Source organism: Verrucomicrobiota bacterium (genome assembly GCA_037139415.1).
In the GTDB taxonomy this organism is placed as follows: domain Bacteria; phylum Verrucomicrobiota; class Verrucomicrobiia; order Limisphaerales; family Fontisphaeraceae; genus JBAXGN01.
On record JBAXGN010000016.1, the window covers coordinates 1 to 57,671 of the forward strand.

Here is a 57,671-nt window from a genome sequence, read left to right on the forward strand (position 1 = left end):
AAGTTACGCAATTTTTTGCGCGAACGCAACATTTATCTTTACGAAGTCAAATTAACCTTATGCGTAGAATGAATCAGGAATCAATCGGGCTGCGGGCGGTCCGCCGTGAGCGCATGGCGTTCACTCTCATTGAGCTGCTCGTGGTGATTGCGATCATCGCCATCCTGGCAGGGCTCCTGTTACCCGCGCTCGCCAAGGCCAAGCAAAAGGCGCAAGGCATCAACTGCCTTAACAATCTCAAACAATTACAGTTGTGCTGGATTCTGTACGCGGATGATTTCGATCAAACCATGGTGCTCAACCGGGCGGCCTCAGCGCCCACTTGGATTGAACCCAATTCCTGGGTCTCCGGCAATGCCCAGTTGGACGTGGATTACAGCAATCTTACCAACGCCCTGCTGTGGCGATACAACTCCAGTGCCGCCATTTATCGGTGTCCTTCCGACCAAAACAAGAATGCCGCCGGCAACTCCACCGTGCGGAGCTACGCGATCAACTGGGCGGTGGGCCAGTATGGCTCGGGACCAACCGCCATGCCTCGCGCCAGTTACATCAAAGTCACTGAACCACCGTCGCCGTCGCAACTCTTTGTCTTCCTCGACCAGTGGCGGCCGGACAACTCTCATTTCGGCATTTATCCGCCCGCCACGAATGGCTACGCGCCACCGCGCGCCGGGTGGTACGAGATGCCGGCGTGCGCGCACAATAACAGCGGGGCGTTCTCCTTTGCCGACGGTCATGTGCAGGCATTACGCTGGACTGGAGACGCGGTGCCCCAGCATATTGCGACGACGACTACCGCCGCTGACAACCGGGATCTGGCAACGGTCCAAGCCTGGATTTACTGACCGGGCTTTGCTTCATTCACCCTGGGTTTTGGGCTTGGGCAAGAGGAGGGTCAGCGCCGCCGCGACCAGCAGGCAAAGACCGAGCACCGTGAAGGGAATGACCACCCCGTGAGTTTGCTTCTTGAGCGCTCCGACAATGAAGGGGCCGAGGAATCCGCCCATATTGCCAATGGCGTTCACCAACCCGATCACCGTCCCCATGACATTGCGCGGCAGGGTTTCCGCCGGGATGGCCCAAAACGGCGCCAAGGCGGCGAACGGTCCCGGGATGGCCAGGCAGAGGAGGGCGTACGAGAGCCAGAAGGAATGTTCCTTGAGCAACACGCTGGCGATGAGACTGACGCCGCTGAGGATATAGACTGCTGCCACATGGCCGCGCCGCTCGCGGGTTTTGTCCGAATGCCATGAGTTGATGACCATCACGATGGCGGTCACCACATAAGGAATCGCAAACAGGATGCCGTATTGCAGTCCGCTCAGTTGGGCGGTGCTCTTCAAGCCTTCCGTGAGAAACGTCATGCAGCCATACGCGGCGGTGTTATGCAAAAAATAGATGAGGATCATGACAAATACCGAGGGGCGCAGCAACGCCTGCCACAGCGGCGCGGGAGTCACGGGCTCCAATTCGGCGGCCTCCCGTTTCAGGGTGGCTTCAAGGTGGTCCCGTTCCTCGGGAGAAATCCATTTGGCGTCCCGCGGATGATCGGTGATGAAGTAGAGCCAGATCGGCAACCAGACGAAGGGCAGCGCGCCTTCGAGGATGATCATGGTTTTCCAGCCCCAAGCGCCAATCAGCCAGCCGGTGACGGGTGCGGACGCGGCCACAGCCAGTGGTTGGCAGAGGTTCCAATACGCATTGGCCCGGGCGCGTTCGGCGCGCGGAAACCAGTTGGCCAGCAATACCAGCGTGGTGGGGAACACGCCGCTCTCGGCCACACCCAGCAGGAAACGCATGACTTCAAACTGGCGGAAATTGCTCACCAAGCCGCAGCCCACCGCGCACATGCCCCACAGCACCAGGAAAATGGAGACGAGTTTTTTGGGACTCCAGCGGCTGGCGAGGTAGCCACTGGGAATCTGGAGCAGCACGTAACCGAAAAAGAAAATGCCTGCCGCCTGGCCCTTCATGCGGTCGTCCATGAAGAGATCCTTCATCATGGTCGAGAGGGTCGGGTCCAGGGCCAGGGACACGTTCGTGCGATCCACATACGAGATCGTGTACATGATCAGCGCCACCGGGATGATGCGCAGCCAGCGTTGGGACTTCATGGGCGCAGACGATGCCGCAAATCACGCCCGGATACCAAGCAAATTTTACGGATCTTAACGATTACTTGAGCGTGACATCGCCAGGCCAAGCCAACTCAAATCCACCTCCAACCACCACGCCTACGCTTCCAGATTGGCAGGCTGGTTGAGGCACCCAATGCGGAAAACAGATTACTGGCTGCGGATTGCGATTTACTGTTGTCGCGCACCCATGGCTGCGATTAGGCTTGGGGCATGACAACAACATGCTGGAATCCGAACCTTGCCACCGGGGCGCTGGTCATCCGGCTTCAACCGGAATACCGGGGCCGCCGGGTATTCGGTAAGGTAATCAATCCATGAACCAACCCTAAAAATCCCATGCGCACATTTGATGCCCGCTATGAAAATATGTCGCGTCCAGAGCTGGAACAACTGCAACTTGAACGGTTGCAGACGTTATTGGTACGGCTCAAACGGAATGTCCGGAGGCAGCGTGAACGCCTGGGCGAGCTGCGGGTAGAGTCGCTCGCGGACCTGGCGCGGCTGCCGTTTACCACGCCGGCGGAGGTGCTGGAAAGCTTCCCCTACGGGATGCTGGCCTTCCCGTTGCGCGAGGTCATCCGGCTGAATTCCACGGTGGGTTCCGGCGGCAAGCCCATGGTAGCCGGGCACACGCGCAACGATCTGCTGCAATGGGGCCGGCTGGTGGCGCGTCAGTTGGTGGCCACCGGGGTGACGGCCAATGACGTGCTGATGATCTGCCTGGGCGGAGGCGAGCAAGCCGCCGCCGCGGGCTACGTGCTCGGCGCCGAATTGATTGAGGCGTCGGTCATCGCCGAAGAGCCGTTCCACATTGATCACCAGTTGGCCATGCTGAAAAATTACCGGCCCACCATTCTGATCACCACGCCCACGAACGCCAACGATCTGATCCTGTTGATGGATCGCTGCAAGGTGGAGCCGCAATCGCTTGGCTTGCGCTCGGTGCTGCTCACCCGTCCGGTGGGCAAACCGGTGCGGGAACAAATTGGGGCCGGGCTCTTTGCCACGGTACAATGCAACTTTGGCATCGGCGAGGTGCTGGATCCCGGTCTCTGCGTGGAATGCGCCGCCGGACGGTTTCACGTGAACGAAGATCATTTTCTAGTGGAGGCGGATGCCGGGGAATTGGTCGTTACCACGCTTTGCCGGGAGGCCATGCCCCTGCTGCGATATCGCACCCGGGTGACCTGCGAAATTTCCTCGGAAAAATGCCCCTGCGGGCGCACCAGCCGGCAGGTGATGCCGGGCGTCCGGCTCGATGGGCGGGTCTATGTGAATGAAATGCCGATCTACGAGCAGCAGGTGGGCGAGGTGTTGGCCCAAAGCGGCGTGGCGGGCTGCGCGTTCCGCTGCGAATTCCAGGAACGCCGCATTCTCATTCACGTTCAAATGACCGAGCAGTTATTTGCCGATGTCATCTGGCCCATTGAACGGTTGCGCCGCCAAGTGGAGGTGGAAATCCTGAATCGTCTGGGCGTGGAGGCCCAAGTGAGTTTCATGCAGGACAAACCGGCGCCCCACCCGGTTTAGCGATCGCGTTTCAACAGGAATTCCGCCAGCGCTTCCAGCGCCACCGCCCGGCCCTTAAACGGCTTCAGGGAGGCAAACGCTTTTTCCGTCAAATCCCTGGCGATGACGCGGGATTTCTCCAGCCCCAAAATGGCGGGATAAGTCGCCTTTTCCGCGTGCGTGTCCTTACCGGCGGTTTTGCCCAGCGCTTCGCTGGTCTGGGTGACGTCCAGGATGTCGTCAATCACCTGGAACGCCAGGCCGACATGATAGCCAAAATCAGTCAGGGCCTTGAGTTGTGCCGGAGTGCAGTTGGCGCTCATGCCGCCCAGGCGCGCCGAACAGCACAACAGCGCGGAGGTTTTTCGTTCATGAATGTAACGCAGTTCGTCCACGGACACCTTTTTGCCCTCACCTTCCAAATCCGCCACCTGCCCGGCCACCAGTTGGAGCGACCCGGATGCCCGGGCGAGTTCCAGCACGACGGCCTGGTGCGAGTAACGCGGCCAGCCCTGGCACAAGGCGGCGATCTCAAACGCCTGGGTGAGCAACGCATCCCCCGCCAGGATGGCAATGCCTTCCCCGAACACCTTGTGATTGGTCAACTTGCCCCGCCGATAATCATCGTTATCCATGGCCGGCAGGTCATCGTGAATCAGCGAGTAGGTATGGATGCATTCCACCGCGCACGCGAGCGGTAGGGCGGGTTCATCCTGGCCGCCGCATGCCTCGGCCGCCGCCAGGCAGAGCGCGGGCCGCATGCGTTTACCGCCGGCAAACAGCGAGTAGCGCATGGCTTGGTGGATCGTGGCTGGCTTGGTCTTCTCGGTTGGCAGAAAACCATCCAGTGCCCGGTTCACCAATTCGGTGCGGGAAGCCAGAAATTCAGACAGGTCAAAACCCTTCTTCAGCGATACCTTTGTGTGCTTGGCCATAAATTGTCCGCACATAAATAAAAAATAACGCGGTCCGGCGCAAGCCTCAAAGCGGGGAATTCTCCGCCGAGTAACAGCGACGGCACGCCTGCCCCACTTTAGGAGCTGGCTGACAAATGGCTTTTTGCCCTCGCCGTTCGCCATGGGGCGCGATTGGCTGGAGGGAGCCGTGTGCGGGCGCTAGCGGAAATTTTTCTTGCTCAGTTCCAGCACGCTATCGGCCTGGTCCTTGGTGATGATTGACGCGCCGGCATCCATGCTCGCGGGCCGGATGCCAAAACGTTTGAGCAGGGTTAGTTGCACCACGGGATAAAACCCCTGGATATACGGTTGCTGGTCAATGGTAAAGCGGATCTGCCCGGCCTTGATCAGGCGCAGGATTTCCGGCGTCAGATCGAAACCGGCGGCCAGAATGCCCTTGTCTTTGAAATTTTGTTCGAGAGCCAGACCGGCTCCCTCCGTGTCGGCCTGGCCGGTGCAGACGACATACTTGATGTCCGGGTGCTGCTGCAGTTCGCGCGTGATGACCTTGGCGGACTCCACCGCACTGTTACCGGTGATCGCCACCGTCCACGTAATCCCCTTCTTCTTCAACTCCTCCTGTTCGCCGCGCAAGCGATCCGAGAGCGCCGAAACACCCTCGGCATGCATCGTCATCAGAATATGGCTGTTCTCCGGGATATAGTTCGCGCACTCCCGCCCGGCGGTTTTGCCGGCCTCATACAACCGTTGGCAAACAGCGCTCAAACGGGCATTGGGAGTATCCTGGTCATCCACGTTAAAGGCCACCACCGGGATGCCCTTGTGTACGGTTTCTTCCACCACGGCGTCGAAACCCACCGGATCAATGATGTTCAGGGCGATGCCGTCGTAGCCGTCGCGCACGGCTTGGCGAACCATCTCGGCCTGGGCCTTGATATCCACACCCTTGGTGCCGGTGAACTCGCATTTGACGTTCATCATTTTCGCCGCGTCCGTCATGCCTTGTTTCACGGGTTTAAAAAAATCTTCTTCCACGCAGGTGGTGATGAAGATAAAGCGCAATGGCTTCCGGGCATTGGTTTCCGGGGCGGCTTGACTACTGAGAACCAGCGTCATGGCGAATAGCACAGCGAGTTGTTTATTCATAAATTTCATGCGGGCTTATTGCTAGCACACTTCCGGGGGAAAAGTCATGTGAAAACGACTGCCGGAAATGTGAATGAGTACTTTGGCAGAACAGAACCTCCATGAGCTGGTGCGTCAGCGGGCAGCGGCACCTTCGCTGCGGGTCAGTTTTAATACGCGATGATTCCGCGAATCGGCGATGTAGATGTCCCCCGTGCGAGGATGGGCAACCACTCCGTGCGGTTCGCCGAGTTGAGCTTGGAGCGGCGGACCTGGGACGCCCGCAGTACCGCGCGTTCGAGTACCGGCCAGGGTGATCAGTTTGCCTTTCGCCACCAGGAACTTCCGGATCAGGTTATTGCCGGAATCAGCGATGAGAATATTGTTCTCCGCATCCGCCCACAGGTGTTTCACTCCACTCAGCGGAGGCTGGGCGCTCGAATCCTCAAGGACGCGAACCGTTCCATCACTACCGAGCATTTTCAGCCCCCGGCCCGCTACGATGTATAGATTTCCCTTGGCATCCACGGCCTGCGCGCGACTGCCGCTGATACCCGGCACGGTGGTGATTATACCAGTTTTCACGTCCACAATTCGTTCAAAGCGGCTGAAACCGCCGAGATAGAGTTTGGTAAAGTCATGGTTGAAACAGAGGCAGGCGAGGCCGTCCAACGACGCCTGGGTGGCTGGACCGCCATCGCCGCTATAGGCATTGCGACCGTTGCCGGCAAAGGTGGTCACGGTGCCGGTCCTGGCATCTACCCGGCGCACCGAGTAATGGTAGGTGTCGGCGAGGAACAGGTTTCCCTGCGCGTCGGCCACCAGGTTGTGCGGTGCCTGGAAGCTGGCTTGTGCGGCCGGCCCGCCATCGCCGAGGGGCGCGCCCTTTGGCTTGGCGCTCGTTACCACAGTGAGAATGCCCGTGCGCGCATCCACGCGCAGCAGGCGATGGGTTTCCTCACAGATATACATGTTGTCTTGCGGATCAAACGCGATCCCGAATGGCTGGCTGATCCGGCACTCGGTGGCGGGTTTTCCCTCCACGGCAGTGCCACCGCCAGCAACAATTTTCAACAGCTCAGCCGCTGGCAATAATGATGCGGTCGCGAGCAACAGAGCGGCTGGCAGGGAAGACAGGTTAAGTTTCATGGGCGTGATTGTTTTTACAAACGACTGCGGTTTGCTGCGTTGGTACTGATGAGAAATCGCTTTCCTCCGCGCTTCATATTTGCACTTATCGCGTTGCAGTCATGGAGCGTTGCTTTGGGCTCGTTTTGCATGATCGGGATGGTACGGCGGCGGCGGTGAAGGGCAAGCTGTTTTTGTATTTTTTATCCCTCATAAACCTTGACTTTCATGACGTTGGACGCGATGAAAGGGACGTGTTTTCCGTCCCAACAAGTTTTTATGCGCGGTGGTGTCTAAGCCCCGGTGCAGACGGCTTGCGCGAGGCGCCGGTGGACCCGCCGCCGGAGAAGCTGCTGCAAGTCATCTGGCTGCATCAGCGGTTGAAACGGTTGAGCTTGCGCCTGGTGGATGGCCGTTCGTTGCGCGTGTTGCATCCGGGGTTTTGGATCAGAAACCTTTAGTTTTTTCAATTTTGTTGCCTTTGGTGCCTGATGCACTTATGCTTCACACAAGCGCAACGAAAGCCGAAATTACTGAAAATGGAATGAGTTATGGCCTTTGAATCATTGACTGACGATCGCATTGAAACACTTTTGCGGATGCCAAAGCGCATCACCAATCCGACGGCAAGAAGTGTGCAAGATGCCAACCACGAAAAAAAGGATTATCTTGTCCAGAGCAATGACGGTTCCGAAAGATTCAAACTCTTTGTGCGACAGAACAAAACGATATCTGAAGATTTTTCCTGTGGTTTAATTTGGCTGCCTGCGGGTGGCGAAAGTCTGATTTTAACTCGTTACAACGGAAGCAGTCACGAGCATCCAAACCACTTGGAGCAAACGAAAATCAGCTTTGCCTGTCATGTTCACAAAGCGACAGAGCGATATATTCAAGCGAATTTGAAAGCCGAGAGTTTTGCAACGGAGGCAATTGCATATCAAACGTGCAACGGAGCATTGCACGCGCTTGTCGTGGATTGCAATATCTCAGGTATTGAAACAGTTTCTGACCACCCAGAGTTGCCGTTGGAAACGCAAGACCGGAACATCACAATAGACCTGTGAACTATGAATTTTGACCTAAAATTGCTTCAAGAGAAGCTTTGCATAACACTTTGCGGGGAAGTGCAAATCCGCACCACAAAACAAGGTTATCTGCAACTCGTCACGCCGTTTACATTTTTTGACGGCGACACCTTCCAACTCTACTTGCAAGAAATGCCCGGCGGCGGCCTTCGGTTGACAGATTGTGGACACACCTTGATGCACTTGAGTTATGAAAACGATATCTCCAAGTATCGTGAGGGCACCCGAGGAAAGCTTTTTGAGCAAGTGTTGGCAACCTCAGGAATCAAGGATGAAGGCGGACAACTTATCTTTGATACCTCGGTCGAAAACCTTGGGAATAGTGTCCTGAAATTCGGCCAAGGGATAACACGCATCTATGACCTAACATTCCTAAATCGATCGCGTGTTGCGGGCACGTTCTACGAAGATTTGAAAGAGCGACTTTTCGGCTTGGTTGCCTCTGACCGAATCCAGCAAAACTTTTCACTGGCGGGCAAAGAGGATGCTCCAAGCTATCCGATTGATTTTTACATCAACCGGAAACAATCACCGCTTTTCTTGTTTGGCATTGCCAGCGTTGACAAGGTACGGCTTGTGACAATCATCCTTGAGCATTGGTTAAGAGCAAAAGTTGAATTTGATTCTCTGCTCATCTTTCAAAACCAAGCCGAAATTCCACGTGGCGACTTGGCAAGACTTTCCAATGTTGGTGGTCAAATGGTTGCTTCGCTTGATGCTTCGGAAGATTTCCAACGTAAGGTACTCAAGCTGTCAAATCAGTTTGAAACCAACTAAGCTTTAGCTTGAGGGACAATGTGCCGTTTTCAAAGGGAGGAGTACCTGAACTAACGAACCCCCTTGACCTCTGAGACACTCACACCAACTGAACATCAACGTACCCCCGAAACCATGCTGCAAAATCGTCAACTATGAAAACTGGACTCTTGATTGGCTCAACATGGCGACAGGAAATCGGATTCAACGTTTAATGCCAAACAGAGAATGAACTATACTGTGAATGACCTCTTTTCAGAACCGCTAACAAGCTTACCGGTTCAACAATGGCACAAGCCCGTTTGCGCGATGCCTCAAGCTCCTGTGCCCAAGAAATTGGATTATTCGATTCCATGATTAAGAATGGTCAAACCGGCCCCCTTCGTGCCAATTACCGAAGCGGGCGGGGCGGAAACTCGACATTGGCAAAAACTTCAGCCAAGGCAATGGTAACTTTGAGGGTGGGCAGGTACAGTTTGGCCTCCAACCCGGATGTTTCCTTGAGCAGCCATTGTTCACCTTCCTGCCGGATAAAGTGCTCAATATAAGGCGCTTTTTGACTCACCAGCAGGTATTCTTTTAATGAGGGTATGCGGCGATAATTCTCAAACTTGGCCCCCCGGTCATACGCTTCTGTGGAATCCGACAGGACTTCAACAATGACCGTCGGGGTAGTGAGCGTATCCTGCACTTCATCAACAAACTCTTGTTTGCCACAGGCCACTATGACATCCGGATAAGTGTACAACCCAGTGGCTACGACTTTTACGCGAAGATTGGAATCATAAACGACACAACCACAACCTTTAAGTTGGTTGCGCAGTTCCCCCCCAATGTTCATGGGAATTAAACTATGCCATCGAGTCCCCCCCGACATGGCGAAGATCTCGCCATCGAAAAACTCACTCTTGAAAGTGGCGCGTCGCTCAACATCGAGATACTCGGTCTCGCTCAGCTTATGTGTTGACATGTGCGTTTCCCATACATGCATACCATAAAACCGGCACATTAAATTGCAAGCCTGGTTTTTAGCCTGCTTTTTGGAGATGGTGTCAAACCATAGCATGTTCATTTCAGTCCATTCCAACTCCTTGTTACAAACTCCTGGCTTTCCGCTTTCGCGTATTTCGCATGTTTCGCGGTCTGAATTCCCCGTCCGTTCTAACTCCTGACTCCTAACTTCTACTTTCATTGTCTTCATTTTTCTGCCCGTTTCATCTTTCTGCTAGATTTCATCCCCATTTTACCGGCCTTTTTCCCCTGAAATATTTTTTAAACTTTTTTGAGGGTAGGACCGTATTTGTCCTACCCCCCATGCTACGCTGTTCCCCGAAACAATAAAAATTATAACGATAGAATACTATGAAAGATCAGGATACCCGAGACCGTTTCGTTCAACTCCGCGCCCAAGGCTGGAGCTACAACCGGATTGCCACCGAACTCAACGTCTGTAAAAAGACCCTTATCACCTGGAGCCGCCAGCTCCAGTTTGAAATCCACAACCTGCAGGTCATGGAAGCCGAGGCCCTGCGCGAGCAACACTTCCTGTCCTATCAGGACCGTTGCCAACTCCTGTCCGATCGTCTGCGGCGCATTCGCGCCGCCCTCGATCAGCGCGATTTCAACGAACTCCCCACTGCCAGCCTGCTGGCCCTGGAGTCCCGCTTGCGCACGGAAGTCAATCGGGAATCCACCCCGGTTCAACTGGTAACCCCTTTCAAGGACATCCCCGCCCCGGAACTCCCTTCCGACCTCCACCAATGGTCCGTCTAACCCTTCCATCATTTTTTACCTGCCATATTTATGCCATGCTCTTCGCTCCCCATTCGCGCCGATTCGCGTATTTCGCGGGCGTCCCTGTCTCCCTCTGAAATTTGAAATCTGAAATCTGAAATTCCTATGTGGCCCCCCAAATTCATCTGCCGCATCATCCGGCCCAAACGCATCAAGCCGGTCATCATCCGCGCCATCCGGCATGTCGTCCCGAAACGGATCACCTCGCCCCCAAAGCCGTTGCTGGTCGTCCAATACTTTCGGGCGCTCACCCGGTTCATAAATCTGGATCGCCAACTGTTTTCCCATAAGTTCGCCTTTGGCCCGAATTTGCTGGGTGCCCTGGTGGATCCGTTTCCGATGCAAAACTACACCACCCCCCTCCCGGCAACCCCGGCGGTGAATTTGCAATCACCAATTCAACTGCCTAATCTACAAGAACTTATCACCAAACTAGCCAATCAAACTACACCGTAAAGTTACCGCAAACGGTGTAATTTCGGTGTAGTTTTGGTGTAGTTTTTACCTGCCACATCACTCCCCATGAACCCAGTCCCATCCTTCTCCCCCAAGGGGGAGAAGGTGCCAGCAGGGTGGTTGAGGGGGCGGGGCATCCCAGATCTCCTGCGGGCTGAGACCGCCCCATGCGCGGAGCAGTTGCAGCAGTTGCTCCTGCCGGGGACGCAAGACCAGCTTCGTCCGGCCAGCGCTGGAATTGCTTGGATCCGCCGCCAGACCGCTTCCAGCGTCTGGTGCAAACCCTCCACCGCGTATTCGTCAGTCAAGTGTGAGTCAAGTCTTTGGTCAAGCGGTTCAACGGGCCGGTAGTGGGCCAAAATTTTACCGGCCAACACCAAGACCACCGGTGCCTGGTTATTATCGTTGCGATGAACCTGCCTTTGCCGGGATTTCGTAGTGAGAGAGGATTTCGCCACTGGGATGGGCGGTGGCACCGTCCCTGGGCAGCGCTGGCCGCACATAGTCCACCGCAGTCTTCTCCGGCGAGACGATCACGCGCAGGTAACCGGAACTTCCCAGGATTGTCCCGTGTACATAACCATATTCGGCAGCGGAACGCGGGACCCGGCCATTACCGGAGTATCCGGGCTGCGGCACTTCCTGGTACACGACGCCATCCAGGTCCTGTTTGGCATAGAAGTGATCGTGTCCGTGGAAGACAATTTGAACATGATTCTGCACCAGGAGTTGGTGAATCGGCGCGGGCCAGCCCGGACGGTTCAGCTTGAAACCGTCACTTCCGTCCGCACTTCTGCCACCCCACTCGTAGAAGGGCGCGGCCTCTGAGCCGCCACGGGCCTGCTCATCTGCGCCGCCCACCAGATGATGGATGAAGATATATTTGAATTTTGCGCGGCTGCTTTCAAGGGCGCGTTTCAGCCATTGATACTGCTCAACACCGAGCGTGCGCTTCCAGTTGTCATTCCGGCCACGCTGCCGTTGGGTGAACCAAAACGGATCCAGCACGACGAACAGGGCGGGACCCCATTCCCAGGCGTAGTAATCCTGCAGCAACCCGGCCTGCGGACGCTGCGCGGCGTTGCCCGAATAGAAGCTGTCAGGAACGGGGTTCGGAAAATAGCGTTTGCGCATCTGGCAGGACCAGACCGCGAGACCATCCGCAGCGCTCTCACGGCCCCGCGGGCTTTCACCGTCATGATTGCCAAGGACCAGAAACAGCGGGGCGGACTGGCAGAGCTGACCGAAATAAAAGCGCTGGGCGAGATATTGACGGGCGGCATTTTCGCGATTCTCATGTTTTTCAGTCATGAAAGTATCACCCAGGTCAATGTGGAAATCCGGTGCATCGGCCAGGGCATTGGCGAGGGAACGCTGATAGATGGCGGGATCGGTGTTTTCATCCAGATGGGAATCCGCCGTAATGGTAAAGGCGAAGGCACCGCCCGGCGGGCGGGCCGTGTGAAAGGTAAACTCGGCGCTGTTGGTCCGATCAGAGCGGAACTGGTAATAATATTGCGTGCCGGGTTGGAGCGTCCCGAGCACCAACTCCACCGGCTCGCCCGACTTGAATTGGCGCGCCGGTGTCCGGCTGGCAAGCTGGCCGCGCTGAGTTCCGTAAACAAGGCTGCCGGCCATATCCGCATAGCACAACACACTTACCGTCACGGCACTGGTTGTAGGCCGTCCCAGAACCAAATCAAAGAAATGAGCCGGCACGTCGTTGCACTTGGAATTCTGGACCGGCAACCGCGAGCCACCGCCTTTGGGCCCACGCTTCTCCTCGGCGGCAGACAACCCCAAAGCCGCACAGGCCAGGAACAGAATAAGCCAACGAGTCACGCTTTGCCCTTTCGTTTGCCACCCTGTCTGGCGGGCGTGGTGGGTTTGGAGGGATCGAAGCTGGGATTCGGCTTGGGCATTTGCGCATGGATGGCGGTGAGGTAGTCGGTCAAACGCTGGTCCAACTCTTTGACTTTGTCCGGCATTTCGCGCGCAAGGTCCTGGCGCTCACCAGGGTCTTTGGTGATATTAAACAGGCGGAGGCCACCGGTTTCATAAATGCGGATCAGCTTGAAGTCACCGAGCAGAATCGCCGATGCTGGCCCAATGGCATCCTTATCGTAATGGGGGAAATGTACGACGTACTCTTCGCGCGGACGCTGCACGGTTCCGATGCCCGCGTGGGTCAGCACGGGGACAAGGCTGCCGCCTTCAACCCCTTTGGGCATGGATTCCGTGAGGTGCGCGAGGGCGGCGACGGTGGGGAATAAGTCAGCCCCCAGCACCCGGACATGCGAACAAACACCCGGCTTGATGCCCGGTCCGCGAATGATGAACGGCACGCGCAAACCACCTTCTGAGACGGTACCTTTGCCACCGGCCAACGGCGGGTTTTTCCCTGGCGTCCCGTGATCGGTGGTGAAGAACACGTATGTGTTTTCGGCGATGCCCAATGCATCAAGTTGCTTGAGGATCATGCCAAAGGCGATATCCAGATCAAGGGTGGCGGCGGCTTCGGCGATCTCCCGCTCGTTGGGGTTACCACCCCAAGTCTTCACGGTAGCCAGCGCTTGCGGGCTGGCATCGCCGCCCTGGCGCGAGGCGTAATGAGAAAGCTGGAGGTAGAACGGTTTGCCAGCCTTGACCTGCCGCGCCATGAAGTCCATGCCGTGCTCGGTCATGCCATAGAGCTGTTTGGGATGGGGGTTATCCACGTTATCCGGGCCACCGTTGCCGTTGGGACCATCGTTTTCATCAAAACCATGCTGGCCGGGACTGACTCGGCCCACATGCCATTTGCCAAAGTGGGCGGTGGCGTAACCGGCATGCTTGAGCAGGCCAGCAATAGTGATCTCATTGGCCGGTAATTCGGTCGAGGATGAAGGGGCCATCACCCGGCCATTGGGGTCGCTGCCGCTGTCCCTTTTACCCTCATTGACAAACGTCATGTGCAACTGGGCCGGGCTTTTGCCGGTAAAAAATGTGGCGCGGGACGGGGTACACCGCGGCGAGGGGGCGTAGAAATTGGCGAACCGCATACCGGTCTGGGCCAACCTCTCAAAGTTGGGTGTGCGCACGAACTCATTTTTGGACACGGGTACGGCGTCATCCATTTGCACGGAGGTGCTGCTCCAGCCATGGCCTTCCCCAAGGATGAAGATGAAGTTCGGCAGCCTCTCCGCGCCCGGCAGTGAAGTGGCCAGCAGTGCCCCGCAACAAATACTGATAAAGGTTTTCATTAACGCGTTCGGCTTTATTGGTTGTGCGCGGGTTGGCGGGGCGACTTGGCCGTGCCACCTACCTGCATCTGAATTGCATAAAGCGCGGGCCGGGTGGTGATGAACAGCGTCTTGAAATCGCGTCCGCCAAAGCAAACATTGGTGGGTTGTGCCGGCACTTCAATCGTGCCAATCTTGTTGCCGGAGGAATCGTAAATCAACACGGTCTGCTCGCAAAAATACAGGTTCCCCTGATCGTCCAAGGTCACGCCGTCCGCACCCACGGGGGCAAAAAAGCGCTTATTGGAAAGGGAACCGTCGGCGTTGATGTCGTAGGCGTGGATTTTCTTTGCGCCGTGGTCACTGACGTAAAGAACTTTCCCATCCGGGGAACCGACCAATCCATTCGGGCGGACATAGTCCGTGATGACCCGAAGCACCGTCTTTCGATCGGGACTGAGATAGTACACGTATTCCCCCGCCTGGGACTTTACGCCCCGGCCATAGATGGGGTCGGTGAAATAGATGCCGCCCTTGGGATCAACCCATAAGTCGTTGGGCTGGTTGAAGCGTTTGCCCTGATATTGATCCACGACCACCGTCACCTGGCCTTGGCGATCCACGGAAACCAGCCGGCCACGCCCGCCTTCACATGCTATCAGGTTGCCCTGCCGATCAAAATGCTGGCCGTTGGCATTTCCAGTGTCGGTTCGGAACGTGGAGAGCTTGCCAGCCACCGACCATTTCAGGGTGCGGCTGGTCGGAATATCCGAGAAAAACACATTCCCTTCCGCATCGGCGGCCGGACCTTCACCAAACTGGAGGCCCCCGGCCAGTTCCTGTACGGTTGCACCAGGCGCAATGAGGTTGGCATCGACGGGAGATCCGGGACGGCTCTCCGCCCCGCGCAACGCAGTCCCAGCCCCCAGCGCCATCATCAACCATCCCAACCACCGCAGTTTTGAACCGTCATTCATTTGCCCAGAACGATAGCCTTGCAAGATTAACAAAGCATCTGTGCTTTCATTAAAAAGTTTTAATCTTTGGGCGGTCAAACATGTGAGTCTGGCACGCTGACATCCCGAGGGCCGGGATGCCAGGAGAGGCGACTCCGATTCTTAAATTCGCAGCCGAACAATCCGGTTGCAACATTGCCCGGGTGAACACTGCTTGACAGGTTGTGGTGGCGAATCAGTTCAAATGCCCGGGAAATATTTTTTAATGCAATCGGGGCAGATTCCGTGGGTGAATTTGGCACCGGTGTGGCGCTGGATATACTGCTCGATTTGGTTCCAGTACCCTTGGTCATCACGGATTTTTTTACACGCGGAGCAAATCGGAATCAGGCCGCGCAACGTGCTAACTTCATCCAGCGCTTGCTGTAATTCCGTCGCGAGCTGGCGGTATTTTTTCTCGCTTTCGCGCAGAGCGAATTCGGTGCGCTGAATGCGGAGCATGGACTGCACGCGCGCCAGAAGCTCCGCGTTGCCGATCGGCCGGGCGATGTAACCATCGGCGCCGGAGTCCAGGCCCTCCGCTTGCTGATCGCTCGCCGTGCGAACGGAGGATAGCTGTACGATAAAGATGCGTGCCAGCAGGGGATCGGATTTAATCTGCCGGCATACTTCCAAGCCATCCAGATCAGGCAAGTGAACATCCAAAAGCATCAAATTCGGCAGGTGTTCACGCGCCAAACGCAAAGCCTCGGCTCCCGTGGCCGCCTCCAATAAATCAAAGCCGGCCGGCCCCAGCACCCGGGTGGCGGCCAGGCGCATGATTTCGTTATCATCCACGATGAGTATCTTGGCGGGTTGAGTCATGTTTGGGATTCCTTGTTCCGCTTGGAAAGGCACGGGGTTTGCCCACCACTTGGCTGATGGCTGGCGGCCAACGGCCCGTGAGTACGAGTCGCCTGGTCCAACCGCGCTTTCCGATTTACGCACATGGGCGCAGATTAGCACAATTGCCGCCGGTTGTCTTTAAAAAGTCCTTCCCCGGGTAATTTTTTTGTGGCATTATGGGCAAGAAGCAGTTACGGTGAAGCCAGATAGTGGCTGGTCAATGTTATTAAAGCTAAATCATGCCAATGCGTACACAACGAATGAAGCCCTGTTCATGAAAACCTTAACTATCGCACAGCGTCTCAAAGTCACGCTCGGTATCATTATCGGCCTGCTCCTGGCCGGCTTCATCTTAACGGCTTGGATGCAGTCCCGGATTGACGAGGCGGAAAAACAAGCCGTGCATCAGCGCGATACCCTGCTGCGAAATACCGCGCTGATAAGGCTGATCATGATGGATACGAGTGATGCGCTCCGCGGTTTGCTGCTGGATCCCCAAGCGGCGGCGGAAAAGAAACGCAAATTGGATGGCGACGCGCTGATGGCCAAAATCGTTGAGGAAACCAAACCTTTGGTGAAAGACCAACCTGGCTTATCCAAAGCCATGATTGACCTGGAGAACTTCGATGACAAGACCTTGAACGTGCTTGAAGACCGGATCATGCAATTGGTGGTCACCAACCAGCAAGCCGCTAATGACTTCTATCAAAAGAGCTATTTGTCCGAACGCCAAAAGGCCGATCAACTCATCGCGGAATTTGATCGGCAGATTCAGAATACCGGTGACAAGGATCAGACCAAGACCTTCGTCGTGGAGATCATCATGGTCGCCTGCGTCCTTATCATTATCATCACCAGCCTTTGGCTCGGACGCGGTTTGGTCAATGCCATCACCCAGCCGCTGGATCGCCTCCTTGGCGCCATGCAGCACTTGCAAGCCGGGAACTTTACGAATCGAATCTCCCTGCCGCGACACGATGAATTTGGCATCCTGGCGGAAGGCTTGAACCAGACCGCCGAGAATCTCGCCCGGCTGGCCGGGCAGGCGCAACAGGCGGGCATCCAGTTGAACACCAGCGTCACGGAAATGGCAGCCACCCTCAAGGAACAGCAGGCCAGCTCCAGCGAAATGGCGGCGACCACCATGGAAATCAGCAGCACTTCCAAGGAAATTTCCGCCACGGCGAAAGAGCTGGGGAAAACGATGAGCAGCGTGGCCGCCGTGGCGGAGGACACCGCCCAACTCGCTAGCGGCGGACAATCCGGGTTATCCCGGCTGGAAGCCACCATGCGCCAGGTGATGGAGGCCACCGGTTCCATCGCCGCCAAACTGGCTTTACTCAGCGAAAAGACCGCCAACATCAACTCGGTGGTCACCACCATCAATAAAGTTGCCGATCAAACCAACCTGCTTTCGCTCAACGCAGCCATTGAAGCGGAAAAGGCCGGCGAGTTCGGCCAGGGATTTGCCGTGGTCGCCACCGAAATCCGCCGCCTGGCGGATCAAACCGCAGTTGCCACGTATGACATTGAACAAATGGTCAAGGAAATGCAATCGGCGGTAGCCGCCGGCGTCATGGGGATGGACAAATTCAGCGAGGAGGTTCGGCGGGGCGTCGAGGAAGTCAAACAGGTCACCGCCCAACTGGCCCAGATTATCCAGCAGGTGCAAACCTTGACGCCCCGCTTTGAAAGCGTCAACGACGGGATGCAATCACAATCCGCCGCTGCCGGCCAGATTAGCGAGGCCCTAAGCCAGTTGGGAGAAACCGCCCAACAATCGGCGGAAGCCATTGTGCAAAATGCCGAAGTGGTCGAGCGGCTCACCGCCTCCGCGCGCGGGTTGCAGGACGCGGTATCGCTCTTCCGGGTAAAATAGCCGCCGACAATTTAAAACCAACTTGTTATGAAAAACTGGTCTGTCCAAAAACGGGTGATGTTTGGCTTTGCCTTGGTTATCCTGATCTCCGCCATCATCTGCACCTATGCCATCCTCAGGCTCGGCACGATCCAGACATACGCACTCCAAGTGCAAATGAATACCGTGCCGTCCCTGCATGGCATCGGGGAAATGAACGCTGCGGGAGACGAAGATTTCATTCGGGTACTCGAATATATTTACTCCACGAACGCGGTCGAAAAGGCCACGCTGGACACTCCGCTAAATGCTTTTTCAGAGGAAATGGCCAAGCGCTTCAAAGCCCTCGAACCCACGCTGCTGGATGCGAAAGATCAGCAAATGTTCGGGACCATCAAGACGGCGCGTGACGAATATACGACGGCGCGCAACAAAGTTCTGGAGCTGGCACGGGCAAACAAATCCGCCGAAGCGGAGGACTGCCTGGATAAGCAGCTAAAACCCAAGTATCGGGACTTCTCCAAAGCAATTGATGAGATCGCGAATGATAACTTTACCGACGGGATCCTGATCGGCAAGGAGATCACCGCTTCCGTTTCCTCCACCCGCTGGGTGGTGCTGGGAGGCAGCCTGGCCTCGTTGGTCGTCTGCATCTTGATTGCCATGTCCGTGGTCAAATCGCTCAGCGAAACCTTGAACAAGCTCCTCGCCGCGCTCATGCAGGTCAACACCAGCTCGGCGGAAATGGCGGCGACGCTCAAAGAACAACAGGCCTCGGCCAACGAGGTGGCTTCCACCTCCATGGAGATCGGCGCCACCGCCAAGGAGATTTCCGCCACCGCCAGGGAACTAGGCAAGACGATGAACGAAGTGGCGCACGTTTCCGAACAGACGGCCCAAGTGGCGGGCGGCGGCCAGACCGGACTTGCCCGGCTGGAGTCCACCATGCGCCAGATCATGGATGCGGCCGGCACCATCAGCGCCAAACTCGCGATTCTCAACGAAAAAACCGCCAACATCAACTCGGTGGTCACCACCATCAACAAGGTGGCCGACCAAACGAATTTACTCTCGCTGAACGCGGCCATTGAAGCGGAAAAGGCCGGCGAACACGGCCAGGGGTTCGCCGTGGTGGCGACGGAAATCCGCCGTTTGGCGGACCAGACGGCGGTCGCCACGTACGATATCGAGCAAATGGTGAAGGAAATGCAGTCCGCCGTGGCGGCCGGCGTGATGGGCATGGATAAATTCAACGAAGAGGTGCGGCGAGGGGCCGACGAAGTGGGACGGGGCACGGCGCAACTCACGCAAATCATCCAGCAGGTGCAAACGCTCACCCCACGCTTTGAAACGGTCAATGACGGCATGCAGTCCCAATCCACCGCCGCCAGCCAGATCAGCGATGCGTTGGGGCAACTCGGGGAGACCGCCCAGCAATCCGCCCAAGCGCTGCGCCAAAACACCGAGGCCCTCGAACAGCTCACGGCGGCCGCACGCGGTCTCCACGAAGCCAGCGCCCAATTTAAAAATTAGCCCATGATCTTCCTTTTGTGTCAAATCGGGAACGACCGCTACGCATTGGAGATTCGTCACGTGGTGGAAGTGCTGCCGCGTGTCCATTTAAAACAGATTCCCCAAGCCGCCCGGGGTATTGCCGGAGTGTTTAACTATCATGGCGAACCCGTGCCGGTGGTGGATTTGGCGGCCATGGCGCTCGACCTGCCGGCACGCGCCAGCCTGTGTACCCGCCTCTTGGTTGTCCAATACCCAGTGGCAGAAGGGCGCACCGGTCTTTTGGGACTCCTGGCGGAGCATGCCACGGATACCCTCCGGCGCGAGCCGTCCGATTTTCAACCCCCGGAAGTCTCCCCCCCCCAAGCCCCCTATTTGGGACCGGTTACCAGTGATGAACGCGGGTTGATTCAATGGCTGAAATTGGAACAAATTCTGCCACCATCCGTGCGCGACCAATTATGGCAACAAGCCGCCACCGCGCAGGAACAACCAACCACCTCAATCGCCGGAAAAGTCGAAGGATTGAAACGATGACGGTGGCATCCTCATCCGGGCTGAAAGCCATTGAGCAACTCCTGCGCCAGGTCATCGGCTTGGACCCCGAAGCGCTCGGGGCCTCAACCGTTGCCACGGCCGTCCAACACCGGATGAAAAAGCGCGGTCTGAAAACCGTGGATGAATATGCCTCGCTGCTCTTGTTGGCCGACGCGGAATTGCAGGAATTCATTGAAGCCATGGTGGTGCCGGAAACCTGGTTTTTCCGAGATCACCAACCGTTTGTGGCGCTGGGTCAGTGGGTGAAGGAAGGCTGGTGGCCAGCGCATCCCCAAGGCGTGTTACGCGTGCTCAGCGCTCCCTGTTCCACGGGGGAGGAACCGTATTCCATCGCCATGGCGCTATTCGACGCCGGCCTGCCGCCCGACCAGTTTGTCATCGAAGCGCTGGACATCAGCGCAGCCGCGCTGGCACGCGCCCGACCAGGGGTTTATGGCAGCAATTCATTTCGCGGCCAGGACCTTGGTTTTCGCGACAAGTACTTTCGCCCCTGCGCCACCGGACACCAACTGGCCGCAGCGATCCGGCGGCAAGTGCAGTTCCGGCAGACGAACCTGCTGGATCCCATTTTACCGGAAAGCCCCGGCAGCCAGCACGTCGTCTTTTGCCGCAACTTCTTGATCTACTTGGATGAACCGGCGCAACACCGGGTCATGACCGCGTTGGACCAAGTGCTGGCCAGCGATGGTTTTCTGTTTGTGGGCCACGCGGAAACGTTTGCTTTCCATCGCTTCGGGTTTGTGCCGGCACGGATCAATATGGCCTTCGCGTTTCGCAAACGCGAGAAGCATGCGCCAGCCGTGCTGCGGCGTAAACCTGCCGTTCTGGCACCTCCCCAGGAACCCCCTCATCCCATCCTTCTCCCCCAAGGGGGCGAAGGTGCCCGCAGGGCGGTTGAGGGGGAGCAGTCGGTTCATGGGTTCAAAGAGCGAAATCTGGTTTCGGGGAAGTCTCACCCCGCCCTAACCTCGCTTGGCCCTGCGGCGCTCCGGGGTGCGGTCGGCCCGCTTCCAAAACCGGGGCGGATGCCAGCTATTTTGCCGCTTCCTTCCAAGCGGCACCCGGTGCCACCGGCAAAGCAGTCTGACAATGAAGAGGCGGATTTGGCTGAAGCCCGGCGACTCGCCGATCACGGAAAACTTGAAGCGTCGAAAAGCCAGTGCGAGGCGTATTTGCAAAATCATGAACCCTCCAGCGAGGTGTTTTTTCTGCTTGGGCTGGTGCATGGGGCGGCGGGAAACCATGTGGCGGCGGGCGCCTTTTATCGCAAAGCCTTATACTTGAATCCGGATAACCAGGAAGCGCTGGTTCACCTGGCGTTGCTGGCGGAGAAACTGGGGAAATTTGAGGAGGCCAGAAGGCTTCAGCAACGGCTGCGCCGGTTGCAGGCTAAACCGTTGGCGACCAACGCCCAAGCCAGCTCCAAATTATGAGCACCCAAGTGAATCATTCAGAGATTACCACGTGCTGGAAACACATCGGGGTGTGGGGCGATGGTTCCTGCAAGAACCTGCCCACCTACGCCCATTGCCGCAATTGCCCGGATTATCGGCGGGCCGCTGCGGCCTTGCTTGACCGCGAACCACCGCCTGGTTACTATGAGGATTGGACGCAACGCGTGGCACAGCCGCGCCAGCCGCGCCTGACGGGCACGAAACCCGTGGTCATTTTTCGCCTGGGTGGAGAATGGCTGGCGCTGCCGACGACCTCCTTCCAGGAGGTTGCCGAACTGCGCCCCGTCCATTCGTTGCCGCACCGGGCGGACACGATCGTCAAGGGCCTGATCAACATTCGTGGCGAATTGCTCATCTGCATCTCGCTCGCAGCCCTGCTGGGATTGGAAACCGCGCCGGAGCCAGCCGCAAAAAAATCGCGCTCGGCACACCAGCGACTTCTGGTTGCGACGCACCAAACCGGGCGGGTCGTGTTTCCGGTAACCGAAGTGCATGGCAGCCGCCGTTACCATCCGGATGATCTCAAGCCCCTTCCTTCCACGGTGGCGCTGACCACCGCCCGTTATTCGATCGGGCTGCTAGCCTGGCAGCAACACCTGGTGGGCGTTTTGGACGCCGAATTATTGTTTTACACCTTGAACCGCAGCCTGTCCTGACTGTTTATTTATGGGTGATCTCAGTCAATTCTCAATGTTTGAACTCTTCCGCCAGGAAGCGGAGAACCAAACGGCCACGCTCACCCGGGGAATCCTCACGCTGGAACAGAATCCCACGTCACCCCGCGAATTGGAAGCGCTGATGCGCGCCGCGCATTCCTTGAAAGGCGCGGCACGGATCATTGGGTTGGAGGCTGGTGTCCGGCTGGCGCATGCCATGGAAGACTGCTTTGTGGCGGCCCAAAAAGGACAACTGCTCCTGAACTCTGCCGCCACGGATTGCTTATTGAGAAGCGTTGATCTTTTTACCAACCTCGCCCAAACGCCCGAGTCAAATCTAGCCGTCTGGGATGGCAACCGGAAATCCGAAGTGGACTCTCTGGTGCAATCCTTGGCGGCCCTCACCAGCGGAAGCTCTCCCAGCCTGCCGGCGCGGATGAACGAAGCACCCCTCCCGGTGCCGGCGGAGAACCCACCGATCCCACCCGCGCCAGCCATGCGGAACAACACCCCGGAACCGGAAGCGGCGGATCGGGTATTGCGCGTAACGGCGGAAAACTTGAACCGCCTGTTGGGACTCGCGGGCGAGTCCCTGGTCGAATCCCGCTGGTTGGAGCCGTTTGCCGATTCGCTCCTCCGCCTCAAGCGCCAGCAATGGCGGCTGGCCAAGACCCTGGAGAGCTTGGAGGGAAATCTGGCCGGACAGTCACTCGACGAGCGGACCCAAGCCCACCTTCAGGACGCCCAGCAACAGGCCGGCGACTGCCTGCGGAATCTCTCCACCCAGCACGCCGAATTTGAACTGTACTGCCGGCGCATCGCCGGGCTTTCGCATCGTTTGTACCGCGAAGCCATGGCCAGCCGCATGCGGCCGTTCGCCGATGGGGTGCATGGTTTTCCGCGCTTGGTGCGGGATCTGGCCCGGGATCTGGGTAAAGATGTCCGGTTGGAGATTACGGGTAAAGACACCCCACTGGACCGGGAGGTGCTCGAAAAACTTGAAGCCCCGCTCAACCACCTCCTCCGCAATGCGGTGGACCATGGCATCGAAATGCCCGAAGTGCGGGTCCAGACGGGCAAGCCGCCGCAGGGAACGATCCTCCTGGAAGCCCGGCATAGCGCGGGCTTGCTGCTGATCATCGTGCAGGACGACGGCTGCGGGATTTCCCTGGAGCGTTTGCGAAAAGTCATCGGGGAGAGAAAATTGGCCGCGCCGGAAGTGGTCGAAAAACTGGGGGAGGATGAATTGCTGGAGTTTTTGTTTTTGCCCGGTTTTTCGCTGCGTGAAAACGTGACGAATGTTTCCGGCCGCGGGGTGGGGTTGGACGTGGTGCGGAGCACGGTGCAGAACCTGCGCGGCTCGGTGCGCGTGTCCGCGCCGCCCGGGCAAGGGGTTCGCTTTCAACTGCAACTGCCGCTGACGGTGTCAGTGGCGCGCACGCTCCTGGCGGAGATTGCCGGCGAACCGTATGCTTTTCCGCTGGCGCGGGTGCAAGGCGTACTGCGTGTCCCGCAGAATCAGGTCGCGATGCTGGAAGGCCGGGAACACCTCGCGTACAAAGACCAGCGGATCGGATTGGTGGCGGCCAGCCAGATTTTAGGACGCGGCGCCGCCCCGGCAGGCGACGAACTGGCGGTGATTGTCCTGGGCGAACGCACGCGCCGGTTTGGGGTGGTGGTGGACAAATTCCTGGGCGAACGGGAGCTGGTGGTGCAGCCGTTGGACCCCCGGCTCAGAAAGATCAAGGACATCAGCGCGGCGGCGCTGATGCCGGATGGCTCTCCCGTTTTGATTGTGGACGTGGACGACCTGCTGCGTTCGATTGAATTGTTGGTAACCGGCGGTCGTTTGGCCAAAGCCCACAGTTCCGAAACCGCCCTGGCCCAACACCGCTGCAAGCGAATCCTGGTGGTGGATGATTCCCTCACGGTGCGCGAGCTGGAACGCAAACTCCTAAGCAACCGGGGATTTGAAGTGGAAGTGGCGGTGGATGGCATGGATGGCTGGAACGCCGTGCGCACGGAGACCTACGACCTGGTGGTCAGCGACGTGGATATGCCGCGCCTGGATGGCATTGAATTGGTCAGCCTCATCAAGAAGGATCCGCGGTTGAAAGCCCTGCCAGTCATGATTGTGTCGTACAAGGACCGCGAAGAAGATCGGCGGCGCGGCCTGGATGCGGGAGCCGACTATTACCTGACCAAGGGAAGTTTTCACGACGAAGCCCTGCTCACCGCCGTAGTGGATCTCATCGGCGAACCGGAGGACCACCCATGAACCTTCCCAAACCCGGGCGGGTTATCGTGCGCAACGCGGGGTGGCTCAGGGTATATAAATCCTGGTTTTACACCGCCACAAATAAATCTGACCGCCAGCAAAAAGTGGGTTATAATGGTTGGCAAACGGATGGCTGGTTTGAAAATAGTTCCCCATAAAATGCGAATTGGAATTGTCAACGATCTGCCGCTGGCAGTGGAAGCGCTCCGCCGATTGCTGGCCAAGCAAACGGAACACCAGGTCATTTGGGTGGCGTATAACGGTTCGGAAGCGGTGGAACTGTGCGAACGCAACACGCCCGACCTCATTTTGATGGACCTGGTCATGCCGGTAATGAACGGCGTGGAAGCCACCCGCCGCATTATGGCTCGGTGCCCGTGCGCCATTTTGCTGGTCACCGTCAGTGTTCGTGAGAATGCCGGCTTGGTTTTCGAGGCCATGGGCAACGGCGCGTTGGATGCGGTGGATACGCCAAACCTGGGGAACGATGTGGTGCAAACTGGCACGTCGTTGCTTGCCAAAATTGATCTGATGAATCGCTTGCTGGCGGTGGGAAATGGCCCGGCAAAGCCCTTGTCGCCTTCAATGGGTGACGTGGCCTTTTCCCGTAAACCAAAACTGGTCGCCATCGGCGCTTCCGCCGGTGGCCCGGCCGCGCTCGCTTATGTGCTCTCCCGGCTCCCGCGTAATCTGCCTGCCGCCGTGGTGCTGATTCAGCACGTGGACGAACGCTATGCCCCCTCGCTGGCGGAGTGGTTGAACCAACAGTCCATCCTCCCGGTGCGGGCGGCCGTGGAAGGAGACACCCCCACCGTTGGCCAAGTGCTCCTGGCGGTGAAAAATGATCATTTGGTTTTTACCGGCCCCAACCGGCTTGGATATACGGCACACCCTCAGGAAACATTTTACCGTCCCTCCGTGGATGCGTTTTTTGAAAGTGTGGCCCGTCATTACAAAGGCGGCGTGATCGGGGTGGTGCTAACCGGGATGGGCCCGGATGGGGCCAAGGGCCTGAAGACATTGCGCGCTGCCGGGTGCTATACCATCGCCCAAGATCGTGAAACCTGTGCGGTTTATGGCATGCCCAAAGCGGCGGCGGCCATCGGCGCCGCGGTGGATATCCTGCCGCTGGAAAAGATTGCCGCGCAAGTGTCCGAACGGATTAATAAGCTGGCATAGTGCAATCATAACAAAACCAATTTATGAACTCTCCTTTGCCGTCCACTGCTTCGCCCAACCCACCGGCCGAAAATCCCAGCCGGATCATGGTGTTACTGGTGGATGACCAGCCGATGATCGGCGAGGCGATCCGGCGCATCCTCGCCAACCAGACCGACATTGATTTTCATTTTTGCGCGAATCCGGCTGACGCCTTGGGCACCGCGCGCCAAATCAAACCCACGGTGATTCTCCAAGACCTCGTCATGCCCGGCATTGGCGGCTTGGAACTCCTCAACGAATACCGGCTGGATCCCGTCACCAAAGATATCCCCGTCGTGGTGCTGTCCACCAAAGAAGACCCGGTGGTGAAAAGCGAATCATTTGCGGCCGGGGCCAACGATTATTTGGTCAAGTTGCCGGATAAGATCGAACTCCTTGCCCGCGTCCGTTACCACTCGCGGGCTTACAACAGCCTGCTCCAGCGCGACGCAGCCTATCAATCATTGCGGGAAAGCCAACGTTGCCTCACAGAAACGAACGATGCGCTTTTATTGGCCAATCGCAAGCTGGAAGAAGCCACCCAGGCCAAATCCGAATTTCTGGCGCTCATGAGCCATGAAATCCGGACGCCTATCAACGGTATTATCGGCACGTCCGAGCTGCTGGCAGACACGAAGCTGGACGAAAACCAGCAGGAGGCCCTCCACGTCATTCTCAACAGCAGCGAAGCCCTGCTGGCCATCATCAACGACGTGTTGGATTTCTCCAAAATTGAGGCGGGTAAACTGGAGATGGAGCATGTCCCCTTCGATCTGGTCACCTGCCTTAAAGACGCATTTGACGTCGTGGCTTTGAAAGCGGCGGAGAAAAATCTGGATTTGATCTGCCATTTTGATGCCGCCGTCCCCACCCATTTGGTGGGCGACGTCACCCGGGTGCGCCAAATTTTTCTGAATTTGCTTGGGAATGCCATCAAGTTCACCGCGCAAGGTGAGATCGTCGTGCGGGTGCAACTGGACGCCGCCGCCTTCAATCACCGTCAACCTTCAGCCACCCCCCTGCGGTTCTCCGTTCGCGACACTGGCATTGGCATTTCGCAGGAAAAACAGGAACGCCTGTTTCGCCCCTTCATGCAGGCTGACAATTCCAGTACCCGGCAATACGGCGGCACCGGGCTGGGCCTGTCCATCAGCCGCCGGTTGGTGGAACTGATGGGCGGGCGGATTTGGCTGGAGAGTGAGTCTGGCAAAGGTTCCACGTTTCACTTTGCCATCGCGCTCCCGCCGGCGGCTCCCACCCGCCGGGCGCCCTGGCTGGAACCCCAGCCCGGGTTATCTGGAAAAAAGGTTCTGTTGCTGGAAGATAATCAGACTTTTCAAGGCATGTTCCGTGAACTGGCCCAAAGCTGGAACCTGGGTGTCTGGTCCGCCGTGTCCACCGATGAAGCCCGCGCCATCTTGAACCAAGAACCCAGCCCGGATGTGGTGATGGTGGACGAGCAGTTGCCTGCGGGAGATGTTTTTTCGCTGGTGGATCATCTCCAGTCATCACGCGGCGGCAAAAGTCCGGCGCTGGTTTTGCTCACCTCGCAGCGCCGGCGGCGCGATCCACTCCAGTCCGCGCGCTTAAACGCCGCCTTGGTGCTTAAAAAACCGGTCTGGCCTCAACAGGTGCTGGACACCCTCCTTCGCGCGGTGGGGAGCGCCGTCACCGCGCCCACTGCCTCCAGCGCGCCCGCCCTAGACTCCACCATGGGCGTCCGCATGCCGCTGCAGATTCTTTTGGCCGATGATAATGAAATCAACCAGAAGGTCGCGCGGGCGTTGCTGCGCCGCTTGGGTTATGAAGTTCAGGTCGCCCGCAACGGCAGCGAAGTTCTTCAGGCGTTGGAAGAGCAGCTCTATGATTTGGTGTTCCTGGATCTTCAAATGCCGGAAATGGACGGCTATGAAGCCATGCGGCGGATTATCGCCAAATGGCCGGCCGAAAAACGGCCATGGGTGATCGCCATGACTGCCGCCGTCCTGCCCAAGGATCGGGAAAAGTGCCGGGCGGCGGGGATGAGTGATTTCGTGATTAAACCGGTTCGGACGGACGTCCTGCAAGCGGTCATTGCCAAATGGTATCCGCTGGTCGCGGCAAGGCGGGCGGCGAGCCGTGCCACTGAGCCGCAACTGACTGAGGATTCCCACGGCTCGCTCGAACAGAGCAATTTATCGCCGTTTGAATCTGAACGCCTTGAGGAAATCAGCGGCGGCAATCCAGTCAACCAGCGGGACCTCATTCTCTTGTATCTGAATCAGGCCGGCGAACTGATGCGCCTGCTGGACGCCGCCATCCGCCGCCAGGACTTCCTTGAGGCCGGCCGACACGCGCATAAATTGGCGGGTTCCAGTAGCGTCTGTGGCATTAACCACGTCGCACAATCGCTGCGAGTGATCGAGCAGTTGTGTGAGTGTGGGCAGCCAGCCAAGGTGCCGGAACATTTCGCGGTGACCGTTCAACAGTTGGAAATCGCCCGCAAGGCCTTGACCGAGTATCTTGAAAAACTGAAACCCCATTCTCCCTAATTTGCGGCTTCACCTTTCTAACTCGTTGGGTATGGAACTGGTCGCCAAAACCGGGCAGGAAACCGGCACCAAGGCTGCTTCTCTTGATTTCCAATTTTACTTCATCCTTTCCCATGCTCTTCCGGCCTCGCCCCCTTCAGCCTTCACCCATTAGTTGACTGCCGCAGAGTTTTTCCCTGTCTTCGGACTCAAACGCCGCACCGTGACCAGTTCGAGGAACCCATAAAAAACATTCGCGGCCAATACAGGGTTATCCAAGGATTGAGTTCGCAGCGCTGCTGACCGCGTCAGGGGCTTGCCTTGCTCCCGGCATTTGCATTAGGCTCGCCGCATGAATACTACTTGCGCGATCTTTTTGCTTTCTGCCCTGGCAGTGGCGCTGGCAGGCAACGCCGCTGCCGCCGACCGCCCAGATGTAAATTACGATGAAGCCAAAGTGGGGGAATTGACCCTGCCCGATCCGCTCACGTTTTCCAACGGCAAACCAGTCAAGAACGTCAAAGCCTGGCAGCAGAAACGGCGTCCGGAAATCGTGAAGCTTTTCGAGACGCACATGCAGGGTCGCAGCCCCGGCAAACCGGCGGCGCTCTCCTTTCAGCAAATCGAAACCGACCCGCAAGCCTTGGGCGGCAAGGCCACCCGCAAACAGATCACGGTATATTTCACGGCGGACAAGACCGGTCCCAGCATGGATATCCTGCTGTACCTTCCCAATCAGGCGATTAAGCCCGTACCGGTTTTTCTGGGACCGAATTTTGGCGGAAACCATGCCGTGAACACGGATCCGGGCATCAAGCTGTCGCAGCGCTGGATGCGCGATGACAAGGAGAAGACCGTGGTGAACAATCGCGCCACCGAAAAGGCACGCGGCAAGGAGGCCGGCCGCTGGCCAATCGAAACCATCCTGGACCGTGGCTATGCCGTGGCCACCATTTATTATGGCGATCTGGAACCGGATTCCACCAATGGCTGGACGCAGGGCATTCGCGGGTATTATCTCGCGCAACAGGGCAAGACCGAGTTTGCCCCGGACGACTGGGGTGCGATTGGCGCCTGGGCGTGGGGATTAAGCCGCGCGATGGATTATTTGGAAACGGATCGCGCGATTGATGCCAGCCGAGTGGCCATTATGGGGCATTCACGCCTGGGTAAAACCGCGCTGTGGGCCGGGGCACAGGATGAGCGTTTTGCCATCGTCATCTCCAACGATTCCGGGGAGGGGGGCGCGGCGTTATCACGGCGTTGGTTTGGGGAAACGGTGGGCATCATGAACAAGAGCTTTCCGCACTGGTTCAACGACAACTACAAACGCTACTCCACCAATGTCCCCGCACTGCCCGTGGATGCGCACTTGCTGCTTGCGCTGATGGCGCCGCGCCCAGTCTATGTGGCCAGCGCGGAGGAAGACCGCTGGGCGGACCCCCGGGGCGAATTTCTTGCGGCGAAAAACGCCGAGCCGGTATATCGGTTGTTTGGTTTGGAGGGCCTGGGGGTCAGCGAGATGCCCGGCACCAACCAGCCCGTCGGCAAAACCATTGGCTATCATATCCGCACCGGCAAACACGACGTAACCGATTATGATTGGGCGCAATACCTGAATTTTGCCGACCGCCATTTCAACAAAACCAAACGTTAATCAAAACTGCGCTTGCAACCGGACACTAAAAACGGGATTTTTCACTTATGAAATTTGCCATCTGCAACGAAATCTTTCAGGGTTGGACCATTGATAAGGCCATGTCCTTTGCCAAACAGGCGGGATACGACGGCATTGAAATCGCGCCGTTCACGCTGGCCAAATATGTGACAGACATTCCTCAAACAGAACGCCAGCGCATCCGCGAGACGGCAGCGCGCCTGAACCTGGAAATCAGCGGCATCCACTGGGTGTTGGTCCAAGCGGAAGGGATGCACCTGAATCATCCGGACACTCAAATCCGGGAGAAGACCGCGCGTTACTTTTGCGAGCTGGTGGATTTCTGCGGCGACTTGGGCGGCAAGGTCATTGTCGTGGGTTCACCCAAACAGCGCAACGTGATGGAGGGGGTGACGCCACAACAGGCATGGGAATGGGCCGCCAATACGTTCCGGCCAGCGGTGGAGCGTGCCGAACAGCGCGGGGTCACCATCTGTTTTGAACCATTGGCGCCGGTGGAGACCAATTTCATCAACACCGCCGAGGAGGCTATCCGCTTTGCCCGCCAGTTCAACAGTCCGTCCATGAAGATCATCCTGGACGTCAAGGCGATGTGTTCCGAAACCAAACCGATCCCGCAAATCATCCGCGAGTCCAAGGGGGAATTCGCCTATTTCCACGCCAACGACCGCAACCTGAAGGGACCGGGATTTGGCGACGTGGATTTTCACCCGATCGCCGCCGCCCTGCGCGAGGTGGGGTATCAAGGTTATGCGTCGGTGGAAGTGTTCAAGTTCGAGGAAGGCCCCGAAGCCATCGCCACGCGAAGCATCGCGTATCTGAAGCAGGTTTTTTTATAATCGCCGAGGTCCTTGTGCTTGCATTCGGCCTACCTGCCTGCCGCCGGCGAAGCCGGGGCGTGCATGCCTTTGGCCACCCATTTACGCGCCAGCCACAGGCCGAGCGGGGAACTCATGGCGATGCAACCATAGATGAACCACAAGGTCCCGGTGTGCAATTGCGCGACCGGGGTATTTTCGGGGCAGTAGGTGCTGAGCAGGTAACCGGAATAAAAGCCCGTGGTGCCTTTGGCCATCAACCACGGCACCTGGGCGAGGCCCATGAATTGAGCGACGCGGCCGGGCGGCGCCAGTTCACTGGCGTATTCCAGGAAGCGTGCCGACCAAAGGGCTTCGCCGATGGAGAAAATCACAAAGTAGGTGAGCAGCATGGGCAAACTGGGGCCGTAACAAAGCAGGAAGGTGGGCAGCGCGGAGACCAGGGAACCAATGATCATCATGGTGTAGACATTGGTGCGCCGCGTCAGCGCGGTCAGCACCGGCACGCCCACGAAAATAATGGCGGGGTTGATCCAGTTGATCAGCCATTCCATTTTATCGCCCACCTCTTTCGGGTAAGAGCGCAAAATGTATTGGGGCATGGTGAGCCATTGATGCGCGAACAGCGTGCGCACCGGCAACAGCATGAAAATGAAAAATACAAACCGCTTGTTGCCAAACGGCCCCTCCAGAAAATAACTTTTGAAGCGTTGCCAAAGGGGTGGCTTGGAGCGGGATGGATTATCCAGCACGGCGTCCGGTCGCAACTTGGCGGCCTCGGTTTTGCGGGTCATGAGCAATAGGAATAACAGCAGTGTCAGCACCGTCAACCCGCAGCACAACCAGTTCACCGCTTGCACGCCGGAGCCCGTCACTTGGGCCAGTGACCGACTCATGGGATCAGCCGTCGCACCAGGCTGATGGCCATCCAGGATATTTTGCACCCCGGGCCGGATCCAGGAGGACAGGGTGCCGATGCCCACAATCCCCAGATTCATGACAGCATAAATCATCGCGTAGCCCATCGCGCTGGTTTTGGCATCCGTGTATTGCTTCACCCCGGAGTAACAGACTGGTTGCAACATGCCGCTGCCGCACGCCACCAACAACAAGGCCATCATGGCCATGATGGCCATGGAGCTACTCCCGCCACTGCTGGCGGCCAGACAGTAGAGCGTCCGCCCGAGAATGGTCACCAGCAGGGCACAGACAATGGCGCGGCGCAGACCCAGCGCCTCCGTAAGGCTGCCCACCCCCAGCATGAACAGGGTGACGAGCATGGTGAACACGCTCACAGCCATGCCCGCATGGGTATCGCTCCACCCCAGGTCCTTGCCAAGATAGATCGTCATCAGCGTCAGGATTCCGAAGTAGGCGGCGGAATCCACCACAAACGCACCGATGACATACCACAACGCCCGTGGTGCACCCGCGAGATCCGTGAATGATTGGGTTAGTTGCTTGAACATGGAATTAATGCGCGGGGCTTTTCATCAGCAATTAATAATGGATACCTTGACCGGGTTCAAGCGGCAGTTTTATCGCCTTGGGATCGCCTTTGACGATGTGCCAAGGCGCGCACGATGGTGTCCAGGACGTGATCCAGATTTTTACCAACATCCTCCGCCAGAAACCGCAACACGAAATAGCCGTGCTCCTGGAGCAGGGCGTCTTTCCGCCGATCACGGCGATAGGCTTCGGGATCATTCAGATGCTGTGCGCCATCCAACTCGATGGCCAGGCTGGCATCCGCACATAGCAGGTCCACTTCCATCTGCCCACGTCCATCGAACGGGATTGGCAACTCCACATTCAGGCGAAAACGCCCGGTGGTATCCGGCAACGATTCAAGCCGCCGGTATAAAAAAGCCTCGGTTGCGCTGCGAGCGCGATCCGTTCCCTCCGCTTCAGGCGCTGGGGAACGGGTGACATGCACAAATAGATTCGCCAATGGTTGGTCAACCCCATCACGAATAAGCCGCCGCACACTGGCGGCATAATCCTTTTTCCACTCGGGATCAATTGGCAGCGGAACCTCGGCGGGCCAGCCAGGCAGGGCGCTGGCCGGCAATAGGATCGCATAGCCAAGCGCTTCATATCCCCTGCACCGCCGATCAAACATCCCGGCAAACATCGGGACATTGAGGTCGGCATAATCATAGATTCGCACTTCGTGTTTGTCATGATGAAGACGATGCAACCGACCGGCGTATTGGGCAATGGTGCCCCGCCAAGACACCGGCAAAGCTAGGAACAAGGTGTCCAGCCGAGGAAGGTCGAACCCTTCGCCGATAAATCCTCCGGTGGCCATGAGCACACGCCCTTCACTCTCAGGGAGCGCTGCCAATCGCGCATTGGCGGCCAGCAAGTCTTTCTTGGTCATTCCCCCCTGCAGAATAATAATATGGGGAATTTCCGATGCCAACCGTTCAGCCATGAGCCGCAAGTGTTCGGTGCGTTCGGTTAATAGCAAGGGGAACCGGCCTTCGCGCACAACGCCCAACACATCGTGGCAAATCATTTCGTTGCGAGGCGCGTCGGTTACCAACGCCTTGTACAGTCTTTGAAACTCAACGCGCCGATCCTGCTCTCCCAACTCTGCCAACATCCGAAAACCAGTCGGGCGCACATACACATGATGCGCAAAAGGTCGGGCCGCCGCCTGTTGTTTTGCATCAACACGATACCGGACGGGGCCACACTGCATGAAGATAATCGGGTGATGTCCATCTTTCCGGGTAACCGTGGCCGACAGACCGGTGACAAATTTTGCTTTGGCCCGGCGGGCAACCAATTCAAAACTCTGGGCAGTCACGTGATGGCACTCATCCACGATCAAGTGACCATAGTCTCCGACGCGGTCATCCACCACGCCTTTGCGCACCAGGCTTTGGATCAGCGCCACATCCAAGGTGCCGGTCATTTTCTTCCGTCCTCCACCGATCCGACCAATCGCTTTGGCCGGCAATTCAAGAAACGATGACAGACGCTCCACCCACTGATCCAACAACTGCTGACGGTGGACAATCACGAGCGTATTAACCCCGCGTTGGGCAATCAGCCAGGCGGCAATCACGGTTTTTCCAAAAGCCGGCGTAGCGGAAAGCACCCCGATATCGTGCGCACGCATGGCTTCGGCAGCCATCTGCTGCTCGGGACGCAACTCGCCGTGGAATGAGACGGTCAATGGGGTGCCGACCAATCGTTCGTCGCGGAGTGCCGGCTTGATGTTCAGATCACGAAGCAAGGCCTTAATGTCAGACAAGCAGCCGCGCGGCAAACCCAGGTGCAGTGGGCAATCCTCAGCACAGTCAATAACGCGTGGCTTGTCATAGGTCGGCAGCCGCATGGCTTGCGCCCGATAGAATTCGGGATTTTGAAACGCGGCCAGGCGGAGCAGACGATTGCGAAGCGGCGGCGGTAAATTCTCCTTGGCAATGTAAATCTGGTCGCCAAGAACCAAATCCAAACTTTCTGGCAACGTTCCGGTGATGGGGGTTTCTTTGTGCCGCCGCGAAGGCGATGCCAGCCACGGAGTTTCCTCACCTGGCTCCGCCAGAACCAAGCGCACGCCAACTATTTTCCCCCGATTTTCCGCATCGCACACAATGGCTTCGACTTGTGGTCGGGTGAGTTTGCGCACCGACGCCAGAAACATCCATTGGTCCGGATGAGGATTAAACTCTTCGTCAAGAAACACACTGTTACCGCGCGACCTTGGCTCTTTTTGCAGAGGCAAAGCAATCAGGTTTCCGAAACCGCCACTGGGTAGGGTATCCTGATTGGGAAACAAGCGGTCATAAGAACCCAATCCGATGTCCGGACGGTTTTCCATCGTTTCGGTTAAAAGGTAGGAACCGAGATTTCGTGCAAGACGTGCTGGAAGTGCCTCTTCAAAAAACATCCAGACGTGGCCGCCGTTACCGGAACGGGATCGTTCGAGTGCGGTAGACAGCTCAAAGCGTTTGCAGGTTTGCATGAACGCGCCGGCATCCTCCTTCCAAGTGTCCCGATCGAAATCAGCAGCCAGAAAATAACAGGTCTCATCCTGAAGCATCGGGTATACACCCATGATGAAATCACGCCCTTGGCCATCCCGCCCGGAGAGGTGCCAACAGATGACCTCATCGGTCACCGGCAGCAGACGTCGGCTGGCACAATCAGTACACTTGACCTTGGGTTTGAAACAGATACCGCGAACCCATTCGTTGGCACACGCTGGTTGGTAGCCAGACTTGCCGGTTTTTCGACTCTCAAAACGCCGGGGATATACGTCCTCCCGGCCGCGAAACAGCGATCGGAAGAGGGCGATTTTGACGGCGGGCACGGAATGCTGATTGATTCCTGCATTTCCCTGCTCAGGAAACAACGTCGCCATTGGAATGGCAGTTTCTGCCGGAATCACCTTCGCGCTCATGTTAAAAATGTAGCGGGGAGCCGCCGTGCTGTCGAGACAGGAAGCATGGCAAAAATGGAAACGGATTGTGTGTCGCCGTTCCATGGAATCAGGCTTGTCTTTTCAAACCAGCGTGGTTTGAATACCCGGCATGAAGGCTGTACAATTAATTGCTCATGGTGCGCCGGGAAAACTCGAACTGCGGGATCTGCCCGATCCCCAGCCCGGCCCGGGCGAAGTGGTGGTGCAGGTCATGGCCTGCGGGTTGAATCATCTCGACTTGTGGCTCGAGGAAAACGGTTTACCCATTCCCCCGGTGCTGCCCCGCACGCCGGGTTGTGAAATCGCCGGGCGTGTCGTGCAGATCGGCCCCAATGTCACCCTGTGGAAAGCGGGTGACCGGGTGGCGATACAATCCAACATCTTCTGCGGCACATGCGAGTATTGTCAGCGCGGCGAGGAATCCATGTGCCTGCGCGGTGAACTGTTGGGCATTCAGCGCGATGGCGGTTTTGCGGAAAAGACCCTGGTGCCCGCCCGCCTGTTGGTAGCACTGCCTGACACCGTGGACTTTGCCACTTCCGCCGCGCTCACCCTGGCGGGCAGCACGGCCATGCACATGCTCACGGACCGCGCCAAGGTCAGACCCGGCGATTGGGTGCTGGTGATGGGCGCCGCCAGCGGCGTCGGTTCCACCGCCATCCAGATTGCCAAAGGGCTGGGCGCACGCGTCATCACTACCGGCACGACCGAGGCCAAACGCAACCTCGGCAAACAGCTCGGCGCGGAGTTTGCGCTGGACCCGAATGATCCCAAATGGCCCGCCGAAATTCGCAAGATCACGAACAAGCATGGGGTGGACTTGGTCGTCGAGCATGTGGGCGGGGAAGTGTTGCTGAAGATCCTCGAATGTCTGGCACGTGGCGGCACGGTGGTGACTTGCGGTGCGACGGCGGGACGCGAGGTGAACCTGAATCTTTGGCCGTTTTTCGTCAAACAACAACGGTTGGTCGGCAGTTACGGACGCAACCGCGCGGATATGAGTGCCACGTTGGAATGGGCCGCCGCCGGCAAGCTCAAACCGGTGATCCATGCCATCATGCCGCTCGAAAAAACCGCCGAAGCCTTCCTGGCCCTGCGCAACCGCGTCGTGCTCGGCAAACTCGTGATTCAGCCATAATTGGCGGTTCAAAAAATAATAAACGCATTTTTTTAAAATCCGTACTGGCTTTTCTTGCAAAGATGGTTCATAGTTAGATCATGAAATTGGTTTTGACGACTCACAACATTACTCTCACCGACGCCATCGAAAACCATATCGTATCCAAAGTGGAAAAGCTGGAGCACTTTGACAAGTGGGTGGTGGACGTTCGCGTTACAATTGAGCATGACAATACCAAGGTGCCGGAACGCCAGTTTACCTGCCGCATGCGTTTGGGCGTCCGGGGCCGCGATTTGTTTGCGGAAGACCACGAAAGCGACCTCTACGCCGCGATTGATCTCGTGACGAAAAAAATTGAGCAGCAGATTCGCACCCGGCACAGCCGGTCCAAGGCCAAAAAACACACTGAAGCCGCCAAAGGCAAACAGAAACGCATCGAAGCGGGCGTGTAAGCTCGACCCGGCGCGTACGGCGCCGCCGATGAATCACGGCATCCGCCGCATGGCGGGTCGTGGCTGGTGACGTATAGCAAACGAGTGAATGCCGCCATGCTCCTGCGAGCACGCATTGTGGTTCCGGTTTCGACCCCGCCGATTGAAAACGGCGGGGTGGTTCTTTCAGGAGACCGGATCACCGCAGTAGGGCGGTGGGACGAGTTGCGGGTGGATCATGCCGGAGGTCCGGTGGTGGATCTGGGCGAGGCGGTCTTGGCGCCGGGCTGGATCAACGCCCATTGTCATCTCGACTATACAGGATTCGCAGGCCGCATTCCTCCACGCAAAAGCTTTCCGGATTGGATCAAACAAATTCTCGCCCTCAAAGCCCACTGGAGCTACACGGATTATGCCGCCTCGTGGGTGGCGGGCGCCCAAATGCTGGTGCGCAGCGGCACCACCACGGTGGCGGATATTGAAGCCGCTCCGGAACTACTGCCGGACATTTGGGCGTCCACTCCGCTGCGCATGCTTTCCCTGCTGGAGTTGACGGTGGTGCGCACTGGCCGGCCCGCACAAGCCGTGTTGGATGAAGCCGTGCAGGTGCTGGCCACGCTGCCGCCCGGCAGGAAGAGCGGCGGATTTTCCCCGCACGCGCCGTATTCCACCACTCCGGAATTGCTTCGCTTGACGGCGGAACAAGCGCTGGCCTCCGGCTGTCGGATGGCCATTCATGTGGCGGAGTCGCACGAGGAGTTCGAGATGTTCATGCACCGAACTGGATCGCTGCATGACTGGTTGAAGCGGCAACGCAACATGAGCGATTGCGGCCTGGGTTCACCCGTGATGCACCTGGCCCGACAGGGAGCCCTGAGCCCGTTCACCCTGGCGGTTCACGCCAATTATCTGGCTCCGGGAGATGCGGCATTACTGGCCAGCTCGGGCACCGGCGTGGCCCATTGCCCCCGCAGTCATGCGTACTTCCAGCATCAGCCATTTCCGCTGGAAGAGTTGCGTCAGGCGGGGGTGAACCTATGCATCGGCACGGATAGCCTCGCCTCAATGATCACACACCAGAAGCAATTGCCAACCCTGGATATGTTTGCCGAACTCCGCACGCTGGCCCAGGCGCAACCCGGCCTAAGCCCGGAATTCATCGTGCGCATGGCTACCCTGCACGGTGCGCGCGCATTGGGATTGGCCGGGCAGGCGGGCGAACTGACCCCCAACGCTCACGCGGATATGCTGGTGATCCCGGGAGCCGGTTCGCCAGACTCGGTTTACGAAAGCATAGTGCATCATCAAGGGCCGGTGCAGAAGGTGATGATCGGCGGACAGTGGGTGGAGATGCACGGCTCCAAGATAAATGATTACATGCCGGAAATCTGATGTGTTTTAGAAATGCCAACGGCGGTGTTCAATCATGGACGCGCGACCTTGAAAAGGATGGTTGGGAAGACACCAGCGTTCTGTACCCACTCACCCCGGCCCTCTCCCTTGGGGAGAGGGAGACCAGCATTCGGCTAAGTGAGATGCACGCACCGGTTCCGGTTGCCTACTGGCGCGCGCGCGGAATACGGAAGTCACGGACGCGCGTTACACTGCGTGAGATGTCAACAACCTGCAATTGCATTTCCCTCTCCCCAGCAACGGGAGAGGGTTAGGGGTGGGGAACTTACTGAGAGAGGTCAAAAAAGATTATTATTTTACCAACAAAATTAAAACTGATCCGACATGACTGCCACCCCTCAACCTTCACGCGTAGTGCTGATTACCGGCGCAGCAGGCGGCCTCGGAAAAGGCCTGGTCGCCGCGTTCCTGGAACAAGGCTGGCGGGTGATGGCCGGCTGGCATCAGCGCCATGCGTTCACGGAATCGGATTGCTTAATTCCGGTACAGTGGGATGTCACGTGTGCGGAACACGCTCAAGGAGCGGTGGGACTTGCCCTGAAACGCTGGGGGCGGGTGGATATGCTGGTCAATAACGCCGGGCTGACCAGGGACGCCGCGCTCGTCCAGATGAAAGCCGCCGACTGGGAACAGGTGCTGGGCGTGAATTTGAAAGGTGCCTTCCTGTGCAGCCAGGCTGTTTTGCGGCCCATGTTGAAACAACGTGACGGCCACATTCTGAACGTGACCAGCTTTGCGGCGCGCACTGGCACGCGCGGCCAGGCGAATTATGCGGCGGCCAAGGCGGGGCTGCTCGGCCTGACGGAATCGCTGGCGCGGGAAGTGGGCGCGCGTAATATTCGCGTGAATGCGGTGTTGCCCGGTGTGTTGCTTACCCCCATGACGGCCGGGCTGAAACCCGAGGTGCTGGCTGAATTTGAGCACGCCAATACGTTGGGCCGATTGAATTCCATCGAGGAAGTCGCGCGCTTCATGGTGTTCCTCGCTGGCACCCGGAATATTTCCGGCCAGCTTTTTCAGTTGGACAGCCGGATTGCGAGCTGGAGTTAACCTGCCCGTTTCCGCTGTTCATTTTTACCCATTCCGCCATAATTGCCGGTAACGATGTCGGATTTTGCAGCTCAGTTAAATCAGGAGTTGGAAGACATCCGCCGCAGCGGGCTGGTTCGGGAATTGCGCCGGGTGGATTCGCCGCAATCCGCGTGTCTCCAGATGGGCGGACGCGCGTGGTTGAACTTTTCCTCCAACGATTACCTGGGGCTGGCGGATCATCCGGCCCTGAAAGCGGCGGCCAGCAAGGCGATTGAAACCTTTGGCGCGGGCGCAGGCGCTTCGCGGTTGATTTGCGGATCGCTGGCCCCGCACCACGAGCTTGAGGATGCCTTGGCGGCTTTCAAAGGCGTGGAGGCGGTACTGAGTTTTTCCACGGGTTACGCGGCGGCGGTAGGGACCATTACCGCGCTGCTCGACAAAGACGATATTCTCATTCTCGACAAGCTGGTGCATGCCAGCATTGTGGATGCCGCTCGCCTGAGCGGAGCGCGATTGCGCGTCTTTGCCCACAATGACCTGGCCGATCTGGAAAAGAAACTGGCTTGGAGCCGGGCCCAGCGGGACGCCGCGCAAAGAACTACGGTAAAATCACCCCGCGTCCTCGTGGTGACCGAATCCGTATTCTCGATGGATGGCGATCAGGCGCCGCTGCCGGAACTGGTGGCATTGAAGAATCGTTATGATGCCTGGTTGATGGTGGATGAGGCGCACGCGACCGGTTTGTTCGGCGCGCGCCGCAGCGGGCTGGTGGAGCAGCATGGCCTGACCGGGCAGGTGGAAATCCAAATGGGCACGCTGGGCAAAGCCCTCGGCGCGAGCGGCGGTTTCATCGGCGGCTGCCTGGCGTTAAAAGAACTGCTGGTGAATCGCGCGCGCAGTTTCATCTACTCCACCGCCCCGGTGCCGGCAGCGGCGGCGGCCGCCCGGGCGGCAGTGGAATTGGCGCAGTCCGCAGAAGGTGCGGAACGATGCGCGACGCTATGGGCCCGGGTTCATCAACTGCACTCGGCGCTCCAGCAAACGAATTTAAAATTGGTGGATCCGGTAAGCCCCATTCTCCCGCTAATTCTCGGGCCGGAAGAACGCGCGATGATGGCCGCGCAACAACTGCGCGAGCAGGGATTCTTTGTGCCTGCCATCCGTTACCCCACCGTGGCACGCGGCGGCGCGCGGCTCCGGGTGACGCTGTCCGCCGCGCACAGCAAAGCCGCAGTCCAAAAACTGGCAGACGCATTGATCACCGTTTTGAGTCATTCATGACACCATGCACCCCCTAGCCAAACTTGATCGCGCCTTTGTCTGGCATCCCTTCACGCAGATGCGGGATTGGATGAAGCGGGAACCGATTGTCATCACCTCCGGCCGGGGGGCCGTGCTGCGCGACGTGCACGGGCGTGAGTATCTGGACGCCAATGCTTCCATCTGGACCAACCTGCACGGGCATCAGCATCCCAAAATCAACCGCGCCATCCAGCGTCAACTCGGCAAAATCGCCCACTCCTCAGCACTGGGTTTTGCCAATGAGCCGGCCTCGCTCCTGGCAGCGCAATTAGTCAAACTGGCCACCCTGCGCAGCCAACCCGACAAGCAGCCGGCTCCGATTCACAATCCCAAGTTAGCCAAAGTTTTTTTCTCGGATAACGGTTCCACCGCCACCGAAGTGGCGCTTAAGCTGGCGTATGAATGCGCCCGCCGCGCGGGAACGCGAACGCCACGGTTCCTTTCCCTGGAGGGCGCGTATCATGGCGACACCGTCGGGGCCGTGAGCCTCGGGCATATTGACCTGTTCCATAAGGCGTACGCGGGACTACTGTTCAAGACCGACCACGTCATGGCGCCCTATTGCTATCGGTGCCCGTTTAATCGTGCCAAACCGGAGCGGGCAGACGCGCGGGATTATCGCCAATGCCGGATGGAATGCCTGGATAAAGTGGAGCAAAAATTGGCGGCGCAAAAGAAACAGCACGGCGCAGCCTACGCTGGATTCGTGTTTGAACCGTTGTTGCAAGGCGCGGCGGGCGTGATTGCTCAACCAAAGGGCTGGCTGCGCGAAGCGGCAGCGCGCGCGCGTGCGCATGGCGCACTCTTAATTGCGGATGAGGTCATGACCGGATTTGGCCGGACCGGAACGCGCTTTGCTTGTCATCAGGAAGGCGTACAACCGGACTTCCTATGCCTGGCCAAGGGCCTGACCGGCGGATATCTGCCCATGGCGGCGACGTTAACCACCAATGCGGTGTTCAACGCGTTTCTGGGCGAGTACGAAGAATTCAAAACGTTCTTTCACGGTCACAGCTTCACCGGTAACCAGCTTGGGTCAGCAGCGGCGCTGGCCAGCCTGGAAATTCTGGAAAGCCCGACCACACACCGCGCACAGAAGACATTGGAGACAACCTTGCGCAGCGCATTGCAAGGGCTGTGGGAACTGCCGCAGGTGGGAGACATGCGGCAGGTCGGTCTGGTGGCGGGAATTGAACTGGTCCGCGACTGGCACAAGCGCCAGCCATTTGATTTACGGGAACGCGCGGGCATTCGGGTATGTGAAGCCATGGCCCGACGGGGTGTGCTGACGCGTCCCGTGGGCAACGTCATTATGCTGATGCCACCGTACTGCACCACACCCGCACAAGTGCGCAAAATCGTGCAGACGCTCTACGATGCAGTGAGAGAGGTTTTGCGCTGAGAAGGATGACGCTTATAACTTATGGCACCTCAAATAAAGAAATTACTGTGGTTGGTCGCAATAATGATTCTCATTATTGGCGCTGGGACCTACTATTATTCGCTATTCCTCACACATCCGCCGGGAACAGGCCCAGTTCAGATCTCCATGAGCGAAGCCAAGATAAGCACGGATACCAATGAGATATGGATAATTGGCCTTGGCGATAGTGTGACGGCAGGCTTTGGTGCCAGTGCCGGAAAAAGTTACTGGGATCTCCTGGTCAATAATGCACAGGAAGAAGACCTATCCCTTGGCGGCAAGTGCCTTAAGAGAATCTATCCCAACCTTATCAGCACCAATCTATCGAAATCGGGAAGCACCTCGCTGCAACATGAACGCCAACAGATTCCCCGGCTTCCCCGAGATGCGCAGCGAAAAGCCATCATTGTCATAACCACTGGAGGTAATGATCTGATTCATAGCTACGGAAAAGAGCCGCCAAAGGAAGGGGCCATGTATGGAGCGACACTGGATCAAGCCAAACCATGGATTCAGAATTTTGGCGTGCGGCTCGACAAAATGGTGCGTGAAATCAACACGCATTTTCCCAAGGGTGCAGAAATCTACATGGCAACGATTTATGATCCCAGCGATGGAACTGGAGTCATGAGACATACTGGACTTCCAGAGTGGCTGGACGGAGTCAAGATTTTAGCCGAGTATAACAAACTGATATTGAATTTGAATAAGAATCACCCAAACGTGCGTGTCGTCGAGATGCATCAGGCATTTTTAGGCCATGGACTGCATGCCCGGCATTGGTGGGAACCGTATTATGACCCGGCAGATCCGTTCTGCTGGCTGGCTTCAAATATCGAAGACCCCAATGACCGCGGTTACGATGCCATTCAAAGGTTAATGTGGAATGCTATCGCAACGAGAATTGTTCGTTCGCCATAAGCAAGAAAATTGGGCCGCTTCATTTGCCTGGCGAGTGGAGAAGGCAGCCGATATGATGGCGCAGAGGCCACGTCACAATTTTGTGACTTTATTGCATTTACAAGCCCACGGTGTTTCCCTCTAATGCATGGGCGTGGCGATGAACATACTTGGCATCATACCCGCGCGCTTTGCTTCGACCCGGTTTCCGGGCAAGCCGCTGGCCCTGATTGGCGGAAAAACCCTGATTCAACGGGTGGTGGAACGTTGCCGCCAGGCCCGTTCCCTGAGCGAAGTCATCGTGGCAACGGATGATTCCCGGATCGCCGAGTTGGCGGCCCGGTTTTGCACCGTTGAAATGACTTCCCCCGATCATCCCAGCGGGTCGGACCGCATTGCGGAAGTGGCGCGGCGCCGCGCCTGCGATGCGGTGGTCAACATCCAGGGGGATGAGCCACTGATTGACCCGGCGGTAATTGATGTGGTGGCGAACGCCTTGGCGGACAGCGAAATGTCCACGGCGGCCACGCCCATCCGCGATGAGGCGGAATACGACAATCCCAACGTGGTGAAAGTCGTTGTCAACGCCACCGGTCGTGCCTTATATTTTTCGCGCCGCACGATCCCGTACGTGCGTGAGGCCGCCAGCCGCCCAATCCGCGAGCAGATGGCGGCCTATCCGTTTTTGAAGCATTTGGGTATTTACGGGTTTCGACGAGAAACCCTGTTGCGGCTGGTGGGGTACCCGGTATCCCCCTTGGAAGCGGCGGAGAAACTGGAACAACTGCGCGCCTTGGATCACGGCATCGGCATCACCGTCGCAACGGTGGAGTACGACAGCGTGGGCGTGGACCTGCCCGGCGATGTGGCGCGGGTGGAACAACTTTTGAAAGCGCATTTATGAAATATATTTTTGTCACGGGTGGGGTCATCAGTTCCTTGGGGAAGGGCCTGACGGCGGCGTCCCTCGGAACCTTGTTGGAAAACCGCGGCCTCAAGGTCGTGCTCCAGAAGTTTGATCCGTATCTCAACGTGGACCCAGGCACGATGAACCCGTTCCAGCACGGGGAAGTGTACGTGCTGGATGATGGCGCGGAGACGGACCTGGACCTGGGGCATTACGAGCGCTTCACGCACGTCAAGCTCACCCGCATGAACAATCTGACGAGCGGGCAGGTGTACAAGACGGTGCTCGATAACGAGCGCAAAGGGGTGTACCTGGGGAAAACGGTGCAGGTGATCCCGCACGTCACGGATGAGATTCAAAAGCGCATTTCCACGTTGGCGGAGCAATCCAAGGCGGATGTGGTGATCACGGAAATCGGCGGCACCACGGGAGACATTGAGGGGCTGCCGTTTTTGGAGGCGATCCGCGAATTTGCGCTGGATGTCGGGCCGCAAAACGCCATCTTTATTCACGTCACCTACGTGCCGTTCATCAAGGCGGCAGGCGAACTGAAGACCAAGCCCACGCAGCAATCGGTGGCCAAGCTGCGCGAAATCGGCATCGCGCCCAACATCCTGGTGTGCCGCTGCGAGCATTCGCTGGACAAGGAACTGCGCGCGAAGATATCCCTGTTCTGCAACGTGCCGGTAGAGGCGGTGATTGAGGAGAAGGACGTGGACCACTCGATTTACGAAGTGCCGTTGATGCTGCAACGGGAACGGATGGATGAACTGGTGTGCCGCTATCTGCGCCTGGACACCCCGCCGGCCAACATGACGCACTGGCAGGAAATCATCCGCAAACTGATCGCTCCGGCGCACCGGGTCCGCATCGCGGTGGTGGGCAAATACATCGGTCTGCAAGACGCCTATAAATCGGTCTATGAAGCGGTCATTCATGGCGGCATCGGCAATGATTGCGGCGTGGAAATTGTGCGGGTGGACTCCGAGGATATCGAACGCCACGGGCCGGACAACATCCTGCGCGGCATGGGCGGCATTCTCATTCCCGGGGGATTCGGTAATCGCGGCATCGAAGGCAAAATTCAGGCGGCGCGCTATGCACGCGAGCATGGCATTCCCTATCTGGGGTTATGCCTGGGCATGCAAATCGCCACCATCGAGTTCGCGCGGAACGTGTTGAAACTGGAGGGGGCGCATTCGACGGAGTTCGATCCGCAATCACCGCACCCGGTGATTTGCCTGCAAGAGGATCAAAAAAATGTCACGGACAAGGGCGGCACCATGCGCCTGGGGCAACAAACCAGCCAGTTGAGCATGAACACGCTGGCCAGCAAATTGTACGGTGCCTTTGCCATTCAGGAACGGCACCGGCACCGCTACGAGTTCAACAACGCCTATCGTCAGCAGTATGAGAAGGCCGGCATGGTGTTCAGCGGCACCACCACCGATGGGAAACTGGTAGAAATCATTGAAATCCCGGCGCATCCATTTTTTATTGCCAGCCAGTTCCATCCCGAATTCCAAAGCAAGCCGCATGAGCCGCATCCGTTGTTCAAAGGCTTTATCGCGGCAGCCCACGTGTTCATGCATCGCAAACCGATTTAATATCGCGCTGAAGCTTGGCGTGCGGAGCCGGAGTCCCCGCGCGCCTGGCAAAGCAGATGCCGCATGACATATCACGAGGCTATCGCCCGTTTGGAGGGGTTGCAGATGTTCGGCGCCAAGCCGGGCTTGGAGCGCACGCGCCAGTTGGCGGCGGCGGTCGGGAATCCGCAGAACCGGTTGCGCTTCATTCATGTCGCCGGCACCAATGGCAAAGGCAGCACCTGCGCCATGCTGGAGAGTATGTACCGGCAGGCCGGCCTGCGCGTCGGCCTTTTTACCTCGCCCCACCTGGTGGCCTTTGCCGAGCGCATTCAGGTGAATCGCCGCCTGATACCCGAAGCTGACGTGGTGCGGTTGGTGGCGGAAATCCAGCCACACTGGGAACGACTGAGCGGCGAGGATCATCCCACGTTTTTTGAAGTGGTGACCGTGATGGCGATGCGCTATTTCGCCGAGCAACAATGCGATCTGGTGATCTGGGAAACCGGGCTGGGCGGCCGGCTGGACGCCACCAACATTGTCCAGCCCCTCGCCAGCCTCATTACCAATATTCAATACGATCACCAGAAATGGCTGGGCAACACCTTGGCGCAGATCGCGGCGGAAAAAGGCGGCATCATCAAACCAGGCGTACCGGTCCTGACTGCGACGGACGCGACGGACGCTTTGAGCGTAATTCGGGGGCTCGCCAGGAACCAGCGTGCTCCGTTGTGGGAGATTACCCGGGCAGATGCCGGTACAGGATTGGCCGCCACCACCAAACTTCCTTTGCTGGGCGAGCACCAAAAGCTCAATGCCGCGCTGGCGCTGGCGACCGTCCGGCTTTTGCAACCCAGCATCCCGGTGACCGAAGCGCAGCAAAAAGCTGGGCTGGAAACCGTCCATTGGCCGGGACGGTTGCAACAGGTCTTGCGTTTGAATGGCCAGACCCTTTGGCTGGATGGGGCACACAACCTGGGCGGGGTGGCGACCCTGTGCGCCGCCCTAATCGCGCTCAGCCCCACGCGCAAACCGGCATTGATTCTTGGAATTTTGCGCGATAAAGACTGGGTGGACATGTGCCGTTTGCTGGCACCGGTGGCCGCGCGTGTCCTGGTGGTGCAGGTGTGCAGCGAGCGCACCGCGTCTGCCGCGGAATTGCAGGCGGTCTGCCAGTCGGCTAATCCCGCCGTCACTATTTCCAGTCACCCAAACCTGAGCGCAGCCTTGCGCGCCGCTGAGACAGAACCGTTCGTGGTCATCGCCGGCTCCCTGTACTTGATTGGCGAAGCGATGGAATTGCTCGGTCTCTCCCCAACGCTGGCGGTGAACGAACGCGGTTTGAATGAATGGGGCGGCACCCCGATCCGCCGGGAAACCGGACCTTTAAAGCAAGAAAAGAGCATGGTATGAAAACAAACCCACCCGCAGAGTTTGGCGGACTAATACTCAAAGGCCGGGCTTGGAGGGTTGCCTGGCGGTTGGCACTATGCCTGACCTGCGCAACGGCGGCGGCGCAACCCGCCGGCGGGGCATCCGCCAAACTACCCTTTAGTGGGCAGGTGATGATAGACCCGATTCCGATCACGCAACAGCCGCAGAGTGTGACCAACCCGGTGGGAGGAACCGCCTCATTCACCGTGCTGGCTGGCGGCACGCCACCACTGGGCTATCAGTGGCGGTTTAATGGCTCCAATCTCATAAACGGCCCCCATATTAGCGGGGCGCAGAGCAATTCGTTATTCATTCTGAATGCGACCACGAACGATGCCGGTGATTACACCGTGGTGATCACCAACAGTGCCGGCAGCATCACCAGTGAGGCGGCAACCCTCACCATCCGTCGCACCGGGACACTCGTGCTGTTTCGCACCACCCTTGGCGATTTTGAAGTGGAACTGTATGAATCGGACAAGCCAGTGACCGTGCTAAATTTTATTCGTTATACGCAAAATGGGAGGTACACGAACATGATTATGCATCGGGTGGCGACCAATTGGGTGGCCCAAGGCGGCGGGGTGATGGTGACCAATCGGGGCACAACCAGCCAAACGTTGGCACCCATCCCAACCTATCCGCCCATCACCAACGAATTCAAGGTGGGCCGGCTCATCAGCAACGGGTATGGCACCATCGCAATGGCCAAGACATCGGATCCCAATTCGGCGACCTCCCAGTTCTATTTCAACCTTGCGGATAATTCGGCCGCTCTGGATAATCCGAATAACAGCGGAGGATTTACGGTATTTGGCCGCGTGGTATTTGGGACCAACATTCTGAACCGGTTTAATCCCGGCCCCGGCAACACCTTTATTAATGAAGTGAATGCGGGGGGCATGTTGGCAGAGCTGCCCGTGCTAAAATCGGCTACCGCAGCGCTCCAGTACGAGGATTTGATTTACGTGGAGGTTTCCCTGCTTGGCGCGCCAAACTTCCTCATGCAGCCGCCGAGCGCGACCAACGTCGTGGGCACTTCGGTTTCATTTACCGCCATCACCACGGGCTCGGCCCCGATCGCATATCAATGGTACAAAAACGGCGCATTGATTCCGGGGGGGACGAATGCGGCCTATGCCATCTCCAATTTGGTAACTTCTGATTCCGGTGGGTATTCGGTTGCAGCCAGCAATAACTTTGGCATGGCCACCAGTGCGGTGGGCACGCTGACGGTGACTGATCCGACCACCACCCCGGTCATCACTCAGCAGCCCGCCAGCGTGGTGGCACGCCCAGGGCAACCGGTTCAATTCCAGGTGCAAGTTACCAACACGTCCCCGCTAAACTATCGTTGGACGAGAAATGGTTCACTGCTGCCGGGCGGCAGTAACGCGACCTACACCATCGCCAGCGCGAGTGTAGCGCAAGCGGGCACCTACCGCGTCACGATCACGAATGTCTTGGGCAGTGTCACCAGCGCACTGGCCAGTCTGATCGTGGATGGCGTAAAACCCACCGTGACCATCGCGGCACCGCTGGCGAATGCCCGCGTCAGCAACGCCACCATCACGGTCACCGGCAAAGTTACCGACGCAGGCGGCCCGCTCGCCGGGGTTTATTACCAGGTCAATGCGGATTCGTGGCAAACCGCCAGCGGCCTCACTAATTGGCTGGCGCCCGTAACCAATCTGGTGGCTGGCACCAACCTGATTCGCGTGTATGCCATGGATGCGGTGGCAAATTATTCCACCACGAACACGCTGAAGGTGAACTATGTGGTAACCAATCTGCTACGGGTGCTGAACGGCGGTACCGGACTGGGTAAAGTGGCTCCGTACACCAATAACCTGTTGGAAGCGGGCAAAAGCTACACTCTGACGGCCACGCCGCAGGCCGGGAGCCTCTTTTCAAATTGGACCTGCGGCGGGGTAGTGCTGACCAACAAACCCGGGTTGCAACTCACCCTGCGCTCGAACACGGCGTTGGAGGCCAACTTTGTGACCAACGCGTTTCTTTCACGGAAGGGGGATTATGTCGGGTTGTTCAGTCCAAGCAACGACGTGCTTATGGCCGACTGGACCAATAGCGGAGCGGTGAAATTGACGGTGACGGATAAGGGAACGTTCACGGGACAATTGACGTACCAAGGCAAGGTGTATCCGTTGGCAGCAGGCGCGTTTGACACGGGGGGGTGCTACACGAATTCGATTGCCCGTGGTAAAGACCCGGCGCTGATGGTGGGGTTGCGTCTGGAATTAAGCGCCGGTGGTGGCGTAACTGGAATGGTCAAGCAGGGCACGGATTGGGCCGCGGCTCTGTGGGCGGACATGGGATTGAAAAAGGCGGTAAAAACGAACTACTCCATGACGGTGGAGCAAGCGCCGGACGGCACCCGGGTCGGCACGCTGAATCTAGCTGTGCAGCCCTCGGGAGTCGTAACACTAACGGGAACCCTATCCGATAAAACCCAATTGACGGGCTCGCTGGCGCTGACCATCAAGAACGAGGTGGTGCTGTACCAGACGTTGTATGGCGGCAAAGGGATGTGGTTGGGATATGTGAGTTTGGTGGACACGAATAAGGGCTGGGTGGCGCACTGGCAGAAGGTGGCGAACCCGCCAGGATTCTCGGTGAACACCCGGCTGTTGCTGCCGTGAGGGCCGGGTATCTTTAGCAGCAAACTCGATCGGCAAAAAAACCGGACCAAAAATTGATCACGTAGGAAACGGTCCATCCTCAGGTTAAAAGCAGTTCCGGGTTTTCCGTATTTCTGCCGTCCGGTTTTCCCGGTGGAGTTCTCCTTCCCTATTTTTTCCAATCGTTCCGGCCATTTCAGGTTTGACTCTGGCGGCACTTCTGGGATGTTGTCGCCCCAAGAATTATGGCGAAAATTCAACGCGCAGTTTTGTCCGTATCCGATAAAACCGGATTGATCCCGTTTGCTCAAACTCTGGTGTCTGCCGGAGTGGAACTCCTCTCCACTGGCGGCACGGCCAAGGCCATCCGCGAGGCGGGCCTGCCGGTCAAGGATATCAGTGCCCATACCGGCTTTCCCGAAATGATGGATGGGCGGGTGAAGACGCTGCATCCCAAGGTGCATGGCGGCCTGCTTTACATCCGGGGCAACGCCGCACATGAAGCGGCGGCCAAAGAGCACGGCATCCCGCCTATTGACCTGGTGGTGGTGAATCTCTATCCCTTCGAGCAAACCGTTGCCAAACCCAATGTCGCCCTGCACGACGCGATCGAAAATATTGATATCGGCGGCCCCTCGATGCTGCGCAGCGCGGCCAAGAATCATGACAGTGTCACGGTGATCGTGGACCCGGCGGATTACATCGTGGTGGGAGACCAGATTAAGGCCAGCGGCGAAACCACGCTGGAATTGCGGCGCACCCTGGCCGCCAAGGTGTATGCCCGCACCGCCGCCTATGACGCCGCCATCGCAGCGCACCTGACCAAAACGTTTGCCACGGCCAACACGCCCTTGCCAGCCCTGGCCATTTCCGCCCCGCTGGCGCAGCCGTTGCGCTACGGTGAAAATCCGCACCAAGCCGCCGCGCTCTATGGCAAGTTCCACGAATATTACCAGCAACTGCACGGCAAGGAACTCTCCTATAACAACATCCTGGATTTGACCGCCGCCGCGATGTTGATCGCGGAATTCTCGAAGGATGCCCCAACGCTGGCGATTCTCAAGCACACCAATCCCTGCGGCATGGGCCAGGGAGCCACCCTGCGCGCGGCATGGGACAAGGCGTTCGCCACGGACAAACAGGCTCCGTTTGGCGGCATCATTGCGGTGAACCAGCCGTTGGATCAGGGGTGTGCCGAGGCCATCAGCGAAATTTTCAGCGAAGTGATCGTGGCACCGGACTATTCCGCCGAGGCGTTGACCATTCTCAAGGCCAAGAAAAACCTGCGGCTGATCAAAGTGATCAAGTGTCCGCTTTCGGCCAATCCATGGGAGGTGCGCAGTGTGGGCGCGGATTCCTATTTGCTCCAGCAACGCGACCTGGAAGGCGCGGACCGTTCCAAGTTCAAAGTCGTCACCAAGCGGCAGCCCACCGAGGCGGAATGGAATGCCATGCTGTTTGGGTGGCGGGTGGTCAAGCACGTCAAATCCAACGCCATCGTATATGCGGGCAGCGACCGCACCCTGGGAGTTGGGGCGGGCCAGATGAGCCGGGTGGATTCCAGCCGCATTGCGGTGTGGAAGGCTGGCGAGGCCAAGCTCCCGTTGCAAGGAAGCGTGGTTTGCAGCGACGCCTTTTTCCCGTTCCCCGATGGTCTGATTGCGGCGGCGGAAGCGGGTGCCACTGCCGCCATCCAGCCGGGCGGCTCCGTGCGCGATAGTGAAGTCATCGCCGCCGCAGATGCGCGCAACATGGCGATGGTGTTCACGGGCGTGCGCCATTTCCGGCATTAGCCCGGTGCTTGTGAAAAGGATGTGGAAACGGCGTAAAGGCCATGGAGAGATTTGGGCGGTGGGGCTGAATGTGGTGCCCTACCCCCTCACCCTGGCCCTCTCCCTCGGGGAGAGGGAATCACGCATCCAGCATCATGAAAACTCCCATGGTATTGGTTGCGTTCCCGCGTGGCGGGAAGACTCGCAGGGCAGAGCAATTTCCTATAACTTATTTTGTAATTTTCTGGAAAACAAAAATTCCGACTCTAACCTCGAAACGCGCTCCCTCGGCCGGATAATGCCCTCCCTCTCCCCAAGGGAGAGGGCCGGGGTGAGGGGGTACGGAGCCGCAACGATAACGCATGTATTTCAGGCATCATGAGCGCTTTTAACAATCCAGCCATGACGGCGTTGGGACGGCAAATTGGGCCGGAACTGACCATGGCTGAAGTATTGATTTGCCCGCAAGAGACTGGTTTTGAACTGCGGCATCTGAAAAATGCCGCCGCACCCGCAACCGAACTTAATACACTGGCGGTCGCCGATCTGCGCAAGTTGGCGCAATCCACCGAACAATGCGCCTATCGTCCGCTCCATGCCGCGCCCGATCTGCGGCAGGGCTGGCGATGCTATGCGGCTTCCGAGGGGGAACTGGAGCAGGCCTTGAACCATCTTTATCCGGGGGCGGTTGCGGATTGGTTTGCCGCGCAGACTTCCAATCCGCCCATCACTCACTACCGAGAATTCACTGCCCGCCAAACTGGCATGTACCGGCGCACGGCCCAATTAAGTGATGAGCAGGCAGCTCGCGTGATCCGAGCATGTTGCCATCCGAAAGCCTGCTTGAAACGCCGACTATGGACGGTTGCCGGTTTGAAGCCCGACTCCGCAGCGGAAAAAAGTTTGATCCCTTGTTTGGAACCATGCGCCGTGTTATTGGATCAAGCGCGCAAGGTTGGCGATCCGCAACCCTGATTCCGGTATGACGCCCCGGCGAATATTTTTGCGTCGCACCATGCGGTTGGCCGCTGGCGGGTTGATCCTGGCACCGTGTTTGCCATGCCGCCAGATGCTGGCGGCCACGGCTGGCCATCAGGCCATTACTGATGCCTTGGCCAAAATCCGGCAAACTCATCGGGTTCCCGCTATTGCGGGGGCGATTGTAACGTCCAAAGGTTTGTCGGCGATTGGCGTGACGGGCGTGCGCAAAGTCGGAACGGACATTGCGGCGACCTTGGTGGATCAATGGCATCTGGGCTCCGATACCAAAGCCATGACGGCGGTGCTAATCGGACATTGGGTGGAACGGAAAAAGCTGGCTTGGGACAGCCCGATGCGGGAGGTATTGCCTACGCTGGCCGGTTCCTTTCATCGCGATTTTGCCGGGGTGACCATCCGTCAATTGCTCCAGCATCGCGCCGGGTTGCCCGCCAACCTGAACTGGCACAACCTTTCCCACAGCGGAACGGTGATGGAGCAACGCGTGCAGACCGTACGCGAGGCTTTCACAGCAGCGCCGTTGCATCCACCGGGTTCCAAATATTTGTACTCCAATTTGGGCTACGTCATTGCTGGCGCGATCGTGGAAGCCGTGGCACAGAAACCTTGGGAGGAAGCCATCACCGAAATCATCTTTCAACCCTTGAAAATGACCCGCACTGGGTTTGGCGGATTGGGGACACCGGGACAAATTGACCAGCCGTGGGGACACGTGAAGACGGGCAAGCCGGTGGCGACCAACGGGCCGAACGTAGATAATCCGCCGGTGATGGGGCCGGCGGGACGGGTGCATGCCACCATGCAGGATTGGGCTCAATTCATTGCGGACACACTACGCGGGGCGCGCGGTCAGACCGCGCTACTGCAACCCGACACCTACAAAACGCTGCACGCGCCGCCGACCGGGGACGACTACGCGTTGGGCTGGCTGGTGGTACAGCGGGGATGGGGCGGCGGCACCGTGCTCAATCACGCGGGTTGCAACACCATGTTCTATGCGAATGCCTGGGTGGCACCGCGCCGGGATTTTGCGGTGCTGGTGTGCATCAATCAAGGCGATGACACCGCCGCCAAAGCTGCGGATGCAGCCGCGAGTGCGTTGATAAAAATACGCGTTTCCATAAATGGGGAAAAATAATCAGAAAAACCCGTCCCCACCGTTGCGGAATTCGGTGCTCGGTCCCCGGACTTCGGATTTGATGGACCAAATCCTGATTTCAAACTTCTATCTTCTCGCCGGTTTTTGACTCACACCCACTCACACGGGTAGCAGGATTCCGGATTTTCGGGGTATGCCTCTGGATGGGATTGATTCAGGGCCACGGCCTCTTCATCGCGTTTGAACAAGGAACTGCATTTCGTTGCCCATTCCTGGAGTTTTTTCACTTCGTCATCCGAGATGGGGCGATAGTTGCGGATGGCCTCGATGGCTTTGGCCTGCAAATCCGGCCAGGCCGGAGGAAAGCCAGCGACGACGCCGGGCTGTGACAGGGAAAAACGATAGGCCAAAGCGATATCCTCCATTTCCTCCATGGTGCGATACCACCATTTGCGCTTGCGCTCGGCATCCTTGGCCCAGCCCCCCTGGCTCAACGGTTTGATGGCCAGCACAGCAGCGCCCTCTTTCTTTGCCAGTTCCAGCACTTCCTTGCCAAATCCGATGTTGAAGTATTCGACGAAATTGATCGGGAACATCACGGTATCGAACTTGAAGCCTTTGAGCGCAGCAACCGCTGCCCGGGTGGTATGCGCGGAAAAACCAATCGCGCGAATCTTTCCCTCCGCTTTGGCTTTGACCAGCATCTCCACCGCCCCGCCGGGCCCCAACGCTTTTTCGACATCTTCCGTTTGGCGCAGGTGATGAAGCTGGTACACATCGAAATGGTCGGTTTTCAGCCGGGTCAGCGAGCGTTCGAGTTCCTGGCGGCATCCGTCCTTCTCGCGCTGCTTGGTTTTACAGGCCAGATAATACTGTTGCCGATCAAGCCCCTGCAAGGCTTCACCCAAGCGAACCTCGCACAGGCCATCCTTGCCGTAGGCGGGCGCGACATCGTAATAATTCACGCCGCCCGCGAACGCCTGGTGGACGATTTTTTTGCATTGGGCGGCATCCAATTCGGCATGCTGCAACGCAAATCCGGAGAACCCGACGATGGAGATTTTGAAGCCGGTGCGTCCCAGCACGCGCCGGGGAGTGCCACTGGGATGCGGGAAATTTTCCAGGTCCGACGCCTTGCTAAATGCGGGCGGCGCACCCACGGCCATGCCACCCGCCACGCTACCCACGACTTTCAAAAAATCTCTTCGTTGCATATCGGCTTGCGATTCGTTGTTTGCCATCACTACTCAACCACGGGTAAACATGGATGCAATTCATCCCGCCCGCCATTAAAAATGCACACCCCGGCCAACGATACCCCGGGGCATCCATCGGTCGTTCGGTGGCGTAGCGCGGATTGGTTCGCTAGGCAATGATTCGCACGCAATTGTCGCCCCCGAAAGGATTTGGAGCGCGCTCAATGCATTGCGGGTCGTCACACCATTGGCCATCCACCAGGAACCGGTACTCATAACGGCCAGGGGCCAGGGAAAGGACCAGTTTCCACTCGCCGCTTTTGTTTTTCTTCATGGTCTTTGGCGAGAGTTCCCAGCCGGTGAAATCGCCGGCCACCATGACATCCTTGGCCGCCGGCGCTAAGAGCGAGAAGGCGGCCTTCATTTTGGCGCTGTTACTTGTAGCCATAAGCAAAACCTGCTTTCGTCAATCCGGTGCGGGCTGGCACCGTGGTATTACCTTCGCCTACCCGGCCTTTCTGGTCAAGGGGAAGTTTTACTTGGTCAATTCGTTGATCTGGTTGAAATACCCTTGATAAAAGCTGATCACCCGGTAGGCGATAAAAAGCATGATGCCGAAATAGACCAGGCGCGGCAGCCATTGGACCACTTGATGCAATTGGCGGGTGCCGTCTTCCTGATAGAGCGTGTGCAAGTGGCGCAGTTCGTGATCCAATTTACCACTCACTTCCCCGCTCAGGTACAAACGCTTGAACAGGTCGCCAAATTCCGGGCTGGCCTGGACAGTTTGCGCCGGCGTCAGTCCGGAAGCCCAAGCTGGTTTCCAGGAATGGACGGCGCGCCGCAAGGCGGGCGAACCGCAGGCATCCACCGCAATATCCCAGGCCTTGAAGATGGGCAGTCCCGCGCTGATCAAGGCTTCCAGCGCCGCCGCCAGCCGGGCCAGCGCCAGGTTTTTGCGAGCCTTGCCCAGCAATGGCACGCGGTGGAGAATCTGCTCAATACGGGCGCGCCAAGCGTCGCCATGGCGACCTTGCATCACATAAATCAACGCCAAGACGGCCCCATAGACCGGCAGCAGCACGCCCAGGGTTTTGAAGGCATACACCCACACGTTGCCCGTGACGAACAAATCGGGAAATGGGAAACTTAAAATTGCGAAGTGAAACAGCGCCGCCGGATACGCCAGTTCGGAAATGACCTGTTTGACCAACCGGGCGCGGTCGTCATAATAATCCGCCAACAGATGCAGGCATTGATCCAGCCGACCGCTCAGTTCTCCCGCGCGGATCAGCGCCAAATCAAAGGCTGGCACAACGCCGCCGGTTTTTTCAAGGCTATCCGCAAAGGTCCGGCCATGCGCGATTTCTTGGAGGGTCACCAGCGCCATTTGGCCAAGCTCCGCGCTGGGAGGATTGTGTTGGACGTGCTGCAAACCGGCGACAATGCCCAAGCCAGCGGAGGTCAGGGAACTGAGCTGCCGATAAAATTCGGCTTGGCGGGAAAGCTTGCCGGGTGTGGTAATGGGCAGCATGGCTGCCTACCTTCAGCGCTATTTCAGCGCACCGTCAATCATGGCTTTGAGGGCAGATTTGGATTTGGCGCCAACCGCCTGCCCGATCACCTGCCCGCCCTTGACCAGGAACAACGCGGGGATGGACATGACATTAAATTTGGCCGCCAGGGTTTGATTTTCATCCACATTGACCTTGGCGATTTTGGCCTTGCCAGCGTATTCGCCGGCGATTTCATCCAGAGCGGGCGCGATCATTTTGCAGGGGCCGCACCATTCCGCCCAGAAATCCACCAGCACGGGCACCGGCGATTTCATGACTTCCTGCTCGAAATTTTTATCCGTAATGATGACAATATTGGGCGATGCCATAAGCGTATGACGAAATCAAATTGTGCTGGTGATGATTACTGCTGAGCGTCGAACAGTGCCTTCAAAATGAACATGACCGCAAGGGCGGCGGCATTGGCGAGTAACGCCGTGCTGGCCAGCACATAATCCACCCAGATGACTTTCGGTCCCGGTTTTTGCACGACCGGAGCCACGGGAGCCACCGGGCTGGGCGCGACGGTCGGCGCTTTTCCTGGCGGGGTGGTAACCGGAGAGCCAGGCTTTTGGGGCGCGGCGACGGTGGGCGGTGGCGCTGGGGCAGCGCCAGGACGCGAGGTGGACAGCGCAACCGGCTTGGTTGACGGAACCGTGCCAGGATGGGGTGCGGATACCGTAGGCGGCGCCGCGGCGCCGGCGGGCGCTCCCGCAGGGGCAGCCGCGCCTGCGGCTGGAGGCAGCGTCGGCAGCTTGATGGTTGGTGCAGCCGTCGGTTTCGGCGGTAAAGATATACGAACGGTTTCCTTTTTAGGTTGAACCTTCGCTTCTGCGGGTTTCGGCGGCACCGCGCCAGCCGGCCCCGATGGTACGTTATCAGCCATAATTGCTAGTGGGGAAAGCTTAGTATTTGCCGGGGTGCGTGTCAAACCCTTATTCCAATCTTTTACGGATGAATCCGCCAACCAAGGTTTGCTGCGTGGACCATGATGGGCAAACGTCGCTCCGGCGGGCGCGTGTTCGTCTCCCTGCAGAATGGGCAAGTGGTGACGTTTGAGAAAGAATAGCGAACCGGAAAAGGCTATCTCGTTTTGCCATTTTATATTTTTAACGTTCCACAAAAAGACAAGCGGTTCGTGAAACAAATTTGGGATTCCAAATGGCCATTGACAAGATTCCAAACTAAAGTACTTTGGAATCATGAAAACAACAATTGATATTCCAAACGGTGTGATGGATGAAGTCATGAAATTTACCGGCGCGAAAACGAAGCGCGAAGCCGTGGTGACCGCCGTGGAACGCTTCAACCGCCTCAAACGGTTGGAAGCGCTGAACGCCCGCGTACGCGGTCAATTCCGTGATTTCATGACACCGGCCGACTTGAAGGCCATGCGCGCCACCGATATCCCCAAGGCCCGATGAAGCTCGTTGATACATCCAGTTGGGTGGAATACCTGCGTGGCCGCGAATCCGAAGCCAGCGACCGGGTTGAAGCGCTCGTTTTGAGCGGCGAAGCAGCGTGGTGCGACATTACCCTGGTCGAACTATGGCATGGCGTCCGGGGTGCAAAAGAAAAGCGCGAGCTGAGTGAAGTGGAAAACGAGATTGACCGTATTCCCGTGGACGCAGCGGTTTGGCGGCTCGCCTCCAAGCTGGCTTTCCGTTGCCGGGAAAAAGGAATTACCGCGCCCATCAGTGACATTGTCATCGCTGCCTGTGCCGCCACTCACAGTTTGGAACTCGAATACTGCGACAAACATTTCGACGACCTTCTGCCGCTGGCAAAATCATTGTAATTCCAATGAGCTTGATAGCGATTTGGAATAAGGCCGCGTTCATATCCGGATGAAGACATGGTTTGCAGCCGCCTGCAACTGGCAGCGACCTCCAATTGGCAAGGTGACCGACGGCGTGGTATGGCCAAAGT

51 protein-coding genes (1 of these 51 running past the window's edge) are annotated in these 57,671 nt (G+C 57.8%); 34 read left to right on the plus strand and 17 right to left on the minus strand.

The features are described 5' to 3' along the window. The first annotated feature begins 68 nt into the window (after nt 1-68). Nucleotides 69-848 (plus strand): type II secretion system protein, encoded by a 780-nt coding sequence (locus WCO56_04465; GenBank protein ID MEI7728797.1) that lies wholly within the window; start codon nt 69-71, stop codon nt 846-848. A gap of 12 nt (nt 849-860) precedes the next feature. Here the strand turns inward: WCO56_04465 and WCO56_04470 are convergent, their stop codons facing one another. Next, on the minus strand, nt 861-2,117 hold the full coding sequence (locus WCO56_04470) for an MFS transporter (GenBank protein ID MEI7728798.1): 1,257 nt from the start codon (nt 2,115-2,117) through the stop codon (nt 861-863). A 360-nt stretch (nt 2,118-2,477) separates the two neighbouring features. On the opposite strand from WCO56_04470, the gene WCO56_04475 reads away from it, so the two are divergent. Then, nucleotides 2,478-3,671 carry a hypothetical protein gene (locus WCO56_04475; GenBank protein MEI7728799.1) on the plus strand — a complete coding sequence of 398 codons (1,194 nt, stop codon included), beginning with the start codon at nt 2,478-2,480 and terminating at the stop codon, nt 3,669-3,671. On the opposite strand, the gene WCO56_04480 is transcribed toward WCO56_04475, so the two are convergent. The 3 genes from WCO56_04480 to WCO56_04490 all read right to left on the minus strand — a co-directional run bounded on the left by WCO56_04480 (nt 3,668) and on the right by WCO56_04490 (nt 6,841). After that, on the minus strand, nt 3,668-4,585 hold the full coding sequence (locus WCO56_04480) for a polyprenyl synthetase family protein (GenBank protein MEI7728800.1): 918 nt from the start codon (nt 4,583-4,585) through the stop codon (nt 3,668-3,670). The two genes, WCO56_04475 and WCO56_04480, sit on opposite strands and share 4 nt — an antisense overlap. Nucleotides 4,586-4,765: 180 nt before the next feature. Continuing rightward, nucleotides 4,766-5,713, minus strand: a complete 948-nt coding sequence (locus WCO56_04485) for a substrate-binding domain-containing protein (GenBank protein MEI7728801.1) — start codon at nt 5,711-5,713, stop codon at nt 4,766-4,768. Nucleotides 5,714-5,827: 114 nt separating this feature from the next. Next, nucleotides 5,828-6,841, minus strand: coding sequence for a hypothetical protein (locus WCO56_04490; protein ID MEI7728802.1), 1,014 nt, complete (start codon nt 6,839-6,841; stop codon nt 5,828-5,830). 125 nt (nt 6,842-6,966) lie between these two features. Here WCO56_04490 and WCO56_04495 point away from each other — a divergent pair, with 125 nt between their 5' ends. From WCO56_04495 to WCO56_04505, 3 genes are all read left to right on the plus strand, one after another. Next, a complete protein-coding gene (locus WCO56_04495) occupies nt 6,967-7,281 on the plus strand; it encodes a hypothetical protein (protein MEI7728803.1) in 315 nt (104 codons plus the stop codon). A gap of 90 nt (nt 7,282-7,371) precedes the next feature. After that, a complete protein-coding gene (locus WCO56_04500; protein MEI7728804.1) occupies nt 7,372-7,884 on the plus strand; it encodes a hypothetical protein in 513 nt (170 codons plus the stop codon). 3 nt (nt 7,885-7,887) lie between these two features. Continuing rightward, complete coding sequence (locus tag WCO56_04505; GenBank protein MEI7728805.1) at nt 7,888-8,682, plus strand: DUF1828 domain-containing protein; 795 nt, start codon at nt 7,888-7,890, stop codon at nt 8,680-8,682. A 370-nt stretch (nt 8,683-9,052) separates the two neighbouring features. On the opposite strand, the gene WCO56_04510 is transcribed toward WCO56_04505, so the two are convergent. After that, nucleotides 9,053-9,862, minus strand: a complete 810-nt coding sequence (locus WCO56_04510) for a Uma2 family endonuclease (protein ID MEI7728806.1) — start codon at nt 9,860-9,862, stop codon at nt 9,053-9,055. Nucleotides 9,863-10,023: 161 nt separating this feature from the next. Here WCO56_04510 and WCO56_04515 point away from each other — a divergent pair, with 161 nt between their 5' ends. Next, entirely contained in the window at nt 10,024-10,434 is a 411-nt protein-coding gene (locus tag WCO56_04515; protein ID MEI7728807.1) for a hypothetical protein, read from the plus strand. A gap of 126 nt (nt 10,435-10,560) precedes the next feature. After that, on the plus strand, nt 10,561-10,911 hold the full coding sequence (locus tag WCO56_04520) for a hypothetical protein (protein ID MEI7728808.1): 351 nt from the start codon (nt 10,561-10,563) through the stop codon (nt 10,909-10,911). A 399-nt stretch (nt 10,912-11,310) separates the two neighbouring features. Here the strand turns inward: WCO56_04520 and WCO56_04525 are convergent, their stop codons facing one another. From WCO56_04525 to WCO56_04540, 4 genes are all read right to left on the minus strand, one after another. Beyond that, nucleotides 11,311-12,753, minus strand: a complete 1,443-nt coding sequence (locus WCO56_04525) for a metallophosphoesterase family protein (GenBank protein MEI7728809.1) — start codon at nt 12,751-12,753, stop codon at nt 11,311-11,313. Then, entirely contained in the window at nt 12,750-14,153 is a 1,404-nt protein-coding gene (locus tag WCO56_04530; protein ID MEI7728810.1) for a sulfatase-like hydrolase/transferase, read from the minus strand. Before WCO56_04530 ends, WCO56_04525 begins: the two co-directional genes overlap by 4 nt. Before the next feature lie 14 nt (nt 14,154-14,167). After that, complete coding sequence (locus tag WCO56_04535; protein ID MEI7728811.1) at nt 14,168-15,109, minus strand: SMP-30/gluconolactonase/LRE family protein; 942 nt, start codon at nt 15,107-15,109, stop codon at nt 14,168-14,170. Between the two features lie 219 nt (nt 15,110-15,328). After that, nucleotides 15,329-15,952, minus strand: coding sequence for a response regulator (locus tag WCO56_04540; protein ID MEI7728812.1), 624 nt, complete (start codon nt 15,950-15,952; stop codon nt 15,329-15,331). Between the two features lie 295 nt (nt 15,953-16,247). Here WCO56_04540 and WCO56_04545 point away from each other — a divergent pair, with 295 nt between their 5' ends. The 11 genes from WCO56_04545 to WCO56_04595 all read left to right on the plus strand — a co-directional run bounded on the left by WCO56_04545 (nt 16,248) and on the right by WCO56_04595 (nt 30,516). After that, nucleotides 16,248-17,852: a methyl-accepting chemotaxis protein gene (locus WCO56_04545; protein MEI7728813.1), complete on the plus strand. Its 1,605-nt coding sequence runs from the start codon at nt 16,248-16,250 to the stop codon at nt 17,850-17,852. A gap of 27 nt (nt 17,853-17,879) precedes the next feature. Next, nucleotides 17,880-19,364, plus strand: coding sequence for a methyl-accepting chemotaxis protein (locus WCO56_04550; protein MEI7728814.1), 1,485 nt, complete (start codon nt 17,880-17,882; stop codon nt 19,362-19,364). 3 nt (nt 19,365-19,367) lie between these two features. Continuing rightward, nucleotides 19,368-19,880, plus strand: a complete 513-nt coding sequence (locus WCO56_04555) for a chemotaxis protein CheW (protein ID MEI7728815.1) — start codon at nt 19,368-19,370, stop codon at nt 19,878-19,880. Nucleotides 19,881-19,882: 2 nt separating this feature from the next. Beyond that, entirely contained in the window at nt 19,883-21,334 is a 1,452-nt protein-coding gene (locus WCO56_04560) for a CheR family methyltransferase (protein MEI7728816.1), read from the plus strand. After that, on the plus strand, nt 21,331-22,011 hold the full coding sequence (locus tag WCO56_04565; protein MEI7728817.1) for a chemotaxis protein CheW: 681 nt from the start codon (nt 21,331-21,333) through the stop codon (nt 22,009-22,011). Before WCO56_04560 ends, WCO56_04565 begins: the two co-directional genes overlap by 4 nt. 34 nt (nt 22,012-22,045) lie before the next feature. Then, entirely contained in the window at nt 22,046-24,289 is a 2,244-nt protein-coding gene (locus WCO56_04570; GenBank protein ID MEI7728818.1) for a hybrid sensor histidine kinase/response regulator, read from the plus strand. 159 nt (nt 24,290-24,448) lie between these two features. Then, complete coding sequence (locus tag WCO56_04575; protein ID MEI7728819.1) at nt 24,449-25,468, plus strand: chemotaxis response regulator protein-glutamate methylesterase; 1,020 nt, start codon at nt 24,449-24,451, stop codon at nt 25,466-25,468. A 23-nt stretch (nt 25,469-25,491) separates the two neighbouring features. Further along, on the plus strand, nt 25,492-28,020 hold the full coding sequence (locus tag WCO56_04580; protein MEI7728820.1) for a response regulator: 2,529 nt from the start codon (nt 25,492-25,494) through the stop codon (nt 28,018-28,020). A 31-nt stretch (nt 28,021-28,051) separates the two neighbouring features. Then, nucleotides 28,052-28,174, plus strand: a complete 123-nt coding sequence (locus tag WCO56_04585; GenBank protein MEI7728821.1) for a hypothetical protein — start codon at nt 28,052-28,054, stop codon at nt 28,172-28,174. Nucleotides 28,175-28,351: 177 nt separating this feature from the next. After that, nucleotides 28,352-29,656: an acetylxylan esterase gene (locus WCO56_04590; GenBank protein ID MEI7728822.1), complete on the plus strand. Its 1,305-nt coding sequence runs from the start codon at nt 28,352-28,354 to the stop codon at nt 29,654-29,656. A 47-nt stretch (nt 29,657-29,703) separates the two neighbouring features. Beyond that, complete coding sequence (locus WCO56_04595; protein ID MEI7728823.1) at nt 29,704-30,516, plus strand: sugar phosphate isomerase/epimerase family protein; 813 nt, start codon at nt 29,704-29,706, stop codon at nt 30,514-30,516. Nucleotides 30,517-30,545: 29 nt separating this feature from the next. Here WCO56_04595 and WCO56_04600 read toward each other — a convergent pair whose 3' ends face one another. Then, entirely contained in the window at nt 30,546-31,964 is a 1,419-nt protein-coding gene (locus tag WCO56_04600) for an MFS transporter (protein MEI7728824.1), read from the minus strand. A gap of 56 nt (nt 31,965-32,020) precedes the next feature. After that, nucleotides 32,021-34,996, minus strand: coding sequence for a DEAD/DEAH box helicase family protein (locus WCO56_04605; GenBank protein MEI7728825.1), 2,976 nt, complete (start codon nt 34,994-34,996; stop codon nt 32,021-32,023). A 46-nt stretch (nt 34,997-35,042) separates the two neighbouring features. Between WCO56_04605 and WCO56_04610 the strand changes: the two genes are divergently transcribed. The 14 genes from WCO56_04610 (at nt 35,043) to WCO56_04675 (ending at nt 53,029) form a co-directional block, all read left to right on the plus strand. Next, nucleotides 35,043-36,071, plus strand: coding sequence for a zinc-binding dehydrogenase (locus WCO56_04610; GenBank protein MEI7728826.1), 1,029 nt, complete (start codon nt 35,043-35,045; stop codon nt 36,069-36,071). A gap of 80 nt (nt 36,072-36,151) precedes the next feature. Next, entirely contained in the window at nt 36,152-36,505 is a 354-nt protein-coding gene (raiA, locus tag WCO56_04615; protein ID MEI7728827.1) for a ribosome-associated translation inhibitor RaiA, read from the plus strand. 96 nt (nt 36,506-36,601) lie between these two features. Next, nucleotides 36,602-37,876: an amidohydrolase family protein gene (locus WCO56_04620; GenBank protein ID MEI7728828.1), complete on the plus strand. Its 1,275-nt coding sequence runs from the start codon at nt 36,602-36,604 to the stop codon at nt 37,874-37,876. A gap of 345 nt (nt 37,877-38,221) precedes the next feature. After that, entirely contained in the window at nt 38,222-38,947 is a 726-nt protein-coding gene (locus WCO56_04625; protein MEI7728829.1) for an SDR family NAD(P)-dependent oxidoreductase, read from the plus strand. 54 nt (nt 38,948-39,001) lie between these two features. After that, nucleotides 39,002-40,210, plus strand: coding sequence for an 8-amino-7-oxononanoate synthase (locus WCO56_04630; protein MEI7728830.1), 1,209 nt, complete (start codon nt 39,002-39,004; stop codon nt 40,208-40,210). A 4-nt stretch (nt 40,211-40,214) separates the two neighbouring features. Further along, nucleotides 40,215-41,633 carry an adenosylmethionine--8-amino-7-oxononanoate transaminase gene (gene bioA / locus WCO56_04635; GenBank protein ID MEI7728831.1) on the plus strand — a complete coding sequence of 473 codons (1,419 nt, stop codon included), beginning with the start codon at nt 40,215-40,217 and terminating at the stop codon, nt 41,631-41,633. 21 nt (nt 41,634-41,654) lie between these two features. Then, nucleotides 41,655-42,575, plus strand: coding sequence for an SGNH/GDSL hydrolase family protein (locus tag WCO56_04640; GenBank protein MEI7728832.1), 921 nt, complete (start codon nt 41,655-41,657; stop codon nt 42,573-42,575). Between the two features lie 139 nt (nt 42,576-42,714). After that, nucleotides 42,715-43,458, plus strand: a complete 744-nt coding sequence (gene kdsB / locus WCO56_04645; protein MEI7728833.1) for a 3-deoxy-manno-octulosonate cytidylyltransferase — start codon at nt 42,715-42,717, stop codon at nt 43,456-43,458. Then, complete coding sequence (locus WCO56_04650; protein ID MEI7728834.1) at nt 43,455-45,068, plus strand: CTP synthase; 1,614 nt, start codon at nt 43,455-43,457, stop codon at nt 45,066-45,068. The genes kdsB and WCO56_04650 overlap by 4 nt, the downstream gene beginning before the upstream one ends. 63 nt (nt 45,069-45,131) lie before the next feature. Next, nucleotides 45,132-46,460, plus strand: coding sequence for a folylpolyglutamate synthase/dihydrofolate synthase family protein (locus WCO56_04655; protein ID MEI7728835.1), 1,329 nt, complete (start codon nt 45,132-45,134; stop codon nt 46,458-46,460). Further along, nucleotides 46,457-49,141 carry an immunoglobulin domain-containing protein gene (locus tag WCO56_04660; GenBank protein ID MEI7728836.1) on the plus strand — a complete coding sequence of 895 codons (2,685 nt, stop codon included), beginning with the start codon at nt 46,457-46,459 and terminating at the stop codon, nt 49,139-49,141. Before WCO56_04655 ends, WCO56_04660 begins: the two co-directional genes overlap by 4 nt. 224 nt (nt 49,142-49,365) lie before the next feature. Next, the gene (gene purH / locus WCO56_04665; GenBank protein MEI7728837.1) at nt 49,366-50,913 is read left to right on the plus strand and encodes a bifunctional phosphoribosylaminoimidazolecarboxamide formyltransferase/IMP cyclohydrolase; all 1,548 of its coding nucleotides are present in this window, start codon (nt 49,366-49,368) and stop codon (nt 50,911-50,913) included. A gap of 357 nt (nt 50,914-51,270) precedes the next feature. Then, nucleotides 51,271-51,867 (plus strand): DR2241 family protein, encoded by a 597-nt coding sequence (locus tag WCO56_04670; GenBank protein MEI7728838.1) that lies wholly within the window; start codon nt 51,271-51,273, stop codon nt 51,865-51,867. Between the two features lie 28 nt (nt 51,868-51,895). Then, a complete protein-coding gene (locus tag WCO56_04675; protein ID MEI7728839.1) occupies nt 51,896-53,029 on the plus strand; it encodes a serine hydrolase domain-containing protein in 1,134 nt (377 codons plus the stop codon). Between the two features lie 110 nt (nt 53,030-53,139). On the opposite strand, the gene WCO56_04680 is transcribed toward WCO56_04675, so the two are convergent. From WCO56_04680 to WCO56_04700, 5 genes are all read right to left on the minus strand, one after another. Then, the gene (locus WCO56_04680) at nt 53,140-54,204 is read right to left on the minus strand and encodes an aldo/keto reductase (protein MEI7728840.1); all 1,065 of its coding nucleotides are present in this window, start codon (nt 54,202-54,204) and stop codon (nt 53,140-53,142) included. A gap of 151 nt (nt 54,205-54,355) precedes the next feature. After that, a complete protein-coding gene (locus tag WCO56_04685; GenBank protein ID MEI7728841.1) occupies nt 54,356-54,634 on the minus strand; it encodes an isoamylase early set domain-containing protein in 279 nt (92 codons plus the stop codon). Between the two features lie 87 nt (nt 54,635-54,721). Continuing rightward, complete coding sequence (locus WCO56_04690) at nt 54,722-55,720, minus strand: type II secretion system F family protein (GenBank protein ID MEI7728842.1); 999 nt, start codon at nt 55,718-55,720, stop codon at nt 54,722-54,724. Between the two features lie 18 nt (nt 55,721-55,738). Continuing rightward, nucleotides 55,739-56,071 carry a thioredoxin gene (gene trxA / locus WCO56_04695; GenBank protein MEI7728843.1) on the minus strand — a complete coding sequence of 111 codons (333 nt, stop codon included), beginning with the start codon at nt 56,069-56,071 and terminating at the stop codon, nt 55,739-55,741. A 35-nt stretch (nt 56,072-56,106) separates the two neighbouring features. Next, nucleotides 56,107-56,628 (minus strand): hypothetical protein, encoded by a 522-nt coding sequence (locus tag WCO56_04700; GenBank protein MEI7728844.1) that lies wholly within the window; start codon nt 56,626-56,628, stop codon nt 56,107-56,109. 316 nt (nt 56,629-56,944) lie between these two features. Here WCO56_04700 and WCO56_04705 point away from each other — a divergent pair, with 316 nt between their 5' ends. Together WCO56_04705 and WCO56_04710 are read left to right on the plus strand one after the other, a co-directional pair. Next, nucleotides 56,945-57,166: a type II toxin-antitoxin system VapB family antitoxin gene (locus WCO56_04705; protein ID MEI7728845.1), complete on the plus strand. Its 222-nt coding sequence runs from the start codon at nt 56,945-56,947 to the stop codon at nt 57,164-57,166. Next, nucleotides 57,163-57,540, plus strand: coding sequence for a PIN domain-containing protein (locus tag WCO56_04710; GenBank protein MEI7728846.1), 378 nt, complete (start codon nt 57,163-57,165; stop codon nt 57,538-57,540). The genes WCO56_04705 and WCO56_04710 overlap by 4 nt, the downstream gene beginning before the upstream one ends. Before the next feature lie 39 nt (nt 57,541-57,579). Here WCO56_04710 and WCO56_04715 read toward each other — a convergent pair whose 3' ends face one another. Beyond that, nucleotides 57,580-57,671 carry the 3' portion of a S66 peptidase family protein gene (locus tag WCO56_04715; protein MEI7728847.1) on the minus strand. Its footprint extends 904 nt past the window's final position, so 92 of the gene's 996 nt are visible here — the last part of the coding sequence; its start codon lies beyond the right edge, outside the window; its stop codon occupies nt 57,580-57,582.

Excerpts from the sequence above, each read along its gene's own strand:
- WCO56_04465 (MEI7728797.1), top strand. The coding sequence starts at position 69 with ATGAATCAGGAATCAATCGGGCTGCGGGCGGTCCGCCGTGAGCGCATG.
- WCO56_04470 (MEI7728798.1), bottom strand. The coding sequence starts at position 2,117 with ATGAAGTCCCAACGCTGGCTGCGCATCATCCCGGTGGCGCTGATCATG.
- WCO56_04475 (MEI7728799.1), top strand. The coding sequence starts at position 2,478 with ATGCGCACATTTGATGCCCGCTATGAAAATATGTCGCGTCCAGAGCTG.
- WCO56_04480 (MEI7728800.1), bottom strand. The coding sequence starts at position 4,585 with ATGGCCAAGCACACAAAGGTATCGCTGAAGAAGGGTTTTGACCTGTCT.
- WCO56_04485 (MEI7728801.1), bottom strand. The coding sequence starts at position 5,713 with ATGAATAAACAACTCGCTGTGCTATTCGCCATGACGCTGGTTCTCAGT.
- WCO56_04490 (MEI7728802.1), bottom strand. The coding sequence starts at position 6,841 with ATGAAACTTAACCTGTCTTCCCTGCCAGCCGCTCTGTTGCTCGCGACC.
- WCO56_04500 (MEI7728804.1), top strand. The coding sequence starts at position 7,372 with ATGGCCTTTGAATCATTGACTGACGATCGCATTGAAACACTTTTGCGG.
- WCO56_04505 (MEI7728805.1), top strand. The coding sequence starts at position 7,888 with ATGAATTTTGACCTAAAATTGCTTCAAGAGAAGCTTTGCATAACACTT.
- WCO56_04510 (MEI7728806.1), bottom strand. The coding sequence starts at position 9,862 with ATGAAGACAATGAAAGTAGAAGTTAGGAGTCAGGAGTTAGAACGGACG.
- WCO56_04515 (MEI7728807.1), top strand. The coding sequence starts at position 10,024 with ATGAAAGATCAGGATACCCGAGACCGTTTCGTTCAACTCCGCGCCCAA.
- WCO56_04520 (MEI7728808.1), top strand. The coding sequence starts at position 10,561 with ATGTGGCCCCCCAAATTCATCTGCCGCATCATCCGGCCCAAACGCATC.
- WCO56_04530 (MEI7728810.1), bottom strand. The coding sequence starts at position 14,153 with ATGAAAACCTTTATCAGTATTTGTTGCGGGGCACTGCTGGCCACTTCA.
- WCO56_04535 (MEI7728811.1), bottom strand. The coding sequence starts at position 15,109 with ATGAATGACGGTTCAAAACTGCGGTGGTTGGGATGGTTGATGATGGCG.
- WCO56_04540 (MEI7728812.1), bottom strand. The coding sequence starts at position 15,952 with ATGACTCAACCCGCCAAGATACTCATCGTGGATGATAACGAAATCATG.
- WCO56_04545 (MEI7728813.1), top strand. The coding sequence starts at position 16,248 with ATGAAAACCTTAACTATCGCACAGCGTCTCAAAGTCACGCTCGGTATC.
- WCO56_04550 (MEI7728814.1), top strand. The coding sequence starts at position 17,880 with ATGAAAAACTGGTCTGTCCAAAAACGGGTGATGTTTGGCTTTGCCTTG.
- WCO56_04555 (MEI7728815.1), top strand. The coding sequence starts at position 19,368 with ATGATCTTCCTTTTGTGTCAAATCGGGAACGACCGCTACGCATTGGAG.
- WCO56_04565 (MEI7728817.1), top strand. The coding sequence starts at position 21,331 with ATGAGCACCCAAGTGAATCATTCAGAGATTACCACGTGCTGGAAACAC.
- WCO56_04570 (MEI7728818.1), top strand. The coding sequence starts at position 22,046 with ATGTTTGAACTCTTCCGCCAGGAAGCGGAGAACCAAACGGCCACGCTC.
- WCO56_04575 (MEI7728819.1), top strand. The coding sequence starts at position 24,449 with ATGCGAATTGGAATTGTCAACGATCTGCCGCTGGCAGTGGAAGCGCTC.
- WCO56_04580 (MEI7728820.1), top strand. The coding sequence starts at position 25,492 with ATGAACTCTCCTTTGCCGTCCACTGCTTCGCCCAACCCACCGGCCGAA.
- WCO56_04585 (MEI7728821.1), top strand. The coding sequence starts at position 28,052 with ATGGAACTGGTCGCCAAAACCGGGCAGGAAACCGGCACCAAGGCTGCT.
- WCO56_04590 (MEI7728822.1), top strand. The coding sequence starts at position 28,352 with ATGAATACTACTTGCGCGATCTTTTTGCTTTCTGCCCTGGCAGTGGCG.
- WCO56_04595 (MEI7728823.1), top strand. The coding sequence starts at position 29,704 with ATGAAATTTGCCATCTGCAACGAAATCTTTCAGGGTTGGACCATTGAT.
- WCO56_04600 (MEI7728824.1), bottom strand. The coding sequence starts at position 31,964 with ATGTTCAAGCAACTAACCCAATCATTCACGGATCTCGCGGGTGCACCA.
- WCO56_04605 (MEI7728825.1), bottom strand. The coding sequence starts at position 34,996 with ATGGAACGGCGACACACAATCCGTTTCCATTTTTGCCATGCTTCCTGT.
- WCO56_04610 (MEI7728826.1), top strand. The coding sequence starts at position 35,043 with ATGAAGGCTGTACAATTAATTGCTCATGGTGCGCCGGGAAAACTCGAA.
- raiA (MEI7728827.1), top strand. The coding sequence starts at position 36,152 with ATGAAATTGGTTTTGACGACTCACAACATTACTCTCACCGACGCCATC.
- WCO56_04620 (MEI7728828.1), top strand. The coding sequence starts at position 36,602 with ATGCTCCTGCGAGCACGCATTGTGGTTCCGGTTTCGACCCCGCCGATT.
- WCO56_04625 (MEI7728829.1), top strand. The coding sequence starts at position 38,222 with ATGACTGCCACCCCTCAACCTTCACGCGTAGTGCTGATTACCGGCGCA.
- WCO56_04630 (MEI7728830.1), top strand. The coding sequence starts at position 39,002 with ATGTCGGATTTTGCAGCTCAGTTAAATCAGGAGTTGGAAGACATCCGC.
- bioA (MEI7728831.1), top strand. The coding sequence starts at position 40,215 with ATGCACCCCCTAGCCAAACTTGATCGCGCCTTTGTCTGGCATCCCTTC.
- WCO56_04640 (MEI7728832.1), top strand. The coding sequence starts at position 41,655 with ATGGCACCTCAAATAAAGAAATTACTGTGGTTGGTCGCAATAATGATT.
- kdsB (MEI7728833.1), top strand. The coding sequence starts at position 42,715 with ATGAACATACTTGGCATCATACCCGCGCGCTTTGCTTCGACCCGGTTT.
- WCO56_04650 (MEI7728834.1), top strand. The coding sequence starts at position 43,455 with ATGAAATATATTTTTGTCACGGGTGGGGTCATCAGTTCCTTGGGGAAG.
- WCO56_04655 (MEI7728835.1), top strand. The coding sequence starts at position 45,132 with ATGACATATCACGAGGCTATCGCCCGTTTGGAGGGGTTGCAGATGTTC.
- WCO56_04660 (MEI7728836.1), top strand. The coding sequence starts at position 46,457 with ATGAAAACAAACCCACCCGCAGAGTTTGGCGGACTAATACTCAAAGGC.
- purH (MEI7728837.1), top strand. The coding sequence starts at position 49,366 with ATGGCGAAAATTCAACGCGCAGTTTTGTCCGTATCCGATAAAACCGGA.
- WCO56_04670 (MEI7728838.1), top strand. The coding sequence starts at position 51,271 with ATGAGCGCTTTTAACAATCCAGCCATGACGGCGTTGGGACGGCAAATT.
- WCO56_04680 (MEI7728840.1), bottom strand. The coding sequence starts at position 54,204 with ATGCAACGAAGAGATTTTTTGAAAGTCGTGGGTAGCGTGGCGGGTGGC.
- WCO56_04685 (MEI7728841.1), bottom strand. The coding sequence starts at position 54,634 with ATGGCTACAAGTAACAGCGCCAAAATGAAGGCCGCCTTCTCGCTCTTA.
- WCO56_04690 (MEI7728842.1), bottom strand. The coding sequence starts at position 55,720 with ATGCTGCCCATTACCACACCCGGCAAGCTTTCCCGCCAAGCCGAATTT.
- trxA (MEI7728843.1), bottom strand. The coding sequence starts at position 56,071 with ATGGCATCGCCCAATATTGTCATCATTACGGATAAAAATTTCGAGCAG.
- WCO56_04700 (MEI7728844.1), bottom strand. The coding sequence starts at position 56,628 with ATGGCTGATAACGTACCATCGGGGCCGGCTGGCGCGGTGCCGCCGAAA.
- WCO56_04705 (MEI7728845.1), top strand. The coding sequence starts at position 56,945 with ATGAAAACAACAATTGATATTCCAAACGGTGTGATGGATGAAGTCATG.
- WCO56_04710 (MEI7728846.1), top strand. The coding sequence starts at position 57,163 with ATGAAGCTCGTTGATACATCCAGTTGGGTGGAATACCTGCGTGGCCGC.